Annotated in this window: 37 protein-coding genes (1 of these 37 running past the window's edge); 24 read left to right on the plus strand and 13 right to left on the minus strand. The window is 38.0% G+C overall.

Annotation, left to right across the window (positions count from 1 at the left end; translation table 11 throughout):
- Positions 1-311 precede the first annotated feature (311 nt).
- On the plus strand, positions 312-4151 hold the full coding sequence (locus GJU43_RS08990) for a T9SS sorting signal type C domain-containing protein (RefSeq protein WP_154340438.1): 3840 nt from the start codon (positions 312-314) through the stop codon (positions 4149-4151).
- 524 nt (positions 4152-4675) lie between these two features.
- On the plus strand, positions 4676-8530 hold the full coding sequence (locus GJU43_RS23205) for a T9SS sorting signal type C domain-containing protein (RefSeq protein ID WP_154340439.1): 3855 nt from the start codon (positions 4676-4678) through the stop codon (positions 8528-8530).
- A 58-nt stretch (positions 8531-8588) separates the two neighbouring features.
- Here GJU43_RS23205 and GJU43_RS09000 read toward each other — a convergent pair whose 3' ends face one another.
- The 4 genes from GJU43_RS09000 to GJU43_RS09015 form a co-directional block, all read right to left on the minus strand.
- Positions 8589-9455 (minus strand): cupin-like domain-containing protein, encoded by an 867-nt coding sequence (locus tag GJU43_RS09000; RefSeq protein WP_154340440.1) that lies wholly within the window; start codon positions 9453-9455, stop codon positions 8589-8591.
- Positions 9456-9536: 81 nt separating this feature from the next.
- Entirely contained in the window at positions 9537-10625 is a 1089-nt protein-coding gene (gene bioB / locus GJU43_RS09005) for a biotin synthase BioB (protein WP_154340441.1), read from the minus strand.
- A gap of 172 nt (positions 10626-10797) precedes the next feature.
- The gene (locus GJU43_RS09010; protein WP_154340442.1) at positions 10798-11235 is read right to left on the minus strand and encodes a hypothetical protein; all 438 of its coding nucleotides are present in this window, start codon (positions 11233-11235) and stop codon (positions 10798-10800) included.
- A 118-nt stretch (positions 11236-11353) separates the two neighbouring features.
- Positions 11354-12283 carry a bifunctional riboflavin kinase/FAD synthetase gene (locus GJU43_RS09015; RefSeq protein WP_154340443.1) on the minus strand — a complete coding sequence of 310 codons (930 nt, stop codon included), beginning with the start codon at positions 12281-12283 and terminating at the stop codon, positions 11354-11356.
- Between the two features lie 197 nt (positions 12284-12480).
- Here GJU43_RS09015 and GJU43_RS09020 point away from each other — a divergent pair, with 197 nt between their 5' ends.
- Entirely contained in the window at positions 12481-15243 is a 2763-nt protein-coding gene (locus GJU43_RS09020; RefSeq protein ID WP_154340444.1) for a reprolysin-like metallopeptidase, read from the plus strand.
- 164 nt (positions 15244-15407) lie between these two features.
- Here the strand turns inward: GJU43_RS09020 and GJU43_RS09025 are convergent, their stop codons facing one another.
- A complete protein-coding gene (locus tag GJU43_RS09025) occupies positions 15408-16025 on the minus strand; it encodes a ComF family protein (RefSeq protein WP_154340590.1) in 618 nt (205 codons plus the stop codon).
- A gap of 161 nt (positions 16026-16186) precedes the next feature.
- On the opposite strand from GJU43_RS09025, the gene GJU43_RS09030 reads away from it, so the two are divergent.
- The 5 genes from GJU43_RS09030 to GJU43_RS09050 all read left to right on the plus strand — a co-directional run bounded on the left by GJU43_RS09030 (position 16187) and on the right by GJU43_RS09050 (position 22005).
- Complete coding sequence (locus tag GJU43_RS09030; RefSeq protein ID WP_154340445.1) at positions 16187-17725, plus strand: glycine--tRNA ligase; 1539 nt, start codon at positions 16187-16189, stop codon at positions 17723-17725.
- Between the two features lie 199 nt (positions 17726-17924).
- The gene (locus GJU43_RS09035) at positions 17925-18731 is read left to right on the plus strand and encodes a LytTR family DNA-binding domain-containing protein (RefSeq protein ID WP_154340446.1); all 807 of its coding nucleotides are present in this window, start codon (positions 17925-17927) and stop codon (positions 18729-18731) included.
- A 172-nt stretch (positions 18732-18903) separates the two neighbouring features.
- Positions 18904-19158, plus strand: coding sequence for a hypothetical protein (locus tag GJU43_RS09040; protein ID WP_154340447.1), 255 nt, complete (start codon positions 18904-18906; stop codon positions 19156-19158).
- Positions 19159-19252: 94 nt separating this feature from the next.
- On the plus strand, positions 19253-21310 hold the full coding sequence (locus GJU43_RS09045) for a tetratricopeptide repeat-containing sensor histidine kinase (protein WP_154340448.1): 2058 nt from the start codon (positions 19253-19255) through the stop codon (positions 21308-21310).
- On the plus strand, positions 21307-22005 hold the full coding sequence (locus GJU43_RS09050; RefSeq protein WP_154340449.1) for a response regulator transcription factor: 699 nt from the start codon (positions 21307-21309) through the stop codon (positions 22003-22005). The genes GJU43_RS09045 and GJU43_RS09050 overlap by 4 nt, the downstream gene beginning before the upstream one ends.
- Positions 22006-22091: 86 nt before the next feature.
- On the opposite strand, the gene thiL is transcribed toward GJU43_RS09050, so the two are convergent.
- The gene (gene thiL, locus GJU43_RS09055) at positions 22092-23138 is read right to left on the minus strand and encodes a thiamine-phosphate kinase (RefSeq protein WP_154340450.1); all 1047 of its coding nucleotides are present in this window, start codon (positions 23136-23138) and stop codon (positions 22092-22094) included.
- Between the two features lie 168 nt (positions 23139-23306).
- On the opposite strand from thiL, the gene GJU43_RS09060 reads away from it, so the two are divergent.
- Both GJU43_RS09060 and GJU43_RS09065 read left to right on the plus strand, forming a co-directional pair.
- Complete coding sequence (locus GJU43_RS09060; RefSeq protein ID WP_154340451.1) at positions 23307-24239, plus strand: 1-phosphofructokinase family hexose kinase; 933 nt, start codon at positions 23307-23309, stop codon at positions 24237-24239.
- A gap of 122 nt (positions 24240-24361) precedes the next feature.
- Positions 24362-24841 (plus strand): DinB family protein, encoded by a 480-nt coding sequence (locus GJU43_RS09065; protein WP_154340452.1) that lies wholly within the window; start codon positions 24362-24364, stop codon positions 24839-24841.
- A gap of 72 nt (positions 24842-24913) precedes the next feature.
- Here GJU43_RS09065 and GJU43_RS09070 read toward each other — a convergent pair whose 3' ends face one another.
- The 4 genes from GJU43_RS09070 to GJU43_RS09085 form a co-directional block, all read right to left on the minus strand.
- Positions 24914-25870: a YafY family protein gene (locus GJU43_RS09070; RefSeq protein WP_154340453.1), complete on the minus strand. Its 957-nt coding sequence runs from the start codon at positions 25868-25870 to the stop codon at positions 24914-24916.
- A gap of 370 nt (positions 25871-26240) precedes the next feature.
- A complete protein-coding gene (gene lepA / locus GJU43_RS09075) occupies positions 26241-28037 on the minus strand; it encodes a translation elongation factor 4 (protein WP_154340454.1) in 1797 nt (598 codons plus the stop codon).
- Between the two features lie 311 nt (positions 28038-28348).
- Positions 28349-29086: an NUDIX domain-containing protein gene (locus GJU43_RS09080; RefSeq protein ID WP_154340455.1), complete on the minus strand. Its 738-nt coding sequence runs from the start codon at positions 29084-29086 to the stop codon at positions 28349-28351.
- A 20-nt stretch (positions 29087-29106) separates the two neighbouring features.
- A complete protein-coding gene (locus GJU43_RS09085; protein WP_154340456.1) occupies positions 29107-29823 on the minus strand; it encodes an NUDIX domain-containing protein in 717 nt (238 codons plus the stop codon).
- 392 nt (positions 29824-30215) lie between these two features.
- Here GJU43_RS09085 and GJU43_RS09090 point away from each other — a divergent pair, with 392 nt between their 5' ends.
- The 11 genes from GJU43_RS09090 (at position 30216) to GJU43_RS09140 (ending at position 52075) form a co-directional block, all read left to right on the plus strand.
- On the plus strand, positions 30216-31709 hold the full coding sequence (locus GJU43_RS09090) for a xylulokinase (protein WP_154340457.1): 1494 nt from the start codon (positions 30216-30218) through the stop codon (positions 31707-31709).
- Between the two features lie 2 nt (positions 31710-31711).
- Positions 31712-33034, plus strand: a complete 1323-nt coding sequence (xylA, locus tag GJU43_RS09095; RefSeq protein ID WP_154340458.1) for a xylose isomerase — start codon at positions 31712-31714, stop codon at positions 33032-33034.
- Positions 33035-33083: 49 nt separating this feature from the next.
- Entirely contained in the window at positions 33084-36212 is a 3129-nt protein-coding gene (locus GJU43_RS09100) for a TonB-dependent receptor (protein WP_154340459.1), read from the plus strand.
- A gap of 10 nt (positions 36213-36222) precedes the next feature.
- Positions 36223-37794, plus strand: coding sequence for a RagB/SusD family nutrient uptake outer membrane protein (locus GJU43_RS09105; RefSeq protein ID WP_229655025.1), 1572 nt, complete (start codon positions 36223-36225; stop codon positions 37792-37794).
- 22 nt (positions 37795-37816) lie between these two features.
- Positions 37817-39187 carry a hypothetical protein gene (locus GJU43_RS09110; RefSeq protein WP_229655026.1) on the plus strand — a complete coding sequence of 457 codons (1371 nt, stop codon included), beginning with the start codon at positions 37817-37819 and terminating at the stop codon, positions 39185-39187.
- Positions 39188-39261: 74 nt separating this feature from the next.
- Positions 39262-41745 (plus strand): glycoside hydrolase family 2 TIM barrel-domain containing protein, encoded by a 2484-nt coding sequence (locus GJU43_RS09115; RefSeq protein WP_154340461.1) that lies wholly within the window; start codon positions 39262-39264, stop codon positions 41743-41745.
- A 6-nt stretch (positions 41746-41751) separates the two neighbouring features.
- On the plus strand, positions 41752-43344 hold the full coding sequence (locus GJU43_RS09120) for a glycoside hydrolase (protein ID WP_154340462.1): 1593 nt from the start codon (positions 41752-41754) through the stop codon (positions 43342-43344).
- A gap of 44 nt (positions 43345-43388) precedes the next feature.
- Positions 43389-45626: a glycoside hydrolase family 3 C-terminal domain-containing protein gene (locus GJU43_RS09125; protein ID WP_154340463.1), complete on the plus strand. Its 2238-nt coding sequence runs from the start codon at positions 43389-43391 to the stop codon at positions 45624-45626.
- 194 nt (positions 45627-45820) lie between these two features.
- Complete coding sequence (locus GJU43_RS09130) at positions 45821-47332, plus strand: cellulase family glycosylhydrolase (RefSeq protein ID WP_154340464.1); 1512 nt, start codon at positions 45821-45823, stop codon at positions 47330-47332.
- 119 nt (positions 47333-47451) lie between these two features.
- The gene (locus GJU43_RS09135) at positions 47452-49398 is read left to right on the plus strand and encodes a sialate O-acetylesterase (protein ID WP_370455562.1); all 1947 of its coding nucleotides are present in this window, start codon (positions 47452-47454) and stop codon (positions 49396-49398) included.
- A gap of 268 nt (positions 49399-49666) precedes the next feature.
- Complete coding sequence (locus tag GJU43_RS09140) at positions 49667-52075, plus strand: glycoside hydrolase N-terminal domain-containing protein (protein WP_154340465.1); 2409 nt, start codon at positions 49667-49669, stop codon at positions 52073-52075.
- Positions 52076-52215: 140 nt separating this feature from the next.
- Here the strand turns inward: GJU43_RS09140 and GJU43_RS09145 are convergent, their stop codons facing one another.
- Entirely contained in the window at positions 52216-52767 is a 552-nt protein-coding gene (locus GJU43_RS09145) for a CvpA family protein (RefSeq protein ID WP_154340466.1), read from the minus strand.
- A 318-nt stretch (positions 52768-53085) separates the two neighbouring features.
- Here GJU43_RS09145 and GJU43_RS09150 point away from each other — a divergent pair, with 318 nt between their 5' ends.
- The 3 genes from GJU43_RS09150 to GJU43_RS09160 all read left to right on the plus strand — a co-directional run bounded on the left by GJU43_RS09150 (position 53086) and on the right by GJU43_RS09160 (position 55123).
- Positions 53086-53442, plus strand: coding sequence for a hypothetical protein (locus tag GJU43_RS09150; RefSeq protein ID WP_026983668.1), 357 nt, complete (start codon positions 53086-53088; stop codon positions 53440-53442).
- A 122-nt stretch (positions 53443-53564) separates the two neighbouring features.
- Positions 53565-54584 (plus strand): phenylalanine--tRNA ligase subunit alpha, encoded by a 1020-nt coding sequence (pheS, locus tag GJU43_RS09155; protein ID WP_154340467.1) that lies wholly within the window; start codon positions 53565-53567, stop codon positions 54582-54584.
- 131 nt (positions 54585-54715) lie between these two features.
- Positions 54716-55123 carry a hypothetical protein gene (locus tag GJU43_RS09160; RefSeq protein ID WP_154340468.1) on the plus strand — a complete coding sequence of 136 codons (408 nt, stop codon included), beginning with the start codon at positions 54716-54718 and terminating at the stop codon, positions 55121-55123.
- 150 nt (positions 55124-55273) lie between these two features.
- On the opposite strand, the gene GJU43_RS09165 is transcribed toward GJU43_RS09160, so the two are convergent.
- On the minus strand, positions 55274-56269 hold the full coding sequence (locus GJU43_RS09165) for an NAD(P)H-dependent glycerol-3-phosphate dehydrogenase (protein ID WP_132037199.1): 996 nt from the start codon (positions 56267-56269) through the stop codon (positions 55274-55276).
- Positions 56270-56644: 375 nt separating this feature from the next.
- On the minus strand, positions 56645-57671 hold the 3' portion of the coding sequence (locus GJU43_RS09170) for an iron-containing alcohol dehydrogenase (RefSeq protein WP_154340469.1). The gene runs 131 nt beyond the window's last position; only the last 1027 of its 1158 coding nucleotides appear in the window; its start codon lies beyond the right edge, outside the window — the gene reads right to left on this strand; it ends in the stop codon at positions 56645-56647.

The following is a 57671-nucleotide window of genomic DNA, read 5'->3' on the forward strand; positions in this document are numbered from 1 at the left end:
ACAGAGTTGCAAATAGCAAATCTGCAGTCATCCAATCAGGTCTTACTGGTAAAAGTTACTTTAGACAATGATCATACGGCTACTAAGAAAGTTATATTTCAATAAAACAGAAACAATTTGTTTACTCCATAAAAAAACCATTTGCCGCGGCGAATGGTTTTTTTTATGCTTTTTCTTCTCCTTTAATGATAGTAAATATCCCCTGAAGTTGGTATTGCAAGATGTAAATAAGACTATTAAATTGCAGTAAAAATCTTATAATTATTAATTAAACATATTTGACTTTGAGAACAAAAATATTCTTTTTAATAATGGTAATCTGTTTCCTCAATAGAACAGAATTATACGGACAACAGGGAAAAGCAGACCGTACATTTAATACCACCGACGATGGCGTAATTGGTGATGGATTTGATAATATGGTAAGAACCTTATTTTTACAATGGGATAAAAAGCTCCTTGTTGGAGGGGATTATCTGACTTTAAACGGAATGCCATCGCCTTATTTGACACGTCTCAATACAGACGGTTCAATTGATGAGAGTTTTGATACAGGAACAGGTTTAAACGGAAAGGTTTACACTTGTTATGTTCAGCCGGACAGGAAAATTATAATTGGAGGAAGTTTTACAGCTTATAACGGCATAAGTTCAGGAAGACTAATTCGTTTGAATACTGATGGTTCACATGATCCATCATTCAATACGGCAATTGGAGCAACAAACGGAATCATTTATAAAATCTGTCCGCAGACTGACGGAAAAATTATTCTTGTGGGCAGCTTTACAAAATACAATAATGTTACCGTAAACAGAATTGCACGTATTTTACCGAACGGAGCACTGGATACTTCTTTTAGCACAGGAACGGGTTCTTCTGTGACTATTACAAATGCTGAAATATTAGATGATGATAAAATTCTTCTGGCTGGAAATTTTACTGCTTTTAATGGGATGGCAACAAACAGAATTGTCCGCCTGTATCCTGATGGGGGAGTTGATGAGAGTTTTAATATCGGAGCAGCTTTTAATGATGATGTAAACGCAATAGCAGTACAGCCTGATGGCAAAATTATCGTGGGTGGAAAATTTACGGCTTATAACGAGGTTATGGCCAATAGAATTATTCGGTTAAATCAGGACGGAAGCCCTGATGCCAATTTTCTTTCAGGTTCAGGTTTAAGTAAAGATGCTGTTCAGGTTATTAAAATTGATGCTTCCGGTACGATTGCAGTTGGTGGATCCTTTAATGGTTTTTATGACAATACTGAAGTCAATAGATTGTTTTTTTTAAATCACGACGGAACTCTGAAAAGTGATTTTTATACAGGATCAGGACCTGCCTCTTCTTCTGTTTTGGCTTTAGAAAATAATGCGGAAGGATCTTGGTATATTGGAGGTTCTTTCTCTGTTTTTGATGGAGTAAATCAGGGTAGACTGGCTAAAATTACTGCTGATGGAGAATATGATACCGCTTATTTAGCAGCAGGGATTGGTTTTAATAATTCTGTTTTAAAAGTTCTGGCATTAGAAAATAAAAAGACAATGGTATTTGGAAATTTCAATAAATTCAATGGAAAAACTAGTTCAAGAATAGCAAGGCTTTTGGAAAATGGTACATTGGATGAGACTTTTAATTTGGAGCATTCAGGTGCAAATAATGTTATAAAAACAGCTGTTCTGCAAAGCGATGGTAAAATTGTTTTTGCCGGAAATTTTACAAAATACAACGAATTGACTTGTAACAGAATTGCACGAATTTTACCCGATGGTGCAGTTGATACAACATTCAATTTCGGTTCAGGATTTAATAATCAGGTATATGCGATGGCAATTCAGACGGATCAAAAGATTATCGTGGCCGGTAACTTCAGTTTGTATAATAGTATACCAGCGAACAAAATAGTCAGATTGCTGCCAGATGGTTTGCCAGATGCCAGTTTTAATGTTGGTTTTGGCGCGAATGCGATTATTGACGCAATCCTCATTCAACACGATGGAAAAATTCTGGTTGGAGGCCGATTTACTTCTTTTAATGGTACTCTGTCTCCCGGTTTAGTGCGTCTCAATAGTGATGGAAGTATAGATTCCAGTTTCAACACGGGAACAGGTTTTGATAAAAATGTATACGTAATGGCTTTACAATCAGATCAGAAAATAATCGTTGGAGGATCTTTTCTGACATACAATGGTATTCCTCAAAAACGAATTCTCAGATTGAATCCAGATGGAGAGTTAGATACTACTTTTGATTCCGGGGCAGGCTTTAGTAAAGGGGATGTTTTGGCTATTCTCGTACAGCCCGATGATCGTATTTTGTTAGGCGGGACTTTTTCGGGGACATATAAAACGAAATCCTCCCCAAGGCTTATTAGGCTGTTAAAAACAGGAGAATGGGATAGCAGTTTTCAGGCTGCTTTAAACAATAAATTGCACACGATGACTTTTACATCTGATCACAAACTGATGATTGGAGGAGATTTCAATTCTGTTTCCGGATTGTCCAAACATAGAATTGCACGCTTAAAGATTTGCCTTGAAAAGACAGTTTGGGATGGTATTTCATGGTCTAATGGCTTTCCGTCGGGAACAAAAGAAGTTACTTTTACAGAAGACTATTCAAATTTAACAACGGCTAATAGCTGTACTTGTGCCATTACTGAAGGAAAAACAGTCACACTTCTAAGTGGAAATACTTTAAAAATTGAATTCGATTATACCGGTTCCGGAACTTTGATTTTAGATGATACTGCTAGTTTGTATCAGGAGGATGATGAAATTGTAAATGATGGAATCGTACAGGTAATAAGAAAATCATCTCCTGTTTTACAATTTGATTATACTTATTGGTCTTCTCCGGTAACAAATCAAAAGTTGATCGATGTTTCTCCAAATACATTGAAAGATAAATTTTTCTCCTATAATTATCAGTTGAAAGATTGGAATTTAGAAAATCCGTCAAACCCTATGATTTTGGGTAAAGCGTATATTATTCGTGGTCCGCAGCATTTCTCTCCAATATACGCTTCCAGGTTTGATGCCCTGTTTAAAGGGATTCCCAATAATGGAAAAATTAGTTTAGGTTTGGGAGATACGGATACTTTTAATTTAATTGGAAATCCCTATCCATCCGCTATTAATGCAGATTTATTTTTAGAAAAAAATACCGAAAGCATTAGGGGAACTCTTTATTTCTGGACACACAATACTCCAATTGCGAACTATCAATATGCTTCAGATGACTATGCGGTTTACAATTTGCTGGGAGGTGTCGGGACAAGAGCCGCATTATCTTCGGGAATAAATGAAACAATACCAGACGGAACAATTGCTTCCGGGCAGGCATTTTTTGCCGTTAGTAAAAATACCGGAACCGTTGCCTTTCATAATAGTATGCGCATTACTGGCAGGAACTCAATTTTTTTTAAGTCGGATACAAACAATAAAAACACGCAAAAATCAGAAATCGAAAAACATCGTATTTGGTTAAATCTTGAGAATACGAAAGGTGCTTTTAAACAAATTTTGATGGGCTATATCCGGAGATCTTCTGATTTGACAGCGGATGCTGATGGTTATAATGCTGAATCACTTAACGGGAATAAGTATGTTGATTTTTATAGTATTCTTGAAAAGAGAAATCTTGTAATTCAAGGCTCAGATATGCCTTTTGCGATATCAGATTCTGTTTCATTGGGCTATAATACAAATCTGGAAGGAGATTTTACTATTAGAATAGATCACCTTGACGGACTATATAAAAATTTGAATGTTTATATCGAAGATAAAACACTGAAAGTAATCCATAATTTAAAGGATAGTCCCTACTTATTTAAAACTTCCAAAGGCACTTTTAACGAACGTTTTATAATACGATATGAGGATAAGAGTTTAGAAAGCAGAAGTTTGTTAAAACCTGAAGACAGCATTTTGATTACAGAAAAAGGCCGGTCAGTACAAGTGCATTCAACAAAAGAAAAAATTCAGGAAATTGATGTTTTCGATATTTCCGGTAAGTTGATTTACACTAAAAAAACAATTAGTGATTTAGAATTTCAGTTACCAAACTTACAAGTGAGCAAACAAATTTTGCTGTTGAAAATCACTTTAGAAAATAATTATAAGGCAACCCGAAAAATTGTTTTGCCATAAGTAAGAGTACTGTCTTTCCTATCCAAAAACACTCATTTTCTGTAAAGGAGATGGTTTTTAACTTCTTTCTAAATGTTAAAATATCATTGTTTTTATGTTTGAAATTGAAAAATATCGTGTTTTTAGGATTAAAATTTTAATCCACTTCAAAATGCATTTCGTCGATAAACGTAAGCTTTATGGGCTAAACGGCTCTTTTTCAGGTGTACATAAAATGTATTAGTGTTAAAATCTTACATTTTAATTGGAAACATTTAATTTGCCTGTAAATAAAATCGTACCTTGTTGTAATGCTTGTCCAACTCACACAATTATAAGCCAGGAGGTACATTTTGTTTCTCTTTTTATCTGCCAAAATGTAGATTGCTATTTTAAATACCACTAAAGAAAACCGGCATTTTAGTATTTTTATGATAAGATGCATTTTTTAGTCCTCTTATTTTTTATGGTATTTAAAATTTAATGTTACCAGACTTCCCCCAGTGTTTGGTTTTTATTTTTCTTTTAACTTAAAAACTAGTCTGATGAAAAAAAAATTACCATCTTTTCTGTTTCCGTTTTCAATGCATTGTTCTTCTGAAGCTAATTTGCATTATTTAGAAATTCCGTTTTTTAAGACAAAACTTTCTTTTCTTTTTTTATTTGTTTTTGCCTCTTCAGTAGCGCAGACCATATCACATACCTATACAACTAATACTTCGGTATTCGTACCTCCGGGTTTAAGTACGATGACTGTTGAGGCATGGGGCGCCGGAGGTGCCGGAGGAGGTTCAAGTGTTCCCGGATCTGGTTTTGGAAGAGGAGGAGCCGGTGGTGGCGGTGGTGCATACGCAACAGCTGCGATATCAGTTTCGGCTCTAACCAATACCAATATAAATGTAGTCGTAGGGGCACAAACAGCCGGTACAACTGGTAACGGTGCAAATGGAGGCAACTCAACAATTACCGGTTTTGAATCTGTAATTTTAGCAGTTGGAGGATCAGGTGGTACAGCAAATACTGCAGGAGGCACACCAGCTGGCGGTACGGGAGGTCAGGCTTCTGCATCATTTGGTAATCCCGGTACAAAGACTTCGGGAGGTAACGGTGATCCTGGAGGAACTTCACTGCTGAGTCTTTTGTTCTCATCCGGTAAAGGTGGAACTGGTGGTGCACCTGGAGGTGGAGCGGGAGGAGCTGCTATTGCTAGTGTAGTTTTAGGTGTAAATAGTGTAGGTAATAATGGAACCGGCCCCGGTGGCGGTGGCGGTGGTGCTATGACCGCAGGTACAACGGGACCACTGGCCGGAGGTGCGGGTGCTCCCGGACAGGTTAAAATTGACTATACGTGTCCGACTTACAGTATTACCGGAGTTTCAGCAGCAAATGCTTGTACTTCAGCCGGAACCTCTTTGGTTACACTAACAGGAAGTGCTGCTTCTTTACCCGTAGGGACTTATACCGTAACGTATAACCGCAGTAGTCCGGCTGGCACTGGGCTTACGGCAACTTTAAACGTTGCTGTGGCCGGAACAGGTACTTTTACAGCAGTAGGCTTAACTTCTGCAGGATCACGTACTATTACGGTTACAAATCTGGCGTCAGGGGAATGTACCTCGACAATAGGGTCAAACAATGTCGCTAATTTGACTGTTTTTGAAACGACAGATGGGGGATCTGTAACAGGTACCTCACCCATTTGTTCCGGGGCAACGAGCGGTTTGTTGACCTTAAGTGATTATACTGGAACAATCTTAAATTGGGAATCATCAGTTAGTCCATTTTCAACCTGGACAAATATTCCTAACACAGCTGCAACTTATACTTCTGGCCCTTTAACTGTTACAACTCGGTTCAGAGCTGTAGTTCAAAATGGGCCATGTTCTTCCGCACATTCTTCCGCTGTAACGATAACGGTAAATCCGCTACCGCAGGGAAGCCTGACGGCGAACGGGCCATTTTGTGCTACAGGAGCAGGACAACTGACTTTTACAGCGACAGCCGGAACAGGCCCTTACACCATAGTGTACAAAGAAAATGGCGGAGCTGACCAAACGGCAACAAATGTCACAAGCGGTACTCCTTTTGCAACTTTTACAACTCCGGTAATTGCTTCAACAACTTATACTTTAGTTTCAGTTACTGGAGCAAATAGTTGTGTCCGAAGTGCTGCGTTTACCGGAGGTTCTGCCACGATAACGGTAAATCCGTTACCGCAGGGAAGCCTGACTGCGAACGGGCCATTTTGTGCCACAGGAGCAGGACAACTGACCTTTACGGCAACTGCTGGTACAGGTCCTTATGTCATAGTCTACAAAGAAAACGGCGGAACCGACCGTACGGCAACAAATGTCACAAGCGGTACTCCTTTTGCAACTTTTACAACTCCGGTCATTGCTTCAACAACCTATAGTTTAGTTTCAGTTACAGGAGCAAATAGTTGTGTGCGAAGTGCTGCGTTTACTGGTGGTTCAGCAACAATTTCGATTAATCCAATACCGACTGCTCCGATTAATTCCGGAGTTACTCAGCCGACGTGTGCGGTACAAACGGGTACAATAGTTTTAACAGGATTACCTAATATAAACAATTATACGATCACACAAACAGGTACTTTTCCAAACACTTATATGGGAGGCAGTGGTCCTGATCCAACAACTTATGTTATTACAGGCCTTGCTGCCGGAACCTATAACTTTACCGTTCAGTATGCGGGTAGTTGTGTTTCACCACCTTTATCTAATATTACTATAAATCCGCTTATAACTAATACTTACACTACCCTTGGAGGATGGTCAAACGGAACACCAACAATAAATCAAAACGTTGTTTTTGCAGATAATTATACTATTACGGGAGATTTAAACAGTTGTACCTGTATCGTGAATCCGGGAATAAAAATAACAGTCGCGGCCCTAAATACTTTGACGATAAACAATGCTTTAATTGTTGATCCTGCCGTGGGAACCGAATTAATATTTGAAAATAATGCAAGCTTAATTCAGATCAATAATAATCCGGGTATAAATTCCGGTACGATCACCTATAAACGAACAGCAAAACAAATTCTTTGGGGGGATTATGTATATTGGTCGACACCGGTAAGCCCGCAAAAATTAGTTGACGTATCACCTTTAACTTTGTTTGATAAATATTTTGGTTATAATGGAACAAATTGGGTTACGACTCCGGGAAATACCACGATGGTTGTGGGGAAAGGTTATATTATTCGCGGACCACAAACGTATTCAAATTCAGTAGGACAAGATTACACGGCTTCTTTTACAGGTGTTCCGAACAATGGGACGTTGTCTGGTGAAAATATGGATGCTGATAAGTTATATTTAATCGGGAATCCATATCCTTCTGCTTTGGATGCAGATTTGTTTTTGAATGAAAACTTATTTTTAGACGGAACCATCTTTTTATGGAATCACAACACTCCTGTGGGAACAGCGGCCCAATATCAATATAGCGACAATGATTATGCCAGTTATAATACAACCGGAGGTATAGGGACATCTGCAAAAAGCTCTCCGGGACATACGGATAATCCGGCAACAGATGCGGGGGTAAAACCAACTGGTGAAATTGCTTCAGGACAATCTTTTTTTGCAAAAACTATTAGTTCAGGTACGCCAACTTTTAAGAATACGATGAGATTAGGAGGTGCTGATAATAGTCAATTCTTTAAAACAACAAACACTGCAAAGAAAGCAGATTTGGAAAGACATCGTTTATGGCTTAATATGACAAACGAAGGAGGGGCATTTAAGCAATTGCTGGTAGGTTATATAGAAGAAGCTACAAATGGTAACGACAACAGATTCGACGGAATAACCCTTGATGCCAATCCGTTTCTTGATTTTTATAGTATAAACGGTACTTACAAATATGTTATTCAGGGACGCGCATTACCTTTTTCAGATAAAGATGTAGTTCCTTTAGGATATCGTTCTGCTATTGTAAGTGATTTTACTATTGGGATAGATGATTCAGACGGGGATTTGGAAAATCAGGCTGTCTACATCGAAGATAAAGTAACGGGACTGGTACATAATTTAAGGGATAGTAATTATACGTTTTCTAGCGGAATAGGAACTTTTGATAATCGCTTTATATTACGATACACCAATACTTCTTTAGGAATAGATGAATTTGAAAACTCCGGAAAAGAAATTGTTATCAGTACGAAAGATAAAGTAATCAGCATTTACGCCCGTGAGAAAACAATTAACGAGATTCTGATTTATGATCTAACCGGGAACCTTATTTACAGAAAGACAGAGCTTAATGATCCGGCCTTTCAAATTGTAAATTTAAGATCGCAGCATCAGGTGCTGTTGGTGAAGGTTAAATTAACAGATAACATTACATCCACTCAGAAAGTTATCTTTTAGATTTTAAAAATAGTCTAATAAAAAAGGCAGTTTACCATGAGGTATAACTGCCTTTTATTTAAAAAGTCTTTTGCAAATTCTCATGTGTATTCCGGATTGCTTTTTCATTTTTATAATCAATCCATTTCTGACCTTTGAATTTCCGCATCACAATATCGAAATGGCGCATAATGAAAACATTGTAAAATGCTTTTGATAAATTGGAGATGTTTTTTGGAAAAGAACGCAGGCTCATCGAAAATCCGGGTGTCAGATATTTCATGTAATGCCAATACCCTTCCGGCATGTATAACATTTCACCATGCTTGAGATTGGTAATATACCCTTCTGCATTTTTAAGTGCCGGCCATTTTTCGTAATCAGGATTGTCAAAATCAATGTCTTCCCTCGAGATCAAAGCATGGGGGACTTTGTACATATACTTTGACTGTTCCGGTGCAAACAACATACATTGTTTCTCTCCATGAAAATGAAAATGCAAAATATTGGAATAATCAATATCATAATGCATAAAGACTTTCGAATCCTGTCCTCCAAAAAACAACATGGGCATTTGGCGGACTAATTTTAAGCCGATATCCGGCCATAAAAAGTCCTCATTCAAGGTAGGAACCTGCTTCATTAAATTATAAAGAAAAATACGGTAATTGGTTGGTCTTTGTTCCAGAAGATCAATGTAATCGCTCATTTTCATTTTGGTATGAGCCTCATTAAAGCCATCCTTATGATTTACGGGTCTGTTATCGTATAAGGGAACGATTGTATTACCTGCGATTTCTTTTATATAGGATAATTTCCATTTATGATAAGCCGGCCAGTCTTCGGTCAGCTCTTCAATAACAACTGGAATTTGCTTTTTGACATATTGGGAAATAAAATCAGTTTTGGAGATTTTTTTTACCCTTTCGATTTGTTTTAACTTCATCTCTTTAAATAAAAAAATTGCTTATAACGCTGTGTTATAAGCAATTTAAAAATATTTATTGAGATTTATTAACTCTTTTGATTAATTTTTTGCTTTGATCGAAGCTTCAAGATTTCTTTCAATCGAATGTCCGGGTCTTGACCATTTTGGTTTTTCACCTAACGGAGCGAATTGAGAATCTGCTGCTTCAACCGTTTTGGGCTGTGAAACCTTAGTAAATGGTTTCTGCGGATTCAATCCTAACAACTCAAACATTTTCATGTCTTCCTGTACATCCGGGTTAGGAGTAGTAAGTAATTTGTCTCCTGCAAAAATAGAATTGGCTCCTGCAAAAAAGCACATGGCCTGTCCTTCGCGGCTCATATTGGTTCTTCCGGCAGATAAACGAACCTGTGTTTCCGGCATCACAATTCTTGTCGTAGCGACCATACGGATCATTTCCCAGATTTCAACCGGTTTTTCATCTTCCATAGGAGTTCCTTCAACGGCAACCAATGCATTAATAGGCACTGATTCCGGTTGAGGATTTAAGGTCGAAAGTGCCACAAGCATTCCTGCCCTGTCTTCGATACTTTCTCCCATTCCGATAATTCCTCCGCTGCAAACCGTAACATTGGTTTTACGAACGTTTTCAATTGTTTCTAAACGGTCTTCGAAAGCACGTGTCGAAATGACATCTTTATAATAATCTTCAGAAGTATCTAAATTGTGATTGTATGCATATAAGCCCGCTTCTGCCAAACGCTGTGCCTGGTTTTCGGTAATCATTCCCAAAGTACAGCAAACTTCCATGTCCAGTTTATTGATGGTACGCACCATCTCTAAAACCTGATCGAATTCTTCTCCGTCTTTTACGTTTCTCCACGCAGCTCCCATACAAACGCGTGAGGATCCGCTTGATTTAGCACGCAAAGCCTGCGCTTTTACCTGACTTACACTCATTAAATCATTTCCTTCAACACCTGTGTTGTATCGTGCAGCTTGTGGACAATAGCCGCAATCTTCAGGACATCCTCCTGTTTTTATCGATAACAGCGTAGAAACCTGTACTACGTTCGGATCGTGTTTTTCTCTGTGAATCGTTGCTGCTTCATAAAGCAGGTCCATCATAGGTTTATTATATATGGCGATTATTTCGTCTTTTGTCCAGTTGTGTTTTGTAATGCTCATTAATACATTTTTTTGATGCTTCAAAAGTAGTTAAATTGTTCTAATCCACCAATGATGTATTCTGTAAATGAATATTTAGCACGTTTTTTCAAAAAAGAAACACTCTAAAATCATAGAATTACATTTTTTTATGATTTTAGAGTGCTAAATTCTTTAATTTTATTTTGAAAAATTAATCTGCGACATATTTATTATTCCAATACAACATCATCATCAAAGTGACAATTACCGATGAAGCTATTCCTTCAAACAGCAGGCAGATGCAATAGGTTGGCACAGAAGGATCTCCTCCAAACATAAAAGTCGACGATAGTGTTTTTACATACGCATCACCACCTCTGGCATAACTGTAAACCAGTAATCCGAAAACACTCAGTGCCACACCTACTACAGAAGTGGCCATTGCAGAAACGGCATTGGAAACAAAATTGGTTTCGCCTTCATGAAGGTTCATTCGCATGGTTTTATTTACGCCATAAAATATAAAAAATACATTAAGGGTACGCAGATAAAATAAATCGGCAAGCCCCAATACATTCATCAGTAAAAAATAAATGCCAATTCCAAGGAATATTAAAAAACCGTTGGTGATTTCTTTAGGTAGTTTCATAATGGTTATTTTTAAAGAAGTTAATAGTAAACGATTGACAAACAGTGCTGTATATCAAATTTACTAAAAAAATAACTACGATGATTTAAAAATACCAAAAAGTACGCTGTGGAGTTTTCTAAAGCTGGCCAATAAATGCCAGCGCCGTTTTTTTATCCTGATTTAATTGTGCTTTCAGCAGTTCTACGGATCCGAATTTTTGCTCTTCACGAAGATAGTTCAGTAAAGAAATTTCAATTTTCTGCCCGTAAATATCAGCATCAAAATCAAAAAGATGTACTTCTATGGTTTGCTTTTCTCCGTTTACAGTTGGATTGTAACCAATATTCATCATGCCGAAAACTTTTGTTCCGTTAATCAGGGTCTGAACAACGTAAACGCCCTTTTTTGGAATTTTTTTATAGTCTTCTTCAATATGAATGTTGGCTGTCGGAAAACCTATAGTTCTGCCGAGTTGTTTTCCTTTTACCACTTCACCGTTCAGGAAATAAGCATATCCCAGATAATTATTTGCCAAAGAAATGTTTCCCTCATCTAAGGCTTTTCTGATTTTAGTGGAACTTACAGAAACATCCTGAATCTCTTCAGCTGAAATTTGCTCCACCTCAAATCCGTATTCTTTTCCAAAAGCAATTAAATCATTAATATCAGCCGTTCTGTTTCTGCCAAAACGATGATCATGACCAATAATTATTTTCTGAATATGAAACTGATCCACCAAAATAGAATGCACAAATTCTTCGGCCGTTAATCTTGAAAAACTTTCGTTAAACGGATGAATGACAAGGTTTTCAATTCCGGTTTGTTCGAGGAGTTTTGTTTTTTCGGAAATCGTATTTAAAAGTTTAATTTCTGATTTTTCCTGAAGGACCATTCTGGGGTGCGGGAAAAAAGTAAGAACCAGACTTTCGTATTTGCCGTTTTCAGTGTTTTGCGTAATTCGCTCCAGAATTTTTTTATGACCAATATGTACACCATCAAAGGTGCCAAGAGTTAAAATAGTTTTCTTGGTGGACCGAAAATCGTTTATAGAATGAAAAAGCTTCAAAGCAAATTATTTAAGATGGTGCAAATTTATACTATCTATTTTAAAATCGATGCTCAGCGGAATTGATTTTTTAATGAAATTTAGTTTCTTTTTGTTAAAAAGCGGTTAGTCGTCGATGAAAAACAATTAAATGTCTAATATATATAATAATTTAATTTAATTGGTTTATTTTTGATAGTTTAAATACCACTCGATTTATGAAAAAACTATTACTTTTTATATCAATTGTTTTCTGTTATACCCATACGAATGCTCAAAACGATGGTTTGTGGCAGAAAGTAAATGCAACTTCTGTTTTTAACAGAAAGGTAAATTCTGAAGATTCAGAGAAGTTGTATTTTAAATTAAATGCAGATTTCCTGAAACAAAAACTGGCAGCAGCAACAGATAAACAATCAAAAAGTAATACTTCACAAATTACTTTTCCAAATCAAAATGGAATTTTAGAACGTTTTACGATTTGGGAATCTTCTAATTTTGATCCGGAATTGCAGGCAAAATATCCGGATATCAGAGCGTATGAAGGAGTGGGTATTGATGATAAATCGGCAAAAATCCATTTCAGTCTTTCGCCGGCCGGCTTGCAATCTATGGTACTTCGTACCGATAAAAGCCCGGAATTTATAGAAAACAATCCGGATGATAAAACGCAATATGTAGTTTTTGCTTCGAAAAGTACGCTTGGGAAGGCCAAATTAAATTGTTCTACAAAAGAAGGTTCCAATAATCAGAAAACAGCAAAAAATGCGCTTGCCTCAAAAGAAACGGCAAACAATAAGGTTTTTAAAACTTTGAAACTGGCACTCTCTTGTACTGGAGAATATGCGACTTATTTTGGAGGAACAAAAGCGGGAGCATTGGCGGGAATGAATGCCACACTAACGCGGGTAAATGGAATTTTTAACCGGGATCTTGCTGTGAAATTGGTTTTGATTGCGAATAATGATGCGATTATTTATACCAATGCATCTACTGATCCGTATTCTAATGCTTCTGCCGGAACGGATGGTGCCTGGAATCAGGAAGTTCAGACTACTTTGACAAATGTAATCGGAAATGGTGCATATGATATAGGACATCTTTTCGGTGCTTCAGGCGGAGGAGGAAATGCAGGATGTATCGGTTGTATTTGCGTGGATCCGACAACTTCTGAACCTGCAGGAAAAGGAAGTGGTTATACGTCACCTTCTAATGCAAAACCGGAAGGAGATACTTTTGATATTGATTTTGTAATTCACGAATTTGGGCATCAGTTAGGGGCCAATCATACTTTTTCGTACGATGGTAGTGAGAGAACAAATGTAAATGTCGAGCCGGGAAGTGGTTCTACCATTATGGGATACGCCGGAATTTCTGAGGGGTACGATGTGCAAAATAACTCTGACGATTATTTTGCCTATGTGAGTATTCTGCAAATTCAAAATACACTTTCGGGTGTTAGTTGTCCTGTAAGTACAGCTTTGACCAATAATCCGCCAACCATAAGTGCCGGCTCTGATTATACAATACCCAAAGGAACTGCCTTCGTTTTAAAAGGAACAGGTTCTGATCCGGAAGGAGATACAATAACCTATTGCTGGGAGGAAAACGATAATGCAACAAGTACATCGGGGGAAACGAGTAAAGCATACGCAACAAAACCTGACGGAGCTTTATTCCGTTCTTTTCTGCCGGTTAGCTCACCTGTTCGATATATGCCACAACTGGATGCTGTGCTGCAAAATAAATTATCATCTACCTGGGAGTCTGTTTCCAATATTGCCAGAACTTTGAATTTTACTTTAACAGGACGCGACAACGCAACTCAGGGCACAGCGCAAACCAGAACAGACGCTATGGCTGTTGTGGTAAATGCAAATGCAGGACCTTTTGCCGTTACTTCTCAAAACACAGATAATATTGGCTGGGCAAACGGAAGTCAGCAGACTATTTCATGGAGTGTGAATAACACTACTACTATAGCTGGTTCTGCTAACGTAAATATTAAACTTTCTACAGATGGCGGCTTAACGTTTCCAACTACATTAGTATCCAATACGCCAAATGACGGTTCGGAAATTATTACGGTTCCAACTGATATTAAAGCGACAACCTGCAGATTGCTGATTGAGCCAACGGCTAATATTTATTATGCTGTAAACAGCAATCAGTTTGCTATTGGTTACACGGTTTCAACAGATTCAAAAACCTATACTTTCAATACTCCAATTGTTATTCCGGATGGGAATTTAACCTATACCACAAGAATAATTACGGTGACTGCTCCCTTCAGTACAGCAAAAAATACCATTACGGCAGGTATGGGCAATACTCAGCAAACCGCAAAAAATACAGCTGCTCCGGATGGAACTGCTATTAGTGATGTCGATTTGAATATTAATTTTACACATACTTATTTATCAGACGTTCAGATTAGTATTATGAGTCCTTCGGGCACTATTGTTAATTTGTTTGACGGAAGTTGTGGAAGTGCCTCAAATACTTTGGATTTAAAATATGATGATGCAGGAAGTGCGATCTCCTGCGGAATGACAACGCTGCAAACGGTTTCTCCGGCAGGTAAATTAAGTGCGTTTAATAATGAAAATCCTTATGGTGACTGGACCTTAATGGTTCGTGATATTGATGCCGGAAAAACAGGTACAATAAACTCGGCATCGATTACCATTCAGGCTCAAAAATTTACCTTAGGAACCGATGAGGTGGTAACGGCTATTGATTTTGCCCTTTTTCCCAATCCAAATAAAGGAAGTTTTACGATTCAGTTTTCACCGGAATCTCCGTCAGGGGTTAAAGTTTTGGTGTCTGATATTTTAGGACGAACGGTTTATTCAAAATCTTTTGCACCGTCTTCTAATTTTAATGAAAATATTCAGCTTTCCAATGTTTCTTCAGGAATTTATCTGGTAAGTGTTATTGATGGTAACCGAAAAACGGTTAAGAAAATAGTAATTAATTAATTTGTAACTCGTTAGTTGCAATTGAAAATTAGTGTCAGGCTGAGCGGAGTCGAAGCCCCTTTCATGTGAAAAAGCCTTCCACTTCGCTCACGATGCCCTTCGACTCCGCTCAGGATAACATTGATTTCTAAAAGAATAAAGACATTTCACTCAAATTTATATTTTTAGTGCGCCATTGCCATACAGACAATGCTGATCTTAGCTCCCGGAATTTTTAACAGCGCACGGGAACAGGCTTCGAGTGTGGCTCCGGTAGTCAGGACATCATCGACAATTAAAAAATGTTTATGATGGATTTCTTCTGATAAAAGGACATCAAATATGTTTTCTATATTTTCTGATCTTCCCAAAAGATTCTTTTTTGATTGTGTTTTCGAATATATTTTTCGATATAAAACAGCGTCATTATAAGGAATGTTCAGATTTTCGGCTATGGCTTTTCCAAAAGTACTGACCTGATTATAACCTCTTTCCTTAAATTTTCTTTTGTGCAGCGGTACCGGGATAACAACATCAAACGGAGATACTAATGTTAGTTTTTTCAAATCTTCTGCATACCAGTTGCCTAAAAGAGTTCCGATTTCTTCCCGTCCTTTGTATTTTAGGTTATGAATGAGTTCCTGTACAATCCCTTTTTTATTAAAATATAAGAAAGCAGATGCATGCTCAATGTCAATTTTCCCATAAAACTTTTTGACGGCTTCATTTTTAGGATCCAGATGATATTGGGTCAAAGGCATTTCGTGCCGACATCTACTGCACAATACACTTTCATAAGTCATTAAAATAGTATGGCATCCGGCACAAACTTTAGGAAAAAACAGGTCAATAATATAATTAAACACAAATAGAAAGAATTTAGTTACAAAAATAACGAAATCAGCGCTTCAATCTTTATTATTTTTCTTTTTTTTAAACGTACTTTTTATATTTTTGCATCACTATGGCAAAACAAGAAGATATATTTAAGAATGTGGTTTCGCACGCAAAAGAGTACGGATTTATTTTTCCGTCAAGCGAAGTATACGATGGATTGAGTGCAGTGTATGATTATGCACAAAATGGCGTCGAGTTAAAAAAGAATATCCGTGAATATTGGTGGAAATCAATGGTTCAGATGAATGAAAATATTGTCGGCCTTGACGCTGCAATATTAATGCATCCGACTACCTGGAAAGCTTCAGGCCACGTTGATGCCTTCAATGATCCGTTAATTGACAATAAAGATTCGAAAAAAAGATACAGAGCTGACGTTTTAGTCGAAGATTATGCTGAAAAGTTAAATCTGAAAGCTAAAAAAGAAATCGAAAAAGCAAAAGCCCGCTTTGGTGATGCTTTCAACGAACAGGAATTTATTACGACAAATGCCCGTGTAGTTGAATATTTGGCTAAAGAGAGAGAAATTCTGGAAAGACTTGCAAAAGGGATGAGCGAAGATCTTCAGGATGTAAAAGCGCTAATCGAAGAACTGGAAATTGCTGATCCTGAAACGGGTTCAAGAAACTGGACAGACGTTAAGCAATTCAACTTAATGTTTGGTACTAAACTTGGAGCTTCTGCAGACTCTGCAATGGATTTATATTTACGTCCGGAAACCGCTCAGGGTATTTTTGTGAATTTTCTGAACGTACAAAAATCAGGGCGTATGAAGATTCCGTTTGGAATTGCCCAGACAGGTAAAGCCTTCAGAAACGAAATCGTTGCAAGGCAATTTATTTTCCGTATGCGTGAATTCGAACAAATGGAAATGCAATTTTTTGTACGTCCGGGCGAAGAAATGCAAGCTTATGAATACTGGAAAGAAACACGTTTAAAATGGCATTTGTCTTTGGGATTAGGAAAACAAAATTACCGTTTTCACGATCACGAAAAATTAGCCCACTATGCAAATGCAGCGGCAGATATCGAGTTTAATTTTCCGTTTGGTTTCAAAGAATTAGAAGGAATTCACTCCCGTACAGATTTCGACTTAAAAGCACACGAAAAATTTTCAGGTAGAAAACTACAATATTTTGACCCTGAATTAAATGAAAACTATGTGCCATATGTAGTGGAAACTTCAGTTGGTTTAGACCGTATGTTCCTGGCTGTTTTCGCTACTTCATTACAGGAAGAAACTCTTGAAGACGGATCAACGAGAACGGTTCTGAAATTACCTTCGGTTTTAGCACCAACAAAAGCAGCCGTTCTTCCATTAATTAAAAGAGACGGATTGCCTGAAATTTCCAAGAAAATCATAGATGATTTAAAATGGGATTTCAATGTGGCTTATGATGAAAAAGATGCAGTAGGCCGTCGTTACAGAAGACAGGATGCTTTGGGAACCCCGTTTTGTATTACGGTAGATCATCAGACCATCGAAGATGAAACGGTAACAATTCGTCACAGAGATACCATGAAACAGGATCGTGTAAAAATTACCGAATTAAGAGCCATTATCGAAGATGAAGTTTCGATGAAAAACTGGTTGATGAAAATGTAATTTTTTAAAAATAAAACTCATAAAATCCCAAATTCCGTCTTAGGAGTTTGGGATTTTTTTAATTTAGGCCATCTATTCAGTGCGGTATTTCATGCTTTATTTTTTATGTTAACATTTACCGGAAATGTATCAACAATTAAATTTTTAAATCGTTGTTATTCGTAATTTTAGGGATAGATAAAATCAAGACCTTCCAATATTGAAAAAGTATTCGTATATTATTATTGATGATGACGCCGAAAGCAGTCTGAAAACCAAAACTGTTGCAGAAGGTTTTTCAGAATTAACTTTTGTCGGATCAGCTGCAGATTTTCAACAAGGATTAACTTTGATTTTAAAGCACCGGCCCTCGCTTGTGTTTTTAGAAATTGATCCTAAAGATGTAACATGCGATTTATCGCTTTCTTTCATTAGTGAACTGTATCGGTATTTGTCAATTTTGCCTAAAATAATTGTTACTACCTTAAAAAAAGAATTGGCTTACGATGCGATTCAGTATGGCGTTTTTGATTATATATTGAAACCTGTTCAGGAAACAGATTTGCTAAAGACTATTTTAAAATTAGATAAGATAACCCTGGATGCGCAATTTATTAAAAGAGGAGATTGTAATGCTGCTGTGATTCCCTTCGTTAAAAGTACTCCGAATAGCGAAAAACCACTGATTATCTGTATTAAGTCTTACGGTGATTATCGCTATCTGAATGCGTCTGATATCAGTTATTTTCAGGCCGATAACAATTCAACGGATATTTACCTTAATTCCGGTGAAATGGTCACAGCTTTTAAAACTCTCAAGTATTTTGAGAATGTACTTTCCTATCCTTTTTTCCGAATTCATAACAGTTACATCATTAACCGAAATTATGTGGCACGTATTCATAACGGAAACTCAGTCTGTTACATAAAAAACTCTTCGAAAAAAATTCCTTTCTCAAAAACCTACAAATCAAATGTAGACTTAATTATTACTAATTTTTCTGAAGGTAATTACTTAGAAGTCTAAAAGTTAAGTAATTACATACATTTGACGCTCATTGACTATCAATTGGGCATGTTCTACCACAAACTGATTTTTTCGTACAATATTTTTGGATTCTCCACGTAGATTTGTCCCCATGATTGCAATAAAGTAATCATATACCCCCAAATAAATCACAAACAAAAACCTCAAAATCATGAAAAAAGCAGCTTTAACATTCGGACTATTTTCTTTAGTAATGGTAGCAACTTCATTTACATCACCGGAAGAAGTAAAAAACGCAGGGAATAAAGATTTAAATATTATTAACCCTATCGATAACGGTACTTCAATGGGCAGACGCAAGAGCGATTTTGCCGGAAAACAAAATCAATTGGATTTAAGTACAAAACAATCCGGTAGTTTTACTACTGACAGCCAGTCAACACGTATGAGCGTGAAACTGGATTAAGAAATAAAAAATAAAATATAGGATAAGGCTGTCAATTTTTTGGCAGCCTTTTCTTTTTCGGCTATAGTTTTTAGTATTTTTGATGAAATTCAAAATGCTATTGAAAAATAATTATTTAATATTATTCCTGCTGTCTGTCGTTTTTTTTGGTTGTACCACAAAAGACCGGGAGAAGAAAAATATAAAATTATCGGAAGATAGCCTCGCCACTTATTTATCATTAGCCAATGATATTAACCTTCCTTTTAAGTACAAACAAGATTATAATAAAAAGGCATTTGACATTATTATAAATCAGAAAGATGACTCTCTCAACAGAGTCAATCTTTTTAGAATTGCCAATCGCTATTATAATATGAGCGACTGGAACTCCTATCTTCAAACCACAAAGCTGGTATTGGAACGATCCAAAAACTCCAGGGATTCTGTCAATATGGCGAAAGCCTATGGCTATTTAGGCGATTATTACAAAGTGAAATCTATTGCGGACAGTGCTTTTATGAATTATTTTAAGGCAGAAAAATTATATCTGAAGATAAACGACCATTATAACCTGGCCAAAACTTTTTTAAGTAAAGCGGGTCTTCAGTATAATGAAGGGGATTATTTTGAAAGTGAAATCAGTATTTTTAAAGCACTCCGGATTTTAAAGCAACGAAAAAACGTTAACGATCAGCTTTACGATTGCTATAACCTATTGGGAATTTTGTATAGCGAACGCGAGGAATTTGACAAAGCTCTTGAATTTCATCATAATGCCCTGAGCACGCTCACTGATAAATCAATTCCTGCCGACTTTCAATTAAAGGCAACCTCTTTGAATAATATCGGTTTTGTCAATTTAAGGATGCGGAATTACAGTAAAGCAAAAATGTATTTCAGGAGAGGTCTCGATGAAAAAAATTTATATAAGGAGAATACCTTCCTGTATGCTATTTTATTAGACAATCTGGCCTATTCAAAGTTTAAACTAAAAGAATCAGGAGGGCTTCCGGATCAGTTTTACAGAGCTTTAAAAATCAGGGACAGCCTGAGTATAAAATCAGGTGTTGTATTGAGTAAAATACATTTATCAGAATATTATTTCTCCAGGAAAGATACTTTCAAAGCCATTCAGTATTCGAAACAGGCATTAGTTTTATCACGCAGTCTAAACAAAATAAGGGACATACTGGAAGCACTGAAACAAATTGAAACAGTGGATCCTAAAAATGCTTCGGTTTATACAAGGGAATATATTCGTCTTAATGACCGCATGCTCAAATCGGAGCGTAAAATGGGCGAAAAATTCTCCCGCATTGAATATGAAACGAATGAAATAAAAGACCAAAACTCGAATCTGCAGGAAAAGAATAAAACCCTGGTGTATGTTTTTAGTATTTGTACTCTGGTCGGTTTGTTTTTTTACGTGTACAAAACCCAACAAGCCAAAAACAGGGAGTTACTTTTTAAGCAACAGCAGCAAATTGCCAATGAAGATATTTATAATTTGATGATCTCCCAGCAGAATGATATCGAAATGACCCGCATCAGAGAAAAGAAAAAAGTGGCTCAGGAGCTGCATGACGGTGTTTTGGGAAGAATGTTTGGAGTGCGGATCAGTCTGGACAGTTTAGATAAGATCGATGAAGCGGAAGCCGCCCTAAAAAGAAAAAAATATTTAACGGAACTTAAAAACATAGAGGAAGATATACGTGAAATTTCACATGATCTAAATAGGGAAAAATCAGAATTAATTAATAATTTTGTTTTGATTCTGAACAAATTGTTTGATAATCAACAAAACACTTATCCTTCCAAACTGATTACTGCTTTTGATTCTCAGATTAAATGGGAACTGGTTAGCAATGCAGTCAAGATTAATTTATACCGGATTGTTCAGGAAGCGTTACAAAATTGTAATAAGTATGCCAGGGCAAAGACGATTACAGTCGAATTTAAAAGTGAAATAAATTATTTGATTTTAGCTGTCTTTGATGATGGAGTTGGATTTAATCCCCACAGAACCAAAAACGGGATAGGATTGCATAATATCGAATACAGAGCTGCAGAATGTAAGGGCACCGTTACCATAAAATCTGCCAAAGGAGAAGGAACCCTTCTTTTAGTAAAAATACCCATAGATCAAAAAATTAACCTACAGAAGAAATGACAGTTGACCCCAACACTTTAGTTTCGCAATTAATAAAGCAAAATATATTAATTGTAGATGATCATCCTTTTATTATTGAAGGATACAAAAATGCGATCACACGTTATAATACGAAACAATACGAATTTGTGATTTCGCAGGCTTACGATTGCAGATCAGGATATGATTTGATACAGGATGAAGCAACACCGGATTTTGACGTTGCTTTTTTAGATATTAGTATGCCTTCCTATGAAGAAAAGGATATTTTTTCAGGAGAAGATCTCGCCAAATTAATATCCAAAAAAATGCCTCGCTGCAAAATCGTTTTATTGACGATGTACACGGAATTACTGAAAATTAAAACAATAATCAGGACCATAAGTCCGAACGGTTTGATTATTAAAAATGACCTGACTTTTGATGAACTGCTTTTTGCATTCGACAGAGTAATGAAAAATGAAAAATATTACAGCCAGTCGGTGCAGAAAATGCTGAGCCAGGCGCCTTATAATTCGATAGAAGTGGATGAATTTGACAAGCAGATTTTATTTCATTTGTCAAAAGGAACCTCTGTGGCCGATATGCCGCAGTATATTCCAATTTCTTTAAATGCCATAGAAAAGAGAAGGACCAATTTAAAAGAACTTCTGAAAATAAAATCCGGATCTGATGAGGATCTGGTAAAGGAAGCTAAAAGTAAATCGCTTTTCTAACCTGAAATTCCAAAAACAAAAAATTCCAAATCCCAATAACGCGAGTCATTGGGATTTGGAATTTTTTATTTGATATTTTTTAAAGTTTATTCGCTTAAAGCATCCCATCCACGGGCTTTTAAGGCAATTTTGGTATTGGCACGTGTTACTAAATGAATGCCTTCACTTTCATCTGCCATATGACCAATAACCGAGAAATTCGGATTTCCTTTTATTTTATCGAAATCATTAATGTCAATGGTAAATAACAATTCATAATCTTCACCTCCATTAATCGCAACCGTCGTACTGTCAATATTGAATTCTTCACAAGTCGAGATAAATTGCGGATCTAACGGAAGTTTGTCTTCGTATAAATTACAACCCACTTTTGACTGTTTGCACAAATGAATAATTTCAGAGGATAATCCGTCCGAAATGTCAATCATTGCCGTGGGCTTGATTTCAAGGGCGTGCAATAAAGTACGGACATCTTTTCGCGCTTCAGGTTTCAGCTGACGCTCGATCAGATAACTGTACATATCTAAGTCCGGCTGGCTGTTTGGGTTGACCTGAAAAACCTGTTTTTCACGTTCCAAAACCTGTAATCCCATATAAGCGGCGCCAATATCTCCGGTAACAACAAGCAAATCGGTTTGTTTGGCACCATTTCTGTAAACGATTTCGGCAGCATCAGCTTCACCGATTGCCGTAATGCTAATAATCAGTCCTTTTTGTGATGAGGTAGTGTCTCCGCCAATAACATCTACTTTATATTCTTTTGCAGCGTGCGTAATTCCTTCAAATAATTCTTCTAAGGCTTCCAGTGGAAAACGATTAGAAACGGCTACAGAGACCGTTATTTGCGTTGGTCGGGCATTCATGGCGCAAATGTCAGACAGGTTTACAACAACAGACTTATATCCTAAATGTTTAAGCGGCATATAAGCCAGGTCAAAATGTACGCCTTCAATCAGTAAATCGGTGGAAACCACTACTTTTTTGTCTTTAAAATCAAGAACCGCTGCATCATCTCCAATACTTTTTAAAGTAGATTCCTGAGTAACATCAAAGTTTTTGGTTAAATGTTCAATCAGGCCAAATTCGCCTAATTGCGCTATACTGGTACGTTGTGGATTTTTATCTTCGATCATTTTCTTTAAGGTACAAAATTTTTAAGGTGCAAAGGTACAAATTTTAATCGCTTAATACAGCAGACAAAGACCAGTGTGTCTTTGGTGTCTGTCGGAAACACTTGTAAATCGCGTCTTTTTTTAAATGATATTTTTTTCGCATCTTTAATAGAATAAAAAAATCACAAAATGAAAACATTTGCTATCGTTACACTCACCGTAAATCCTTCCGTAGATAAAAGCACTCGTTTTTCAGGCCTGATTGCTGAACATAAAATAAGATGCGAAAACCCGAAATTTGATGCTGGCGGAGGCGGAATAAATGTTTCTAAAGCTATTGTACGTTTAGGCGGAAGTTCGTTAGCCGTTTTTACATCAGGCGGACCAGTCGGTGAAATGCTCAAAGATTTAGTCAAAAAAGAAGGAGTCATTTTTGAAGCCATTCAGACCGTAACACCAACGAGGGAAAACTTTATTGCAGTTGATGATACTACGAATTCGCAATATCGTTTTGGATTTTCCGGTAATATTTTATCTGATTCTGAGGTTAAAAAAATCCTTGAAACGATTTCGAATTTAAAACCGGGGTTTCTGGTAGTAAGCGGAAGTTTAAATGAAGGTTTGGCAACAGACTTTTATCAAAAAGTGGCTGAAATTGCGAGGAAATCAAATTCGAAATTAATAGTAGATACCTCCGGGGAAGCTTTAAAGAAAGTACTGGAAACCGGATGCTACCTGATCAAGCCAAATGTAGGCGAACTGGCAAAATTAGTCGGAGCCGAACGTCTGGAAATGGAAGAAGTCAATGAAGCCGCCAAAAAAATCATAGCCAAAGGAGGGGCCGAAATTGTAGTCGTTTCTCTCGGCCCTCAGGGAGCAGTTTTGGTTACAAAAGATGCTTATGAATATGTTCCGGCGCCAAACGTTGCCAAAAAAAGTACCGTTGGAGCAGGAGACAGCATGGTCGGAGGAATGGTTTGGGCATTGTCTCAAAATAAAAGTTTGAAAGAAGTCGTTCGGTGGGGAGTGGCCTGTGGTTCTGCCGCAACAATGAACGAAGGGACACAATTGTTTAAGCCTGAAGATGCCAATCGTTTGTTTGAATGGTTGAAGGAAAAGTAATTTTTGGTTAGAAGTTTTTACTACTTAAGGAGGGAAAATAAATATTTTTTTTCCTGCTGACAAACTGTTGTCACCGACCCTCAATAATTTTGAAGTATTAAAACAATTAAAACTTTAAAACCATGAAAACATTAGCTGCACAAGTAATTACTCCCGAAGATTTGTTGAAACACTGGCAAGGACACCGCGCACTGACCCGTCGCGTAATTGAACTTTTTCCTGAAAAAGATTTCTTTGAATTTTCGATAGGCGGCATGAGAACATTTGCCAAATTAACCGATGAACTTTTAGCGATTGCGGTTCCGGGCTTAAAAGGAATTGTAAATAAAGAAGTGAAAGGATTCGCCGAAGAATCAGATAAATTGATTTTTAAAGCCCAATATCTTGAAAAATGGGACGAAGCGACTTCAGAAATCAATCAGTATTGGGAAAAATTATCGATTGAAGATTTTAATGAAACCTTTAATCTTTTCGGACAATATGAATTTCCGGTTATTCAGAATATCTTGTATTTTATTGATAACGAAATACACCACCGCGGACAAGGTTATGTTTATTTAAGAGCATTGGGGATTGATCCTCCTTTTTTCTGGGAAAGATAGCATTCCTGAAGATTGGCCAGATAAAAAAAAACTCCTGAAGATGAATGTAACATTCGCTTTAAGGAGTTTTTTTTATAAAAGTCTTTTTCTGTTGATTTCCAGTAATTCTAAAGTCCGGACTTTAAGACTCTCCGGTTCCAGAATGGTAGCATAATCCCCAAACATTAAAAACCAACGCGGAAAACCACTCTCGATATCACGGCACATAAAGGTCATTTCTATTTGTCCGTCGATTTCTTTTTCAGAGACAAAACCGTGATATTTTTTTTCGAATTCGAGGTATCGGGCAATTTTTTTTTCAATCAGGATTCTGACTTTGATCGTCGGAATGGTTTCATTTTTATTTAAATAAGTCTCCAGGGAATCGTGTTCTATTGTAAAATCACATTCGGTTTTTTTAATGCTCTGAATCCTGTCGGTTCTAAATTGGCGATAATCTTTTCGCAAATGGCAATACCCCAGAAAATACCAGTTGTTATGATCATGAAAAACGCCGACAGGTTCAATATTTCTGTTCGTTGGTTCTTCTGCTTCTACCGCTTTATAATACAGAATTATTTGTTTTTTCTCTGCAATACTCTCAAACAAAAGGGCCAGCGTATTGGGTGATTTATCATGAAAAAGCGGTTCAGCGGTTTGCATAACCACTCTTGATTCAATGTTCGAGAGCCAGTCTTTATCGGTACTTCGCAAAACCGACTTTAATTTGTACATCGCTGATGCATAATATGATCCAAGAGACGGATCGGTGAATTTCTGCATCAGTTTTTCGGCAGCAATAAAACTGCTTATTTCTTCACGCGTAAACATAACGGGAGGCAGCCGATAGCCTTCCATCAAAGCATAACCCACTCCGGCCTCACTGTAAATAGGAACTCCTGAAGCCTCCAAAGTTCGGATATCGCGATAAATAGTTCGTAAACTCACGTCAAAACGATCGGCCAATTCCTGTGCTTTTACAATTTTCTTAGATTGTAATTGAATCAGGATAGCGACAATCCGGTCAAATCGTTTTGGGGTTTCGTCCATTTTTTATTTTCTTTTGAGGTGCAAAGGTGCAAAGGTTCAAAGATACAAAGGTTCAGCGTTTAGAGAAGTAAAAAATTGGTTCCAAATTAGGACAGATTTATGGGTTGAAAAATTATCTGAAATTTGTATTTGTCGCAGAGGCGCATAGCAGTGCGTCTGCGCAATCTATATCCGTTTGATTAAAAGACTATGATTTATGTAATTGCCGAAATTCTTTTCGGAAGACGCACTGCTGTGCGCCTCTACAATATACCTTGAGAATGTAATATTATGTTTGTTATGAAAAGGTTTTAAAAACAAAAAACCCAACAACTTTCGTCATCGGGTTCAATCTATATTCTTTGCTCTTTATTCTGTTTTCTAACAAGAACTAGTCGTTCAATTTCAAAACAGCCATAAAAGCTTCCTGAGGAATTTCAACATTTCCTACCTGTCTCATACGTTTTTTACCTTTTTTCTGTTTTTCCAAAAGTTTACGTTTACGGGAGATATCCCCACCGTAACATTTTGCGGTAACGTCTTTACGAAGTGCTTTAATCGTTTCACGGGCAATGATTTTAGCACCAATTGCCGCCTGAATAGGAATGTCAAATTGTTGTCTCGGGATTAACTCACGTAATTTCTCGGTCATTTTTTTACCGATGTTGTAGGCGTTGTCTTCGTGAATCAAGGCAGAAAGCGCATCCACAGTCTGTGCGTTCAGAAGAACATCCAGTTTTACTAATTTCGACGTTCTCATTCCGATTGGAGAGTAGTCAAAAGAAGCATACCCTTTAGATACCGTTTTCAGACGATCGTAAAAATCAAATACAATTTCCGCCAGCGGCATATCAAAATTAAGTTCCACACGTTCTGTTGTCAAATACGTCTGATTGGTAATCTGACCACGCTTTTCGATACATAAACTCATTACGTTTCCAACGAAATCCGCTTTTGTAATAATGGTGGCTTTAATAAACGGTTCTTCAACACGGTCCAGTTTTGATGGTTCCGGTAAATCGGACGGATTGTTTACAACAAAAGAAGTTTCAGGATCTTTTTTGGTATATGCCAGATACGAAACGTTAGGTACTGTAGTAATTACCGTCATGTCGAACTCACGCTCTAATCGTTCCTGGATAATTTCCATGTGAAGCATTCCTAAGAATCCGCAACGGAAACCAAAACCTAACGCAGCAGAGCTTTCGGGAGTAAATACCAGTGAAGCATCATTCAGCTGCAGTTTTTCCATAGAAGAACGCAAATCTTCGTAATCTTCGGTATCAACTGGATAAATTCCGGCGAAAACCATTGGTTTTACATCTTCAAAACCGGTAATCATATTCGTGGTAGGCGTTTTGGCATCGGTTAGTGTATCACCTACTTTTACCTCTTTGGCTTCTTTAATTCCGGAGATCAAATAACCAACATCACCTGTAGAAATAACATTTTTAGGAACCTGGTTCAGTTTTAAAGTTCCAACTTCATCGGCAAAATACTCATTGCCGGTGGCCATGAATTTAATTTTTTGTCCTTTTCTGATTTCCCCGTTTACGACTCTGAAGATTACTTCAATTCCACGAAACGGATTGTAATGTGAATCAAAAATCAGTGCTTGTAACGGTTCGTCCACATTTCCTTTTGGCGGCGGAATTTTTTCAATAATAGCAGCCAGAATATTTTCGACACCAAAACCTGTTTTTCCCGAAGCGTGAATAATATCTTCCAATTTACATCCCAGTAAATCAATAATATCATCGCTCACTTCTTCCGGATTGGCACTTGGTAAATCTACTTTATTCAAAACCGGAATAATTTCGAGGTCATTTTCTAAAGCCAGATATAAGTTAGAAATCGTTTGTGCCTGAATACTTTGTGCGGCATCAACAATCAAAAGAGCTCCTTCACAGGCAGCAATAGATCTTGAAACTTCGTATGAAAAGTCAACGTGACCGGGAGTATCAATTAAATTTAAGATGTATTCTTCTCCTTTATAAGTATATTCCATCTGAATGGCGTGACTTTTTATCGTGATTCCACGCTCGCGCTCCAGGTCCATGTTGTCCAGCAATTGTGCTTTTTCTTCACGGGCTGTAACGGTTTGTGTGGCACCTAATAAACGGTCTGCCAGTGTACTTTTACCGTGGTCAATGTGTGCAATAATGCAAAAGTTACGTATCTTCTTCATTTTCTATTTCAATTCTCTATACGAGTTTTAAGTATTTTTTCGGGTATAAATTTACGCCGTAGCAATTGCTGCAGAGCGTGTTATTAAGGCGCAAAGATAGCGGAAAGTTTTGGATTCTGGAATGTAGTTGTCCGATTTTGAATTTAGAGGACATAAACAAGGTTTTAAAAGCGCTGAAAAGCCTTAATTCATTTAAAATCAGTAGCTGATTTACCCTTAGAAATTTACGGAATGTTTTCTTGTACGGGTTTATTTGTGAAAAATCCATGCGCAATGCTGAAGATTTTTCTTTGGGCATTTTTTCGGGGGAATTAAAATTCAAAATTGAATCCCTTCTCGGTCAGTTTTTTGTAAACTTCGGGATCAAATTTATATAATTTGGCAGCTCTGTGGGAAACCGCTTTTTGTTTTTCTTCGAGTTCGAGCAGTAACTTCATGTGCAGAATTTTTCTGCGAAAGTTGGGCTTGTCCAGTTCGATTCCTAATATTTCTTCGTAAAGGTGCATCAATTGTAACAAGGTAAATTTTTCGGGTAAAAGATTGAAACCAATCGGAGCCTGACGAACTCTGTTGCGCAATTGCATCAGACTGAATCTTAAAATTTCATTGTGATCAAAAATCAGATCCGGAACCTCCTTAATTTTATACCATTTCGCTTCAATTACTCTTAAACCGGATTTGATGTTATAGTCTTCCCGATTTAGTAAGGTATAATAGCCAATAGTGATTACTCTTTTGAAACTCACACGCCCGGGATCCGTAAAAGCTTTTAACTGCTCCAGGTAAAGGTGTTCCAGATTGGTTAGTTCGTATACAATTCGGTGTGCAGCATGATCAATACTTTCTTTTGTATTAATACAACCGCCGAGAAGCCCCCATCGTCCTATGCTTTCTCCTTCTGCATGCTGTACTAAAAGGACTTCGAGATTTTGTTTATTAAATCCAAAAATCACGCAGTCGATTGTAATTCCGTCAATAATAGCGGTATCGATTTCTTCAGCTATTTCTGAAGTTGCCCTAAGATCGATTTTAGAAGAGAGAGATTCCATTTTTGGGTAAAGACTGCGGTTTAAAACTCAAAATTGAATCCTTTTTCGGTAAGTTTTTTGTAAATGTCCGGGTCAAATTTATACAATTTTGCGGCTCGGTGTGAAACATCCTTTTGTTTTTCATCAAGCGCTACCAGTAACTTCATGTGCAGAATCTTACGTCTGAAATTTGATTTATCCATTTCTACGCCCAGAATTTCCTCGTAAAGATGCATCAGTTGCAATAAAGTAAATTTCTCAGGAAGAAGATTAAATCCCAAAGGTGCCTGGCGAACCCTGTTGCGAAGATGTTTGAGACTGTATGCTAAAATTTCGTTGTGATCGTAAATTAAATCCGGGATGCTGTTTATTTTGTACCATTTGGCATCAGAAGCTGTAAAACCGGCTTTAATATTATAATCTTCACGTTTTACCAAAGCATAATATCCAATAGTAATGACACGTCGAAGCGGGAAACGATCCGGATCCCCGAATGCTTTCAATTGCTCTAAGTAAATATTGTCAAGGCCCGTAAGTTCGTTCAGTAAACGGTGGGCAGCAGAATCGGTGCTCTCTTTTTTATAAATCCAGCCTCCCGGAAGTCCCCATTTTCCTTTACTGATTCCTTCCCCGTGCTGTACCAAAAGTACTTCCAGACTTCCTTTGTCAAAACCAAAAATGACACAGTCAATTGTGATTGCGTTCATTGCAGTCTGTTCGCTCTTTAAAAGTGAATCCTCATCTTCATTTTTAACCATATCCTACTTTAAATTTTGACAAATTAAATAAATAAAATGAATAATTGATATCATAAATCTTTTATATTTTTTTTAACACAACAATTTTCTGATACTCAGCGGGTTGTTTTACCGTCTTTTTTTTTGTTTAATTTATTAATTCTTAAATGTCTGATTGTCAAATTGCTAATTCGATGTTTTTTCGATAATTTTTATTTCTGTTTGGCTTTCATTTTTAATGTATTAATAAAAATCACTACGCATTAATCGGAATAGCCAAAAAAAATATCTAATATTTTGTTAATACAGAAAAAATGTTTTACACTTGTAGTCAAATTTACCATAAGATAAGTTCAATTTGACTATTAGTTCTTAGGACAACAATAATTCTTTAATTAAATAAAATATAGCTGATGTTATTTTTAGGAATTGATTTAGGAAGCTCCTCTGTAAAACTCTCTGTTTTTGATCCGGAAAAAGGAGCAACCATTGGTGCAGTTAGCGTTCCTGATTTTGAAATGCCAATTATTGCTCCGGAATTTGGGTGGGCGGAACAAGATCCGGAATCCTGGTGGAAGTACGTAAAAGACGGAATCAGGCAATTAGGCTCAAAATCAAATATTGATTTAAAAAAGATTGCCGGAATCGGTATTGCGTATCAAATGCACGGATTGGTTTTGACCGATGAGAATTTAAATCCGGTTCGTTCTTCGATTATCTGGTGCGATAGCCGTGCGGCAATTATCGGGGATGAAATTTACGCTAAAATCGGTGCTGAGAATTGTCAGCGACAAATTTTAGGGAGTCCGGGAAATTTTACTGCTTCCAAATTGAAATGGGTAAAAGATAATGAGCCAAAGGTTTTTGAAAAAGCAAAATACATGATGCTTCCAGGCGATTTTATTGCTGCGAAATTATCAAAAACGGCACAAATCAGTACTTCAGGATTGTCCGAAGCGGCTTTATGGAACTTCTCGGAAGGAAAATTAGCTACAGAAATTCTGTCTCAGATGGGATTATCGGAAGCCATTGTTCCTGAAATTGTTTCTAATTTCGGCATTCAGGCGACTGTTTACACTGAAATTGCTCAGGAATTGGGATTAAATTCAGCGGTACAAATAACGTATCGCGCGGGAGACCAGCCCAACAATGCATTATCACTGAATGTTTTGAAACCCGGTGAAATTGCCACCACAGCCGGAACTTCGGCAGTAGTTTATGCCGTGAGTGATCAGGATACTTACGACAAACAAAACAGAATCAATACTTTTTTACACGTCAATAATACAGAAGCCGAAAAACGCAACGGTGTAATGTTGTGTATTAACGGTTCCGGAATTTTATACCAGTGGTTGCGAAAAATCATGTCGGTAGACAAGGCCGAACTGATTGCTTACGAAACATTAAATGCCGAGGCCGCAAAGGTAGAAGCCGGAAGCAACGGACTTCGTTTTTACCCTTTCGGAAATGGGGTGGAACGTATTTTTAATAATAAAAATGCAACTTCGGGAATTCAGAATTTAAACTTCAATATCCATCAGCCCTCTCATTTAGTGCGCGCGGCCTGCGAAGGAATCGTGTTTGCCATGAACTACGGTTTTGATGTCATGAAAGAAGTAGGCGTTTCCGGAACTGTGGTAAGAGCCGGAAATTCAAACCTGTTTTTAAGTCCGGTTTTCAGGGAAATCTTTACCAATACCACACAAACTACTTTAGAATTATACAATACTTCGGGAGCTGAAGGTGCCGCGAGAGGCGCTGCTTACGGTTACGGATATTACAGTTCACTGGAAGAAGCTTTTCAGGGATTGCAATGTCTGGATCGAATTGAACCCAATAAAATCCTGACTACTCAATATCAGGATTTATATCAGGAATGGAAAAATCATATTAAAATCGAACAATAGTAATGAGCACAACAAAACAAACTTATTTCAAAAACATAGACACGATTAAATTCGAAGGAAGAGAAAGTGATAACCCGTTAGCGTTTAAATGGTACGATGAAAATCGTGTCGTTGCAGGTAAAACCTTAAAAGAACATTTGCGTTTTTCAATGGCTTACTGGCATACGCTATGTAATACGGGAGGCGATCCGTTCGGTGCTTCGACGGAAACTTTTTCATGGGATAAAAATGAAAATGCAATTCTAAGAGCGAAAGATAAAATGGATGCGGCTTTTGAATTTATGACCAAGCTGGGTTTGCCTTATTATTGTTTTCATGATGTTGATGTGGTGGATGATGCGCCGACTCTGGCAGAATTTGAAACCCGTATTCAGACTATGGTTGAATATGCGAAACAGAAGCAACAGGAATCCGGAATTAAATTGTTGTGGGGAACTTCAAACTTATTCAGCAATCCCCGCTACATGAATGGTGCCGCAACGAATCCGAACTTTGATGTTTTGGCTTATGCAGGTGCCCAGGCAAAAATTGCAATCGATGCTACTATTGCCTTAGGCGGTGAAAATTATGTTTTCTGGGGAGGCCGTGAAGGATATATGAGCCTTTTGAATACAGACATGAAAAGAGAACTGGACCACTTGGGGAGGTTTTTAAATACGTGTAAAGATTATGCCCGCAAAGAAGGTTTCAAGGGAAACTTTTTAATCGAACCAAAACCAATGGAACCGACCAAGCATCAATATGATTTTGATGCAGCGACTTCATTGGGATTCATTACTAAATACGGACTTCAAAACGATTTCAAATTAAATCTTGAAGTCAACCATGCCACACTTGCTGGACATTCTTTCGAGCATGAATTGCAGGTTGCCGTTGATGCCGGAATGTTAGGAAGCATTGATGCCAACAGGGGGGATTATCAAAATGGCTGGGACACCGATCAGTTCCCTATTAATCTTCAGGAAGTTACCCAGGCGATGCTGGTTATCCTTGAAGGTGGCGGAATTCAGGGTGGCGGCGTAAACTTTGATGCCAAAGTGAGAAGAAATTCGATCGATTTAGAAGATAAATTCATCGCACACATTTCAGGAATGGATGTTTTTGCAAGAGGATTAATCTGTGCCGATCATATTTTACAAAATACAGATTACAGAAAATTACGCACGCAGCGTTACAGTTCGTTTGACAGTGGTAACGGAGCGAAGTTCGAAAACGGAGAATTATCTCTGGAAGATCTGAGCAAAATTGCCCGTGCAAATGGGGAACCTCAGCCCTTGAGCGGCAGACAGGAATTATTCGAACAGATTATTTCGAATGCATACTAAATTAAATTATAAGGTAACTAACTATAAATTTAACCAATTCTTAATTATTATGAAAAGCAAATATTGTATAAAAACAACAATGCTTCCGTTTTGTATGGCACTGCTGCTAAGTGTCTTTACATTACAATCTGGTTTTGCACAGGAGCAATCGCAGGTCGTAAGTGGAAATGTAAAATCGGCAGAAGACGGTATGGGCGTTCCGGGTGCTACGGTTGGAATTGAGGGAACCAAAACGGCAACCTCGACAGATTTTGACGGGAACTTTAAACTGGAAGCAAAAACGGGTAACGTACTTGTCATCAGTTTTATGGGATTTAAAACGCAACGTATCACTGTTGGAACCCAGAAAACAATTACGGTTACTTTGCAAACAGAAGCGGCAGACCTTAAGGAGGTTGTCGTAATTGGGTATGGTTCACAGAAAAAAACACTGGTAACAAATGCTGTTACTCAGGTTAGTGGAGAAAATCTTGCCAGAACAAATACTACAAATGCACTACAAGCTCTTCAGGGTCAGGCTGCGGGAATCCAGATTACGTCTACTTCAGGGCAACCGGGAGAGGGATTAAATGTGGTGATCAGAGGTGTGGGTTCAACAGCAGGAAGCAGTCCGCTATATGTGGTAGACGGAATCCTTACAAGTGATATTTCCTATTTGAGCAATTCAGATATAGAATCTATTTCTGTATTAAAAGATGCTGCGTCTGCTGCTATTTATGGTTCGCAGGCCTCTAATGGAGTTGTTTTGGTTACCACCAAAAAGGGTAAGAAAGGGGCTGCAGGACAAATGACTTTCGATCAGTATTACGGTGTTCAATCGGTAGCCAGAAAGGTAGATTTACTGGATGCTAAAGAATATGCCACGATCTTAAATGAAGCTGCCGTAAATTCTGGTAAAAATCCATACTTTACGAATGCACAAATTGCCGGATTGGGAAAAGGAACCAACTGGATGGATCATATGTTAACGGATAATGCCGCTACTAAAAACTTCTCATTTGGTGCTTCCGGTGGTTCGGATAATTCGGTTTATTCTGCATCCTTGTCTTATTTAGGGCAGGAAGGAGTTGTAGGAGGTAAAGATTTATCGAACTATGAGCGTTATAATTTCAGATTCAATTCAGAACATAAATTATACAAAGATGTAGTGACTTTCGGTCAGAACTTAAGTTTTGCTTACATCAATAAAAACGGAATCGGAGTTGGAAATCAGTACAGCAATTCTTTAAGAAGTGCTTTTCAGGTATCCCCATTATTACCAATGTACGATGCCAATGGTAATTATTACGACAGTACCAAAAACAGTGAGCCGTGGTTGGCAGGTCAGGCAAATCCTTATGCCTTAATGGTGTATAACAATCAGAATGAAAGCAATAACCAAAAATTGCTTGGAAATGTTTACTTACAGATAGAGCCAATAAAAAACTTGACGTTCAAAACTACTTTAGGCCTTGATTATTATGCCGGTGAAGGACATTCGTACTTCCCTAAATATCAATTATCGATCTATGCCAACAGCGCTTTTGATAAAGTAACTCAAAACATGAACAAAGGTAAAACACTTACCTGGGATAATTTATTGACGTATAAGTTTAATGTTGCCGAAACGCACCGTTTTGAGACCATGGTCGGAACATCCTCTATAAATTTTGACGGAACTACGATACAGGCTTCAAATGCAGATTCGTTTTTTAGTGACTTAGAGCATGCCTGGTTAGACAATACGACCAATAAAGACGGCGCCAAAATAGCATTAAATGGTATCAAGCAACAGACCAAAAGAATGTCTTATTTCGGAAGATTAAATTACAGCTTTAAGGAAACGTATTTGTTAAATGCCACTTTCAGAGTTGACGGATCTTCCATTTTTGCGAAGCAGAATGAGTGGGGTTATTTCCCATCCGTTTCCGGAGGCTGGATTGCGTCAAACGAAGAATTTTTAAAAGATTCGAAAGTGATCAACTTCCTTAAATTGAGAGCATCCTGGGGACAAGTAGGAAATCAGAACGCAAGGGCTTTTCAATACTTATCACCCATAAAAGTAAATAATACCAATTATAATTTTGGAGAAGAAGGTGCTCTTACTCCCGGAGCCTACCCAAACAGATTGTCAAATCTGGATTTGAAATGGGAAACTTCAGAGCAGGTTGACCTTGGTCTGGATGCCAGATTTTTAGACAATGCCTTAAATCTTACGGTTGATTTTTATCAGAAAACCAACAAAGACTGGTTGATATTAGCGCCTGTTTTGGCAACCGGAGGAGCTGACGCACCATTTATTAACGGAGGAGACGTAGTAAATAAAGGGGTTGAGGTGAGTTTAAATTACCAAAACCATATTGGAGATTTTAAATACAATATTAGTGCAAATGGTGCTTACAACAAAAATACAGTAGGTGCAATACCTACAGCAGACGGAATTATTCATGGATTGCCGAATGAACTTTATGACAATTCAAGTGAATTCTACAGAGCACAAAACGGATATCCGTTAGGATATTTCTGGGGATATAAAACCGGAGGTGTTTTTCAAAACCAGGCGGAAATTAATAATTACAAATCAGCAAACGGCGTAGTATTACAGCCTAATGCAGCTCCCGGGGACCTTATTTATGTAAACACAAACGGAGATGATAAAATTGACGCTACTGATAAAACCAGTATCGGAAATCCTAATCCTGACTTTACTTATGGATTCTCTTTATCAGGTAGCTACAAAGCATTTGACTTTTCGGTTTTGGCGAATGGAGTGGCAGGAAACCAAATTGTACAATCCTACAGAAACCAATCGGGTGCATACGGAAATTATACTTCTGCCATATTAGATCGTTGGCATGGAGAAGGTTCTTCGAACACAACACCAAGAGTAACAGAAGACAACAGAAACTTTACACAGTTTTCAGATTTGTATGTTCAGGATGGAGATTTCTTAAGAATCAGTACGGTAACATTAGGATTTGATTTGGCGAAAATGAAACAATCAAAACCGTTTTTTGCAAGTCAGTTCAGACTTTACTTTTCAGTATTAAATCTGTACACTTTTACAAAGTATAACGGTATGGATCCTGAAATTGGATTTGGTTCTTCAAACGATGACCAAAAATTTTCATCTGGTGTAGATGTTGGATATTATCCACGACCAAGAACATTCATGATGGGATTAAATGTTAAACTTTAATAATAAAAAGATGAAAAATACATATTTATATATTTTCTGTTTGAGTTTATTATCTCTGGGTTCTTGTAGTTTAGAAACAGAGCCGATGACACCAATAGATACAAGTTTTTACAAAACAAAAGAGGATGCTTATGTAGCATTAGTAGGTTGTTATGACGGAATGCAGGTGGCAACAGGTGGTGCAGGAATGGGAGTTCCGGTATTAAGTGAAGTAATGTCTGATGATTGTTTTGGAGGTACCGGAAATTCAGATGGTTACAATTATGCAGCCATAGATGAGTTTGATATTACACGATCTCCTGCAGATGTTGATTTACTGAACACCAACTGGATTGCTTATTACAAAGGAATTTACCGTTGTAATATGTTATTGTCCAAAATGGATCAGATTCAATGGGACGGGGATACTGCCTTAAGAAATACATACGAATCTGAAACTAAATTTATAAGAGCCTATCTGTATTTTGAAATGGCCCGTTTGTGGGGCAGTGTGCCTTTGTTAACAGCACCTTCTTCCGAGAACGTACCACAGGCAACTCCGGAAGAAATTTATAAAGTAATTGCAGAAGATTTAGTATTTGCCTCAAACAATTTGCCTACAGAAGCCTATAATGCGAAACCAAACGGACGCATTACAAAATGGGCAGCAAAATCTTTATTGGGACGCGTTTATTTATATTACACCGGATATTACGGAAAAACGGATTTAGCCGGTGTCGTAACCAAAACTCAGGCCTTAGCACATTTAGAAGATGTTATCGCTTCCAGTGGTCATGGTTTAGTAGCTGATTTTTCTACTTTGTGGCCTGCAGCTTCAGTAGAAAAGTATGCAGGTGAAGCCAATAAAGAATTTGTTTTTTCTATTAAATACACCTATACAAGTGATTATAGCGGAAATACAGACAGTAACCAATGGATGGTCATGTTTGGAATGAGAGAATTCTCCTCTTATCCGTATGGTCGTGGTTGGGGTGTTACCGTAAATTCAAAATTATGGAATGCGTACAGTGCAACAGATACCAGACGTACAGCAAGTATCATCGGAGTTGACGAAGAAAAGATCAAATTTGATAAAAAGAACAGCCAGAGAGAATACACAGGTTACTACAACAAAAAATATTCTCCAATGGTGAATAAAGACGGAGTAGATCTTCCGATTGCTATGGGAAGCCAGTTTTGGGACATCAGTCAATTTCAGGATTATGTAGTGCTAAGATATTCAGACGTTTTACTAATGGCTGCAGAATTGGGAAGCGGAAGTGCTCAGCTTTACTTTGATGAAGTTAGAGAAAGAGCGTACAAAGAAAACTTTGTGGCATTACCGGTAACTCCCGAAAACATTTTGAATGAAAGACGCCTGGAGTTTGCTCTTGAAGGAATAAGATACTATGATTTATTACGTCAGGGTGTTGGAAAAGCTTCAACAACTATTGCAGAAACAACAACTTTGCTAAATGGCGGAGTACCGGCAACAAAAACAATTTCTGCAGGTAAAATTCAGGAAACAAAAGGACTGATACAAATTCCAAATACTCAGATCACATTATCAGGTGGGGTTTTGAAGCAAAATGCGGGTTGGTAATTTTAACTTAAAAGGAAAAGAAATGAAAAATATTAAAGTATTAATGACATCATTTGTGTTGTTAGCAGCATTGCTGATATCCTCTTGTTCTCCGGACACGTATTCTCTCGAAGAGCCAATGGCTAAATCGGATATACATTTTGAAATTACCCAGGATCTTACAGCAGATCCGGGCGGAAATACGGTGATCATGAAAAATACCACTCCCGGAGTGGTTCTGAACTGGGATTACGGTACCGGAAAATCCAGTAAAGCAGTAGAGACCGTAAAATATGCCTTTAAAGGGAATTATACGATTAAGATTTCAGCAGTAACCGATGGCGGTATCGTTGAATTAGATCCGGTAACCATTACAGTTAGTACAGATAACTTAAATTACGTTAATGATCCTTTATGGACTGCATTATCTGGTGGAGTAGGTCATAAAAAATCATGGATCGCTGATAATGGTAAGTATGGTTTAGCTCCGGGTGCGATGTCTTTTGCAGATCCGAACACAGTAGTAGAATGGGGTAAATTTTCTCCAAACTGGGAACCTGCAGGAAATGCCAATTCAAGTACAGATGCAGATATGCACTGGGGAAGATACATGACATTCAGTCTTGACGGAGGACCTTTTATGACCGTTCATGAAGCAAATGGAACAAGTATCGAAAGCGGATCTTATTTCCTTGATATTAATGCTCATACGATAACTACAACAGGAGCAACTATTTTAAGACCGGACAATTACATTGCAAACGCAAGTAACTGGAACACGGATATTAAAGTATTAACACTTACGGATAATCAGTTGCGAATTGCTATTAAGAGAACCAACAGCGAAGGACCATGGTGGTATATCTGGAATTTCGTTTCTAAAGAATATGCAGACAATTATGTTCCTGTAGTTACGGACCCTGTTCTTGACGAAGGTTTCAATCCAACTTTTGCCCCTGGAGAATTGTTGACCATGTTAACAGGAGGAGCTGGTGCAGGAAGAGTATGGAAATTAGATGCAGCAGGTAATCCGGTGGACTGGGTTGGAAAAGGAATAGGATGGACAACAGGACCAGGCAGTTCTTACAACTGGGGATGGAATGATGACTGGGCAGCAATCGCCGGTAATTCCTGGATACGTTTTGATCAGTGGGAAGGTAAGCTGAACTATACCCGCAGCCAAAACGGAGTAGTTACTACAGGTCTATTTACCATAAATGCCACAACCAACGAAATTAATCTTGGAACAAATACATTGCTTCAAAATGCAACCAGCTGGATGAATCCTACTACTAATGTTATTAAAGTAGTGAAAGCCTATAATACAGGATTCCTTCAAAAAGGAATTTGGTTAGGAACATCTTACGATGCGACTAAGGATGAATGGTTTGTTTTCCATTATATTATCCCTTAAAAAATTACAGTTTTTAGTTTAACAATAACCTGAAAGTTTCAACGTTTTCAGGTTATTTTAAAATTTACAATACTATGCTTCAACTCGCTTTATATAAAAAAATAGGATTGCTTTTTGGATGTTTTCTTGTACTGACGGCATGCCATACATCGGGTGATCAAAAGTTTAAGGACCGAAAAGTTTCCTTTAATTCAGATTGGAGCTTTCATTTGAATGATAGTAGTACAGATAAAGATACCATCGGAACTACAACAAATTGGCGGACTTTAAATGTCCCGCACGATTGGAGTATTGAAGGAAAATTTGACGAAAAAAGTCCTGCCGGATACGGAGGCGGATCACTAACCGGAGGGTTAGGCTGGTATAAAAAAACATTCAGAGTTGCGGCGGCTGACAGCAGCAAAGTAATATCCATCATTTTTGACGGGGTTTATAAAAACAGCGAAGTCTGGATAAACGGACATTATTTAGGAAAACGCCCAAACGGGTATATTGGTTTTCAGTATGAGATGTCGCCCTATCTGAAGTACGGAGACAAAAACAACGAAATAATTGTTAAGGTTGACAATTCAAAACAACCCAATTCACGCTGGTATTCAGGTTCCGGAATTTTCAGAAATGTCTGGATCGAAACGACCGACAAACTGCACGTGGGACAATGGGGAACGTACATCACCACTCCAAAAGTTACGGCCGAAAAAGCTTCGGTACAAGTTGAAACTACGATTCAGAATCAATATTCAGAATCAAAAAAAGCAACTGTAACCATTACTATTTTTAAAGAAGACACTAAAGTAACTTCAGTTACTCAAAATATAACAATTGCAGCAAATGCCAATCAAACGATTCAACAGGACGCGCAAGTTGAAACACCAGTTCTATGGTCTGTAGAGAAACCGGAATTGTATACGGCAGTTACGGAAATTTCGCTTGACGGTGCCGTGATCGATTCGTATAAAACCAATTTTGGAATCAGGAATTTTAAATTTGATACCGATAAAGGTTTTATACTGAACGGGAAACAGTTAAAAATCAAAGGCGTTTGCATGCACCATGATTTAGGACCATTAGGTTCGGCAATCAATACCAGAGCGATCGAGCGGCAGTTGGAAATCCTGAAAGAAATGGGTGTAAACGGAATCAGAACTTCGCACAACCCTCCCGCACCGGAGCTTTTGGATCTTTGTGATAAAATGGGTTTCATTGTCATGGATGAAGCTTTTGATATGTGGAAACAAAACAAAACCAAATACGACTATGGCAATGACTGGGACAAATGGCACAAAAAAGATCTGACAGATCAATTACTCCGTGATCGCAACCATCCGAGTATTTTTATATGGAGTATCGGAAATGAAATTCCCGAACAATGGAATGAAAACGGAGTGGCAATTGCAAAAGAGTTAGCCGCCATAACACGTCAATACGATAAAACGCGTCCGATTACAGCAGCCATGAATCCGCCGGTTAATATGAACCTTGACGGGGTGAATCTGCAGTTTGAAAAAGCAGCGGTTCAATACAATAAAATTGCAGCTTCAGGAGCGCTGGATATTATCGGCTACAATTATGCCCATCAAACCTATGAATATCATAAAAAGAATTTTCCTGGAATTCCTTTTATTGCGACAGAAACCACTTCAGGTTTGCAAACCCGTGGCTATTATGACGCTGTTTCAGACACTATTAAAAAATGGCCGGTAAGATGGGATCTTAAATTTACGGGCGGAAATCCGGGAAATACCGTTTCGGCTTATGATCAGGTACAGGCACCCTGGGGTTCTACACACGAAGCCACCTGGAAAGTCATCAAAAAATACGATTTCCTTTCGGGCATGTACATCTGGACCGGATTTGATTATATCGGAGAGCCAACGCCGTACGAATGGCCATCTGTCAGTTCGTATTTCGGAATTGTAGATTTAGCAGGGTTCCCAAAAGATGTGTATTATATGTACCAAAGCGAATGGACAGACAAAACCGTGCTGCATATCCTGCCACACTGGAACTGGAAAGCAGGACAAAATGTGGATGTCTGGGCATACTACAATAAAGCAGATGAGGTTGAACTTTTCCTAAACGGAAAATCAGTCGGAATCAGAAGTAAAAAAGGAGAAGATTTGCATGTGATGTGGAGAATTCCGTTTCAGCCCGGAACACTAAAAGCAGTTTCGCGTAAAAACGGGAAAATTGTTTTAGAAACGGAAATCAAAACAGCCGGAAATCCAGCCAACTTAAAATTAACGGCAGACCGAAGTACCATTAATGCCGACGGAAATGATTTGTCATTTGTAACCGTAGATATTTTGGACGAAAAAGGAGTTTTGGCACCAAATGCAAACAACGAAATCAATTTCTCCCTAAAAGGAAACGGAAAAATTGTGGGTGTCTGCAGCGGAGATCCGGTAAGTCATGAATCGTATAAAGGAACAAAGCATACGGCACTGAACGGAAAATGCCTGGTCGTAATTCAGTCCGGTAATGAAACCGGAAGATTAGAACTAACCGCCAAGGCAAACGGATTGAAACCGGCAACAATTGTAATCACGGCAGAATAAAAACCTATGAAAAGAAATGTAATACTGCTCTTTATTTTCATAAGTCTGATCAATAGCCCATTGTTCGGACAAAATTCAGCTGCTCAGAAAGCTGCTGAAGACCGGATTATAAAAGTCGATTATACTAAATCGGCAGGAGCTTTTAATACCATGTTTAAAGAATGCGTCGGAGCCGGAAGAGCAAATGAAGGATTACGCGCAGACTGGCAGCAGCAACTCGCAATGCTGAAAAAAGATTGTGATTTTAAATACATCAGAATGCACGGTTTATTATCAGATGATATGGCGGTTTATTATGAAGATGAAAAAGGAAATTCACAATACAATTATCAGTATGTAGATGCTTTGTTCGATTTTATTGTGAGTATCAAAATGAAACCTTTTGTTGAATTAGGTTTTATGCCTTCAGGTTTAGCCAGCGGAAAGCAGACTATTTTTTGGTGGAAAGGAAATGTTACACCTCCAAAAGATTATAAAAAATGGGAAGACTTTATGCAAAACTTAACAGCGCATTTCACCCAGCGTTACGGAGCGGAAGAAGTGAAGACCTGGTATTTTGAAGTCTGGAATGAACCTAACCTTTCACCGGGATTCTGGACAGGAACCCAGAAAGATTATTTTAAATTATACGAATATGCGGCCCGCGGCATAAAAAGCGTAAATACAGCGTACAAAGTCGGAGGCCCCGCAACAGCAGGAGCAGCATGGGTTCCGGAAACAATTGATTTTTGTGCTAAAAATAAGGTGCCAATCGATTTTATTTCGACCCATTCCTACGGCGTAAAAAGTGGCTATTTAGATGAATTTGGAACTTCGGGAACCATCTTAAATAAAGACGAGACCAGTGTAAGTGGTGATGTTCTGAATTCACGTCAGCAGATTGCAAATTCGGCTAAGCCAAATCTTGAATTGCATTATACAGAATGGAGTTCCTCCTACACACCGGCAGATCCCATTCACGATAGTTATCACTCGGCAGCTTATATTCTGCAGAAACTAAAACAAGTTGGAAATGCCGCAAACTCGATGTCGTATTGGGTTTTTACCGATATCTTCGAAGAGTCAGGCCCGAGATATACACCTTTTCATGGTGGTTTCGGATTGCTGAATCTTCAGGGAATTAAAAAACCGGCTTATTTCTCCTATTCTTTTCTGAATAAGCTAGGGGAAACAGAACTTCAAAATAAAGATACTTCATCATGGGCTTGCAAAAATTCAAAAGGAGATGTTCAGCTTTTATTTTGGGATTTCACCAATACGCATCCCGGAGATACGGTGCTGAATCAAACCTATTACATTCAGGATTTACCAGCTAAAGAAAAAGGAAAGGTAAAAATTGAAGTTGACGGACTACAGAAAGGAAAATACCTTTTAGAGATCTATAAAGTAGGTTATAAAGTAAACGACGCTTACGCAGATTATCTCTCCATGGGAAGACCCAAACAATTAACAGTGGCGCAGGTAAATAAAATCAAAGAGAAAAACAGTGGCGCTTTACTGGCATCAGAAAAAGTAGTAATTGATTCAAAAGGAACTTATACTAAGGATTTCACCATAAATGAAAATGATGTTTTTCTGGTGAATCTTGTAAAACAATAAACGCTTCACTAACGAACACAAAAAACATAATAAATTTACGAACCATGAAAAATAAAATAATATTCCTGTCAGCAGCTTTGGCCTTTACAGCATTTACTTCCTGTAAAAACGAGGCACAAAGTTCAGGTTCTGATTCAGCTCAGACAGAAGAATATAAAGGAAAAGAAATAGATACCACACATGACGCCGAAATAGATAAGCTGATTGCTCAAATGACAATCGAAGAAAAAATCGGAATGCTGCACGGTAACAGTATGTTTAGTACCGGTGGCGTAAAACGTCTGGGAATTCCGGAATTAAAAATGGCCGACGGACCTTTGGGAGTTCGTGAAGAAATTTCGCGTGACAATTGGGCACCTGCAGGTTTAACGAACGATTTTGCAACCTATTATCCTGCCGGAGGAGGTTTGGCTGCCACCTGGAATACGGAAATGGCCCATACTTTCGGAAGCAGTTTAGGAGAAGAATTACGCGCCAGAGATAAAGATATGCTGCTTTCGCCAGCCATCAATATGGTAAGAACCCCACTTGGGGGAAGAACCTACGAATACATGTCCGAAGATCCGTTTTTGAATAAAAAAATCGCCGTGCCGTTAATCGTTGGTTTACAGGAAAAAGATGTGATGGCCTGCGTGAAACATTTCGCAGCAAACAATCAGGAAACGAACCGTGATTTCGTCGATGTACAAATTGACGAACGTGCGCTTCGTGAAATTTATTTACCGGCCTTTGAAGCAGCTGTAAAAGAAGGAAAATCATATGGTATCATGGGAGCTTACAACAAGTTCAGAGGCGAATATTTATGTGAAAATGATTATATGCTGAATAAAATTCTTCGTGACGAGTGGGGATTTAAAGGAATTGTAGTTTCAGACTGGGCTGCGGTACATTCAACAGCAAAATCATTGAAAAATGGTCTGGACATTGAAATGGGAACGCCAAAACCTTTCAATGAATTTTTCCTGGCAGACAAATTAATTGCTGCCGTGAAGTCCGGAGAAGTTTCCGAAGCTGAAATTAACCTGCATGTAAAACGTATTTTAAGAATGTTGTTTCAGGTAAAAGCAATGGGTGGCGGCGAACGTGCTAAAGGAAGCATTGCAACAGAAGCACATTACCAGGATGCCTACAAAATCGCAGCAGAAGATATCGTATTGCTTAAAAATGAAAACAATGCACTTCCCTTAAAACTCGATGGTGTAAAATCAATCGCAGTAATCGGAAACAATGCCACGAAGAAAAATGCTTTGGGCGGATTCGGAGCCGGTGTAAAAACCAAAAGAGAAATTACTCCTTTGGAAGGACTGAAAAACAGACTGCCTTCATCCATCAAAATCAATTATGCAGAAGGATATCTTGAGCGTTACGATGAAAAAAACAAAGGAAATTTAGGAAACATTACTTCCAATGGACCGGTTACGATAGACCAGTTAGATCCGGCTAAATTGCAGGAAGCCATTGAAGCCGCTAAAAATTCGGATGTTGCCATCATTTTTGCAGGTTCCAACCGTGATTACGAAACCGAAGCTTCTGACCGCAGAAACTTAAACTTACCATTCGGACAGGAAGAATTAATTCAAAAAGTATTGGCCGTAAACCCAAAGACTATTGTCGTGATGGTGGCCGGAGCGCCTTTCGATATTGATGCGGTAAGCAAAAAAACATCCGCTTTGGTGTGGAGCTGGTTTAACGGTTCTGAAGGTGGAAATGCGTTGGCAGATGTATTACTTGGAAAAGTAAACCCGTCAGGAAAATTACCGTGGACAATGCCTAAAAAAATCATGGATTCTCCTGCACACGCAACCAACAGTTTCCCGGGAGGAAAAACAGTTACTTATGCAGAAGGAATTTTAATAGGATACCGTTGGTTTGATACTAAAAATATCGCACCGTTATATCCTTTCGGATTCGGATTGTCTTACACCACTTTTGCTTTCGATAATGCAAAATCAGATAAGTCAGAATATGCGTTGAACGAAACCATTACCGTTTCGGTTGAGGTAAAAAATACCGGAAAAGTCGACGGTAAAGAAGTCGTACAAGTATATGCTTCTAAAACAGATTCAAAAATTACACGTGCCGCACAGGAATTAAAAGGTTTCCAAAAAACAGCCGTGAAAGCAGGAAGTTCCAATACTGTAACCATCAAAGTTCCGGTGAAAGAACTGGCGTATTATGATGTAACGGCAAAAAAATGGACCGTTGAACCGGGGAAATATATTTTGAAAGTAGGAAATTCTTCGAGAGACATCAAAAAAGAAATTACGGTGACCATTAAGTAAAAATATGGCAGGCGTTTTTAAATCCTATAAGTCATTTTAGGAAATATAAGTATTTCATTTAAGCCAAACTTATATTTCCTTACATTACTTATATGGTTAGTCAGCACCACCACTCAAAAAATGATTTTTAAGAAATGAAATAGAATGGGTTACCTGAGGGTCAGGAGCTCCTTAACTAATTTTTGATTTATAAAATGGAAAAGAGTATAAAAAATTACCTTATTACGGCCCTGCTTTGTATTGTTGTTAGCGGCGTTTTTGCCTGTAGTTCAGAAAAAGACGTACCGGAAAACACCGTTGGAAAAACGCTTACGGTAAATACAAACAAAATAGATTTCGAAGCCAAAGAAAGTGCCGCCAATGTTGTCATTGCGGCAGAAGTTACCTCATGGACCATCAGTGCTTCAGATGCCACGTGGATTCAGCTGAGCAAGACGTCCGGAAGTAAGGGAACCAGTCTGGTAACCATTACAGCTTTAGAAAACAAAACAAAAGACACCAGAACAGCTACAATCAAAATCAGTTCAGCAGAAGCGGCACCTTTACAGGTTTCGGTTTCTCAGGCTGGTGCTGTTACAATCGAGCAGGGACTATATCCAAGTTACAATACCAATCCGATCGCAGCAGATGCTTCAGGTATGAGCAGTACCGCAGTACAACTTGCAGCAAAAATAAAACTGGGCTGGAATATCGGAAATACCATGGAAGCCACCAACGGAGAAACAGCATGGGGGAATCCAAAAGTGACAAAAGCATTAATTGATGCAGTTAAGGCAAATGGATTCAACGCCATCAGAATTCCGTGTTCCTGGAATCAGTATGTAGCCAATACCGCCACAGCACAAATAAAAACGGACTGGTTAAACAGGGTCAAAGAAGTGGTGCAGTATTGTGTGGATAACGATATGTATGTGGTCATTAACATTCACTGGGACGGCGGATGGCTCGAAAATAATATCACTGAAGCCAAAAAAGCAGAAAACAATGCCAAACAAAAGGCATTTTGGGAACAGATAGCAACACACTTCAGAGGATTCGATGAGCATTTGCTTTTTGCCAGTGCCAATGAACCGAATGTTGAAGATGCCACACAAATGGCCGTTTTAACCTCCTATCACCAGACTTTTATCGATGCCGTTCGTGCCACCGGAGGTAAAAATGCCTATCGTACCTTAGTCGTTCAGGGACCGGCAACGGATATTGAAAAAACAAATAAACTGATGCTTAACCTGCCTGTAGATAAGATCCCTAACCGAATGATGGTTGAGGTGCATTATTATTCTCCGTGGAATTTTGCTGGTTTAACCAAAGATGAAAGCTGGGGAAAAATGTTCTATTACTGGGGAACAGGATTTCATTCCACAACAGACACAGAGCGCAATGCTACATGGGGTGAAGAAACGGATGTAGCGAAGAATTTCAAATTGATGAAAACGCAGTTTGTAGATAAAGGAATTCCTGTTTTACTGGGAGAGTTTGGAGCAATCCGCAGAACTTCTTTAACAGGAGATGCTTTGACCTTACATTTGAATGCAAGAGCTTATTACTTAAAAACAGTAGTAAAACAAGCAAAGGCAAATGGATTATTGCCTTTTTACTGGGATGAAGGAAGCACCGGAGACAAGGGTTTTGGAATCTTCAACAGATCCAATAATACGGTTTTCGATACAAAAGCTTTAAACGCATTGATTGAAGGATTGCAATAAAAAATAGTGTACCCCAAAGTTACAGGGATTATCGCAAGGAACGCAGACTATACCCAACTTTGCGGTACTTTGCAACTTTGCGGTAATTTTTTTATGCTTAATTTTAAATAAAAAAAAAAGTGAAGAAAAATATCACCTTTCTCTTTCTGGTTTTCTGCATAATCGCCAACGCCAATGTAAGGATGCCCTTGTTGTTTTCTGACGGAATGGTGCTGCAGCGCAATAAACCAATTCCGGTTTGGGGCTGGGCCGATCCCGGTGAAAAAGTAGAAATTCATTTTAACAAACAGACCAAAACCGTTCAGGCTGACAAAAAAGGTAAGTGGATAGTTACTCTAAGCCCGGAAAAAGCGGGTGGACCTTTTGAATTAAACATTACAGGAAAAAATAAAATCACCATCAAAAATGTTTTGGTTGGTGAAGTCTGGATCTGCAGCGGACAATCCAACATGGAATTTCAGGTGGTTAAAACAACGAATGCCCAAAAAGAAATAGAAGACTCCAATTATCCGATGATTCGTCATTTTGGAGTGGCGCAGGATTTAAGCGGTTCCCCAAAAAGCGATTTAAAAGCAGGAAAATGGGAAGTCAGCAGCAAAGAAACAGTAGGGAACTTTACGGCCGTCGGGTATTATTTTGCTAAAAAATTATACGCCGAATTAAAAATCCCGATCGGAATCATCAATACCTCCTGGGGCGGAACCAATATAGAAACCTGGACAAGCCGCGAAGCCTTTCAGCAAAGTGATGAATTCAAAGCGATTATTGCCGATGTTCCGGTTTTGAATATAGATTCAATTTCGAAATTGTATGCCGGAAAAATGAAGGAAAGAGTAGAAAGAATTCAGGGAACCGAAGTAACTGCCGCAAACGAAAATACATTCAGGGAACCAGCCTTTAATGATCAGTCCTGGGGAACATTAAACACACCGGATTTATGGGAAAATCAGCCATTGGGAGACTTAGACGGTGTAGTCTGGATGCGTAAGGCTATTACACTTTCAGCAGAAGATATTAAAAACAAGGCCATTCTAAGCCTGGCCAAAATCGACGATGAAGACATCACCTATGTAAACGGAATAGAAGTGGGAACCAATAAAGCCTGGGATGCCAGAAGAGTATACGAAATTCCGGCAAATGTTTTAAAAGAAGGAACCAATGTAATAGCCATAAGAATTGTGGACAACAGCGGTGGCGGCGGAATTTACGGAGAAAAAGAAGATTTAAAATTAACAGTCGGTTCCAGAATAATTCCGCTTGACGGAAAATGGAAATTCAGGGTAATCGTCGTAAAGACGGCTTTGTCTCCAAACAGCTATCCATCCTTATTGTACAATGCGATGATAAATCCCCTTGTTCCATATGCATTCGAAGGTGTTTTATGGTATCAGGGCGAAGCCAATGTAACGAGAGCAAGTCAGTACAAAAAAGCATTTCCGCTGATGATTACGGACTGGAGAACAAAATGGAATCAGGGTAATTTCCCCTTCTATTTCGTACAGCTGTCTACTTTCAACGAGTTTGGAGGCAACAGTCAGAAAGGAAGCCGTTGGGCCGAACTTCGCGAAGCACAAACCGAAACGTTAAAACTACCCAACACGGGAATGGCCGTAACAACCGATATCGGAAATGCAAAAGACATTCATCCAACCAACAAACAGGACGTTGGTTTGCGTTTGGCAGCGATTGCCATGAATAATGTGTATGGTAAAAAACAGGTTTTCAGCGGTCCGGTTTATCAATCTCACGAAATAAAAGGAAATCAAATTATTTTAAATTTTAACCATATCGGCAGCGGATTAGCAACTCCTGATAATACTGAATTAAAAGGTTTCGAAATCGCAGGTGCCGACAAAATATTTCATCCGGCGAAAGCCATTATACAAAACAACAAAATAATCGTTTCCGCTCCTGAAGTTCCAAATCCAGTTGCCGTTCATTATGGCTGGGCAGACGACGATACCGAAATCAATCTTTTCAATAAAGAAAAATTTCCGGCATCACCGTTCAGAACCGATAACTGGGAAATGATAACAGCAAACGAGAAATATAAAGTCAGTAAATAAGATATTTGGGCGTGACCGCATCCCGATAAGAGGGCAAACATACAGGGTGTACATGCGCCCTCTTATCGGGATGCGGTCGGGCTATCCGCACTACTTCGGTAGTTAGCTCCTATCCCTCACGCGGACAAATAGGAAAATTTGTTTTTTGTCCTTCGACGAAGGAAACCCGGACAATAGCGAACAGACGAAGTAAATCACAATCGTAAATCGATAAATTGTAGCAATACCAGAAGCAAAAAAATATCAAAAAGCAAAAAAATACCCGCTTATGAAGTTAACCATCATAAAAAAAACATTTTTCATTTTACTGCTCACTTCTTTCTGTATCAAAGCAATAGCCCAGTCCAGTCATGTTTTGTGGTACAATCAGCCGGCTGAATTCTTCGAAGAAAGTCTGGTTTTAGGAAACGGAAAATTGGGGGCAACCGTTTTTGGAGGCGCCAATTCCGATAAAATCTATCTGAACGATGCCACACTTTGGTCCGGAGAGCCTGTAAACGCGAATATGAATCCTGAGGCCTATAAAAATATTCCGGCGATTCGCGAAGCATTAAAAAATGAAAACTACAAACTGGCCGAAGAATTAAATAAAAAAATTCAGGGTAAAAACTCCGAGTCGTTTGCGCCTTTGGGAACGTTGGAAATCAACAATTCCGAGAAAGGAAAAGCCGTCAATTATCACCGGGAACTGGATATTTCGAATGCCATATCCAAAGTAAGTTACGAAATGGCCGGCATAAAATATACCCGTGAATATTTTGTCTCAGCTCCCGATCAGACTATGGTCATCAAATTGACAAGTGATCAGAAAGGAGCTTTAAATTTTGATATTAATTTAAAGAGTTTACTGAAATCAACTGTTGAGGTCAGAAATAATATACTGGTCATGACTGGTTTTGCACCCATTCATGAAAATGAAGGATATACCGTTCTTCCAAAATATAAGGAAGTAAAAGAAAGAGGGACACGATTTACCACTTTAATCCAAATTAAAAAAACAGACGGGAAAATTACAAATTCGAGAGAATCATTATCCCTGAAAGAAGCAACCGAAGCTATTATTTATGTTTCTGTGGCAACGAGTTTTAATGGTTTTGACAAAAATCCGGCCACCGAAGGGGTAGACGATATTGCGATTGCATTGCAAAACCTGAATAAAACCTTTACTAAACCATTCGATAAAGTAAAAGAAAATCATATTGCAGATTATCAGAAGTTTTATAACCGAGTAAATCTGGATTTAGGAAAAACAACAGCACCGGATCTTCCGACTGATGAACGTTTATTGCGCTACGCTGACGGAAAAGAAGATAAAAACTTAGAAATCCTGTATTTTCAGTACGGACGTTATCTCCTGATCAGCAGTTCACGGACAATGGGTGTTCCGGCCAATTTACAAGGCATCTGGAATCCGTATCTTAATCCGCCCTGGAGCAGTAATTATACCATGAATATCAATCTGGAGGAAAATTACTGGCTGGCTGAAAACACCAACCTTTCAGAAATGCATTTGCCACTTTTAAGTTTTATAAAAAACCTGTCCGTAACCGGAAAAGTGACTGCAAAGACTTTTTATGGCGTGAACAAAGGCTGGGCAGCAGCTCATAATTCCGATATCTGGGCAATGTCAAATCCGGTTGGGCAATTCGGAAAAGAAGATCCAAGCTGGGCCTGCTGGCCATTATCAGGAGCCTGGTTGAGTACACATATCTGGGAACATTATGTTTTTACCCAGGACAAAGAATACCTGAAAAAAGAAGGCTATCCGATTATGAAAGGTGCCTCGGAATTCTTTCTGGAATGGATGATTACCGATAAAAACGGTAAATTAATCACATCGCCATCCACCTCTCCCGAGAATAAATACATCACGCCCGATGGTTTTATCGGGGCAACGATGTATGGCGGAACAGCCGATCTGGCCATGATTCGTGAATGTTTTGATAAAACCATTAAAGCAGCAAAGGTTTTAAATACAGATTCCGATTTCAGGGCAAAACTAGAGGCGGCACTTTCGAAATTACATCCGTACCAGGTTGGTAAAAAAGGAAATCTCCAGGAATGGTATTTCGACTGGAATGACGAAGACCCAAAACACCGTCATCAGTCGCAGTTGTTCGGACTTTTTCCGGGCAATCATATTACGCCTTTAAAAACTCCGGATCTGGCAAAAGCTGCCAAAGAAACACTCGAAATAAAAGGAGATGAAACAACAGGCTGGTCGAAAGGCTGGCGTATTAACCTTTGGGCAAGGCTTTGGGACGGCAATCGCGCCTACAAAATGTTCAGGGAATTGTTGCGATACGTAGATCCGGACGGTAAAAAAACGAAAACACCGAGAAGAGGAGGAGGTACCTATCCCAATTTATTTGATGCACACCCGCCTTTTCAGATCGATGGGAATTTTGGAGGTGCAGCTGCCGTGGCAGAAATGCTGGTGCAATCAGATGAAAATGAAATCAGATTATTGCCGGCCTTACCCGATGCCTGGGAGAGTGGCGCTGTAAAAGGCATCTGTGCCCGTGGCGGATTCGAAATTGAAATGGAATGGAGCAACAAAACCTTAAATAAACTGGTGGTGTTTTCTAAAAAAGGAGGAAAAACCGTTTTAATCAACGGCGATAAGAAACGCGAAATCACTTTGGAAAAAGGACAGACTACAGAAATAAACTGGTAGATACTCTCTTTTGAAAAGGACTGTCAACCTGAGCGAAGTCGAAGGCTTTATTATTAGGAAGGGCTTTGACTTCGCTCAGCCGGACAAAAAAATATACCCGACAGGTTTTTAAAACCTGTCGGGTATATTTTTTAAGGATATTATTCTTTCGCAGAAGCTTCAGTTTCTTTTTCTGTATCGTTTTTCTTTTGACTTTCTTTAAAAGCCTCGTACCATTTTTCAATAGAAGGATAAACGAAAGCCGCTACTTTCTTAATCGGATTGTAGAAAACAGATTTATCGAGTGTTTCCTTTTTGGCGAACGTATTGTTGAAGTTTATTTTTTCAAAAAGAGCAATTACGATACTCAGAATCAGGATGGTTCTCAGAACCCTGAAAAAACCGCCCCCCAATTTATTTAACCAGCCCAGCATCGCAAAATCAGCAATTCCGGTTAGGAATTTGGCCAGTAAATAGACCGCAATCACGACCAGGATAAAAGTCAGGATAAAAGCCGTAATCTGAATGTTAGTTGGATTCCAGCTGACATGTTTTGCAATCAGGTCCTTCATAAAAGAAGAAAATTTTATCGCTAAATAAATGCCCAACAGCAAAGAAACAAAAGAAGCAATTTCGACAAAAAGTCCGTTTTTAATCCCTTTGTACAAGCTAAAAGCCAGAAGTGCTCCTAAAATAATATCTAAAAAACTCATATTTCCCTTTGTTTTACTGTGGCGCAAATATAAAAGAATTATCCAGTTTTAAGGGACAAAGGTTCATAGGTTTGATTTTGTATGCCTTTTATTTAAAAGAATACATAAACCAAAAATAACCGGTGTTAATCCGTTAAACCCGCTAAATCGGTAGGTAATTTATTCAATACAATAGTACAAACAGTTAATTCTAGGTCTTTGCATTGAAGTTGCTATCTTTGCACTAAAAATTTTAGAGTTCAGATTGTTGATTTTAAATTTAAATAATCATTAAATCATTGCTCGGTCTAAAATCTAAAATCTAAAATCACAAATAAAATGTCCAGAGATACACAACTTAAAGAGCGATGGGAAAAGCTCGTCGATATACTTTCAAATCAATTTTCACAAGGCGAAGACCTTGATTTAGATGCCATCATTTACCTGATCGGAGTTCAGGAACTCGGAAAAGTGCATCGTGAATTCAAAAAAGATGAAAAACTTAATCTGATGCACATTGCCATTTGCCGGTTACTGGAGCCATATGGTTTTTATGAATTCGAATATTTCGATGAAGACGGCTGGCCACATTACAGGGTAAAAGAAGAATTACCGCCGCTAAAAGCAGGTGAGCAGTCGGTTTTAATGAAAGAAGCCATTGTAAATTATTTTTTAGAAAGAGAAGTTATTGAATAGGTTTTAGACGAAGTCGCAGTATAAGTTTTGGAATTTGGGTAACAGTAAGCTGAAAACTGTTATTGCGACTAAAGAATTTCAACTAAAATCACTAAATTTGTTCCCTCAATTATAGAATGGAAATGATAGATAAGATAAAAGAGTATATTGGCGAGGCAGAAGCTTTTTCAACAGAAAATCCTGCAGAGCTGGAAGCATTCCGTATTAAATTCTTAGGAAAAAAAGGGGTTTTGAATGACTTTTTTGCCGAATTCAAAAATGTACCAAACGATCAGAAAAAAGAATTCGGACAAGTTATAAATGCATTAAAAACAACTGCTGAAGATAAAGTTAAAGTAATTGTTGAAGCATTAGAAAGTAAAGAAGAATCTAAAGGGGTTTTTGGTGATTTAACACGTGCGGCAGAACCGGTAATTATTGGTTCACGTCATCCTATTTCGATCGTTAAAAACCAGATTATCGATATTTTTGCGAACATTGGATTCAACGTTTCCGAAGGACCGGAAATTGAAGATGACTGGCACAACTTTACCGCTTTGAACTTACCGGAATACCATCCGGCACGTGATATGCAGGATACATTTTTCATTCAGACCAATCCTGACGTGTTGTTGCGTACGCATACATCTTCTGTTCAGGTGCGTTATATGGAAAACCACAAACCGCCAATCCGTACCATTTCTCCGGGACGTGTTTTTCGTAATGAAGCGATTTCGTCACGTTCACACTGTATTTTCCATCAGGTAGAAGGATTGTATATTGATAAAGACGTTTCGTTTGCAGATTTAAAGCAGACATTGCTTTATTTCACCAAAGAAATGTTCGGAAAATCAAAAATCCGCTTACGTCCGTCTTATTTTCCGTTTACAGAACCAAGTGCTGAAATTGATATTTACTGGGGTCTGAAAACCGAAACCGATTATCGTATCACAAAAGGAACAGGCTGGCTGGAAATTGGAGGTTGCGGAATGGTAGATCCTAACGTTCTTAAAAACTGTGACATCAATCCTGATGAATACAACGGTTTTGCTTTCGGAATGGGAGTGGAGCGTATCGCGATGTTGTTGTATCAGATTGGTGATATCCGTATGTTTTACGAAAATGACGTTCGTTTCTTAGAGCAGTTTAAATCGAATATATAATTTTAGATTGAAGATTTTAGATTTCAGATTATGCTGGCAGGATCTAAAATTGTTAATCCTTATTAATTACAATACAATAAACCTTTGTTGAAGTTTAGACTTTGACAAAGGTTTTAAAGCTTTTAACAAAAATGAAAAAAGACATAACAATCCCGGAAGTAGAAAACGTTTTTCTTGCTGCCGTTCAGGAGTGGAGCGACGATTTTATGGAGAAGGTATGGTACGCTTATCTTGTAAACGACAGCGACTTTAATTTAGACAGCGTCATGGTGGTTTCGAAAGCATTTGGTACAATAGACGGCGAAATGAAAAAAACGTCTGTTTTACGCCACGCTTTTGTTGAAGTTCCTGCGGTTTCTGTAGTGAAAATCGAAATGATTGAAAAAAGCCTGTTGGTGCTAAACAACGAATTCATGGTAACGTTCTTTATCGGAAATACGTTATATGACAAGAAATTCATTTTCAAATCTAACTTAATCAACGAAAAAAATACGGAAGAAGTGCCGATTTTGTTTGTTGAGGGGGTGATGGTGAAGTAGAGAAAATAGAGTATAGAATAAAGAAAATAGACTTTAGAAAATATATAAAAGAAGAAAGAGTCAAGACGAAATTAATAAGTCCTGACTCTTTTTTTATGTTCAGAGATAAGAATCTTTATTCTATACTCTATGTTCTATATTCTTAAAAATTTAATCCAATGACTCCGTCAACTTCTTAAAAACCGATTTAGCGTCTTTACCTTCATATAAAATACTGTAAACGGCGTCGATAATTGGCGTTTTGGCACCATAACCCTGATTTAGTTTATAGGCACTTTTCGTGGCGTAGTACCCTTCGGCAACCATGCTCATTTCCATCATCGCACTTTTTACCGTGTATCCTTTTCCGATCATATTTCCGAACATTCTGTTTCTTGAAAACACAGAATATCCCGTAACCAATAAATCACCTAAATAAGCAGAATCATTAATGTTACGTTTCATTTTATGAACTTTTCTGATGAATTTTTTCATTTCACGAATTCCGTTACTCATCATAACCGACTGAAAATTATCTCCATAGCCTAAACCATGTGCAATTCCGGCAGCAATAGCGTAAATGTTTTTAAGCATGGCAGCATATTCGGTACCGATAATATCATCTGAAATTTTGGCTTTAATGTAGTTTCCGGAAAGAGATTTTGCAACAATACTGGCTTTGTCCGGATCGCCACAGGCAATGGTCAGATAAGAAAGTCTTTCCAATGCCACTTCTTCAGCGTGACAAGGACCTGTAATTACGCCAATGTTATAGTAAGGTATGTCGTATTGAATATGGAAATGTTCTCCAACAATTAAACTGGTTTCCGGGACAATACCTTTAATAGCAGAGAAAATAATTTTATCGGCTAAGGAAACGGTTAAGTTTTTAAGTTCTGCATCCAGGAAAGCAGAAGGAATAGCAAAAATTACGTAATCTGCATATTCAACGGCTTCATTTATATTATTGGTTAATTTAAGTTTTTTAGTGTCAAATTCCACCGAACTCAAATAATTTGGATTGTGTTTGTATTTTTCAATGTGCTCGATGGCAGCATCATTGCGCATGTACCACGCAATTTCGGAAAGATTTACACAAAGCATTTTTGCAATTGCCGTAGCCCAGCTTCCTCCTCCAATTACTGCAAATTTTAAATTTTCGCTCATTATTTTAATAATTTAAAACAAAAGTACTTAATAATGTAGTAATAATACAAAATCTGATTTAAGAAATTTAAATACGTGCTGTAATTACAATGGTTTTCAGGGACTTTGGAATAATGGGAAAATATTTTAACAAGTACACAATAATTTTGTAATCCCTGCGTTGTAAGTAATTACAAATTAGAATTTTAATGAGTTTAGCAAAAATTGAGTTAGTTAGTTTTGTTTTAGTATTTTAAAAGGCGTTCCTAAATAAATTAAGAACGCCTTTTTTGTACTTTATCTTTAAGTCGCACTACTCAGTTTACAGTCGCAGTATACAGTTACAGTTTTCAGTGCGGTTTTCAACTGAGACTGAACACTGAGACTGAATACTAATTAATAGCTCATTTCCACAATAGCTTTTACCTTATCTAAAGTAATCAGTTGTTTTTCTCCCAGACCTTTCCATCCTCTTTCGTCAAAACGGTTTACAATGAAATCAGCGGTTTTATTATAGTTGTCGGTGTATTGCGATAATTTAGTGTCCATTCCCATAGTGTGGAAAAATTCTACGGTTTTATTAATCGCTTCTTTCGCCACTTCGTCATCAGAACCGGTTAAGTTGAAGATACGTCTTCCGTATTGTGCTAATTTTTCTTTTTTGGTGTCGAACATTACATTGTATAAGCTTGGGCCTATAATTGCCAGTGTTCTTGCATGATCGATACCGTATAAAGCGGTTAATTCGTGACCAATCATATGGGTGGCCCAGTCCGAAGGAACTCCTTTTTGAATCAATCCGTTTAACGCCATTGTACAACTCCACATAAAGTTCGAAGCCAAAGCGTAATCTGTTGGGTTTTCAACGACCTTTGGACCAACTTCAATTAACGTTTGTAAAATTCCTTCGGCGATTCTGTCTTGCAGATAACCTTCGTGCGGATACGTTAAGTATTGCTCCATAACGTGTGTATAAGCGTCAACAACACCGTTTTGGATTTGTCTTTTTGGCAAAGATTCAATAACCGTTGGATCACAAATAGAGAATTTTGGAAATAAAGCACTTCCGCCGGAAGCTAATTTTTCCTGAGTTGCTTTAATTGTTACGACATATCCGGAATTCATTTCGCTTCCCGTTGCAGGCAATGTCAAAATAGTTCCAAATGGCACTGCATTTTCTTTAATCAGCAAACGTTTTTGTAAAATATCAATTGGGTTTCCATCAAAATTAACCGCGGCCGAAATAAATTTCACGCCATCAATAACAGATCCACCGCCAACAGCCAGGATAAAGTCTATTTTTTCGGCTTTTATAATTTCAACAGCTTTCATCAAAGTTTCAAAATGTGGATTTGGTTCAATTCCTCCAAATTCTACGATTTCAAAACCTTTTAAGTTATGGATTACCTGTTCGTGAATTCCG

The sequence above is a fragment of the Flavobacterium sp. LC2016-23 genome (genome assembly GCF_009674775.1).
Taxonomy (GTDB): Bacteria; Bacteroidota; Bacteroidia; order Flavobacteriales; family Flavobacteriaceae; genus Flavobacterium.

Bases quoted from the DNA above. Each gene is read 5' to 3' on its own strand.
- GJU43_RS08990 (WP_154340438.1), top strand. From the start codon at position 312: ATGGTAATCTGTTTCCTCAATAGAACAGAATTATACGGACAACAGGGA.
- GJU43_RS23205 (WP_154340439.1), top strand. From the start codon at position 4,676: ATGAAAAAAAAATTACCATCTTTTCTGTTTCCGTTTTCAATGCATTGT.
- GJU43_RS09000 (WP_154340440.1), bottom strand. From the start codon at position 9,455: ATGAAGTTAAAACAAATCGAAAGGGTAAAAAAAATCTCCAAAACTGAT.
- bioB (WP_154340441.1), bottom strand. From the start codon at position 10,625: ATGAGCATTACAAAACACAACTGGACAAAAGACGAAATAATCGCCATA.
- GJU43_RS09010 (WP_154340442.1), bottom strand. From the start codon at position 11,235: ATGAAACTACCTAAAGAAATCACCAACGGTTTTTTAATATTCCTTGGA.
- GJU43_RS09020 (WP_154340444.1), top strand. From the start codon at position 12,481: ATGAAAAAACTATTACTTTTTATATCAATTGTTTTCTGTTATACCCAT.
- GJU43_RS09025 (WP_154340590.1), bottom strand. From the start codon at position 16,025: ATGACTTATGAAAGTGTATTGTGCAGTAGATGTCGGCACGAAATGCCT.
- GJU43_RS09030 (WP_154340445.1), top strand. From the start codon at position 16,187: ATGGCAAAACAAGAAGATATATTTAAGAATGTGGTTTCGCACGCAAAA.
- GJU43_RS09040 (WP_154340447.1), top strand. From the start codon at position 18,904: ATGAAAAAAGCAGCTTTAACATTCGGACTATTTTCTTTAGTAATGGTA.
- GJU43_RS09045 (WP_154340448.1), top strand. From the start codon at position 19,253: ATGCTATTGAAAAATAATTATTTAATATTATTCCTGCTGTCTGTCGTT.
- GJU43_RS09050 (WP_154340449.1), top strand. From the start codon at position 21,307: ATGACAGTTGACCCCAACACTTTAGTTTCGCAATTAATAAAGCAAAAT.
- thiL (WP_154340450.1), bottom strand. From the start codon at position 23,138: ATGATCGAAGATAAAAATCCACAACGTACCAGTATAGCGCAATTAGGC.
- GJU43_RS09060 (WP_154340451.1), top strand. From the start codon at position 23,307: ATGAAAACATTTGCTATCGTTACACTCACCGTAAATCCTTCCGTAGAT.
- GJU43_RS09065 (WP_154340452.1), top strand. From the start codon at position 24,362: ATGAAAACATTAGCTGCACAAGTAATTACTCCCGAAGATTTGTTGAAA.
- GJU43_RS09070 (WP_154340453.1), bottom strand. From the start codon at position 25,870: ATGGACGAAACCCCAAAACGATTTGACCGGATTGTCGCTATCCTGATT.
- lepA (WP_154340454.1), bottom strand. From the start codon at position 28,037: ATGAAGAAGATACGTAACTTTTGCATTATTGCACACATTGACCACGGT.
- GJU43_RS09080 (WP_154340455.1), bottom strand. From the start codon at position 29,086: ATGGAATCTCTCTCTTCTAAAATCGATCTTAGGGCAACTTCAGAAATA.
- GJU43_RS09085 (WP_154340456.1), bottom strand. From the start codon at position 29,823: ATGGTTAAAAATGAAGATGAGGATTCACTTTTAAAGAGCGAACAGACT.
- GJU43_RS09090 (WP_154340457.1), top strand. From the start codon at position 30,216: ATGTTATTTTTAGGAATTGATTTAGGAAGCTCCTCTGTAAAACTCTCT.
- xylA (WP_154340458.1), top strand. From the start codon at position 31,712: ATGAGCACAACAAAACAAACTTATTTCAAAAACATAGACACGATTAAA.
- GJU43_RS09100 (WP_154340459.1), top strand. From the start codon at position 33,084: ATGAAAAGCAAATATTGTATAAAAACAACAATGCTTCCGTTTTGTATG.
- GJU43_RS09105 (WP_229655025.1), top strand. From the start codon at position 36,223: ATGAAAAATACATATTTATATATTTTCTGTTTGAGTTTATTATCTCTG.
- GJU43_RS09110 (WP_229655026.1), top strand. From the start codon at position 37,817: ATGAAAAATATTAAAGTATTAATGACATCATTTGTGTTGTTAGCAGCA.
- GJU43_RS09115 (WP_154340461.1), top strand. From the start codon at position 39,262: ATGCTTCAACTCGCTTTATATAAAAAAATAGGATTGCTTTTTGGATGT.
- GJU43_RS09120 (WP_154340462.1), top strand. From the start codon at position 41,752: ATGAAAAGAAATGTAATACTGCTCTTTATTTTCATAAGTCTGATCAAT.
- GJU43_RS09125 (WP_154340463.1), top strand. From the start codon at position 43,389: ATGAAAAATAAAATAATATTCCTGTCAGCAGCTTTGGCCTTTACAGCA.
- GJU43_RS09130 (WP_154340464.1), top strand. From the start codon at position 45,821: ATGGAAAAGAGTATAAAAAATTACCTTATTACGGCCCTGCTTTGTATT.
- GJU43_RS09140 (WP_154340465.1), top strand. From the start codon at position 49,667: ATGAAGTTAACCATCATAAAAAAAACATTTTTCATTTTACTGCTCACT.
- GJU43_RS09145 (WP_154340466.1), bottom strand. From the start codon at position 52,767: ATGAGTTTTTTAGATATTATTTTAGGAGCACTTCTGGCTTTTAGCTTG.
- GJU43_RS09150 (WP_026983668.1), top strand. From the start codon at position 53,086: ATGTCCAGAGATACACAACTTAAAGAGCGATGGGAAAAGCTCGTCGAT.
- pheS (WP_154340467.1), top strand. From the start codon at position 53,565: ATGATAGATAAGATAAAAGAGTATATTGGCGAGGCAGAAGCTTTTTCA.
- GJU43_RS09160 (WP_154340468.1), top strand. From the start codon at position 54,716: ATGAAAAAAGACATAACAATCCCGGAAGTAGAAAACGTTTTTCTTGCT.
- GJU43_RS09165 (WP_132037199.1), bottom strand. From the start codon at position 56,269: ATGAGCGAAAATTTAAAATTTGCAGTAATTGGAGGAGGAAGCTGGGCT.